General features: G+C 44.0%; 54 protein-coding genes and 1 tRNA gene (1 of these 55 running past the window's edge). 43 read left to right on the forward strand and 12 right to left on the reverse strand.

The window, feature by feature from the left end; all coding sequences use genetic code 11:
* Window positions 1-83 precede the first annotated feature (83 nt).
* The 29 genes from F9K33_07405 (at window position 84) to F9K33_07545 (ending at window position 28466) form a co-directional block, all read left to right on the forward strand.
* A complete protein-coding gene (locus tag F9K33_07405) occupies window positions 84-467 on the forward strand; it encodes a DUF559 domain-containing protein (protein ID KAB2879816.1) in 384 nt (127 codons plus the stop codon).
* Window positions 464-1945: a DUF2779 domain-containing protein gene (locus F9K33_07410; GenBank protein KAB2879817.1), complete on the forward strand. Its 1482-nt coding sequence runs from the start codon at window positions 464-466 to the stop codon at window positions 1943-1945. The genes F9K33_07405 and F9K33_07410 overlap by 4 nt, the downstream gene beginning before the upstream one ends.
* A 117-nt stretch (window positions 1946-2062) precedes the next feature.
* Window positions 2063-2458, forward strand: coding sequence for an endonuclease domain-containing protein (locus F9K33_07415; GenBank protein KAB2879818.1), 396 nt, complete (start codon window positions 2063-2065; stop codon window positions 2456-2458).
* Between the two features lie 74 nt (window positions 2459-2532).
* Window positions 2533-3510, forward strand: coding sequence for an NAD(P)-dependent alcohol dehydrogenase (locus F9K33_07420; GenBank protein KAB2879819.1), 978 nt, complete (start codon window positions 2533-2535; stop codon window positions 3508-3510).
* A gap of 776 nt (window positions 3511-4286) precedes the next feature.
* Window positions 4287-5720, forward strand: a complete 1434-nt coding sequence (locus F9K33_07425; protein ID KAB2879820.1) for a hypothetical protein — start codon at window positions 4287-4289, stop codon at window positions 5718-5720.
* A gap of 281 nt (window positions 5721-6001) precedes the next feature.
* A complete protein-coding gene (locus F9K33_07430) occupies window positions 6002-6499 on the forward strand; it encodes a rhodanese-like domain-containing protein (GenBank protein KAB2879821.1) in 498 nt (165 codons plus the stop codon).
* 98 nt (window positions 6500-6597) lie between these two features.
* Complete coding sequence (locus tag F9K33_07435) at window positions 6598-7098, forward strand: rhodanese-like domain-containing protein (GenBank protein ID KAB2879822.1); 501 nt, start codon at window positions 6598-6600, stop codon at window positions 7096-7098.
* Entirely contained in the window at window positions 7059-7571 is a 513-nt protein-coding gene (locus tag F9K33_07440) for a DoxX family membrane protein (protein KAB2879823.1), read from the forward strand. The genes F9K33_07435 and F9K33_07440 overlap by 40 nt, the downstream gene beginning before the upstream one ends.
* Before the next feature lie 61 nt (window positions 7572-7632).
* On the forward strand, window positions 7633-8523 hold the full coding sequence (gene ispE, locus F9K33_07445) for a 4-(cytidine 5'-diphospho)-2-C-methyl-D-erythritol kinase (protein ID KAB2879824.1): 891 nt from the start codon (window positions 7633-7635) through the stop codon (window positions 8521-8523).
* 210 nt (window positions 8524-8733) lie between these two features.
* Window positions 8734-8804, forward strand: a tRNA-Gln gene (locus F9K33_07450).
* A 45-nt stretch (window positions 8805-8849) separates the two neighbouring features.
* Window positions 8850-9785 carry a ribose-phosphate pyrophosphokinase gene (locus F9K33_07455; GenBank protein ID KAB2879825.1) on the forward strand — a complete coding sequence of 312 codons (936 nt, stop codon included), beginning with the start codon at window positions 8850-8852 and terminating at the stop codon, window positions 9783-9785.
* A gap of 52 nt (window positions 9786-9837) precedes the next feature.
* Entirely contained in the window at window positions 9838-10542 is a 705-nt protein-coding gene (locus F9K33_07460; protein ID KAB2879826.1) for a 50S ribosomal protein L25, read from the forward strand.
* Between the two features lie 136 nt (window positions 10543-10678).
* On the forward strand, window positions 10679-11260 hold the full coding sequence (locus tag F9K33_07465) for an aminoacyl-tRNA hydrolase (protein KAB2879827.1): 582 nt from the start codon (window positions 10679-10681) through the stop codon (window positions 11258-11260).
* A gap of 117 nt (window positions 11261-11377) precedes the next feature.
* Window positions 11378-13792, forward strand: coding sequence for a sodium-translocating pyrophosphatase (locus F9K33_07470; protein ID KAB2879882.1), 2415 nt, complete (start codon window positions 11378-11380; stop codon window positions 13790-13792).
* Window positions 13793-13992: 200 nt separating this feature from the next.
* Window positions 13993-14388 (forward strand): 30S ribosomal protein S6, encoded by a 396-nt coding sequence (gene rpsF / locus F9K33_07475; protein ID KAB2879828.1) that lies wholly within the window; start codon window positions 13993-13995, stop codon window positions 14386-14388.
* 163 nt (window positions 14389-14551) lie between these two features.
* On the forward strand, window positions 14552-14836 hold the full coding sequence (gene rpsR, locus F9K33_07480; protein KAB2879829.1) for a 30S ribosomal protein S18: 285 nt from the start codon (window positions 14552-14554) through the stop codon (window positions 14834-14836).
* Between the two features lie 47 nt (window positions 14837-14883).
* Entirely contained in the window at window positions 14884-15327 is a 444-nt protein-coding gene (locus tag F9K33_07485; protein ID KAB2879830.1) for a 50S ribosomal protein L9, read from the forward strand.
* 70 nt (window positions 15328-15397) lie between these two features.
* On the forward strand, window positions 15398-16072 hold the full coding sequence (locus F9K33_07490) for a TlpA family protein disulfide reductase (protein KAB2879831.1): 675 nt from the start codon (window positions 15398-15400) through the stop codon (window positions 16070-16072).
* 385 nt (window positions 16073-16457) lie between these two features.
* Window positions 16458-16712 (forward strand): hypothetical protein, encoded by a 255-nt coding sequence (locus F9K33_07495; protein ID KAB2879832.1) that lies wholly within the window; start codon window positions 16458-16460, stop codon window positions 16710-16712.
* A 2-nt stretch (window positions 16713-16714) separates the two neighbouring features.
* On the forward strand, window positions 16715-17686 hold the full coding sequence (locus F9K33_07500; GenBank protein ID KAB2879833.1) for a PEGA domain-containing protein: 972 nt from the start codon (window positions 16715-16717) through the stop codon (window positions 17684-17686).
* A 47-nt stretch (window positions 17687-17733) separates the two neighbouring features.
* Window positions 17734-21996 (forward strand): T9SS type A sorting domain-containing protein, encoded by a 4263-nt coding sequence (locus F9K33_07505; protein ID KAB2879834.1) that lies wholly within the window; start codon window positions 17734-17736, stop codon window positions 21994-21996.
* A 267-nt stretch (window positions 21997-22263) separates the two neighbouring features.
* Window positions 22264-22506, forward strand: coding sequence for a hypothetical protein (locus F9K33_07510; GenBank protein KAB2879835.1), 243 nt, complete (start codon window positions 22264-22266; stop codon window positions 22504-22506).
* Window positions 22507-22515: 9 nt separating this feature from the next.
* A complete protein-coding gene (locus F9K33_07515) occupies window positions 22516-23130 on the forward strand; it encodes a hypothetical protein (protein ID KAB2879836.1) in 615 nt (204 codons plus the stop codon).
* Window positions 23131-23226: 96 nt separating this feature from the next.
* A complete protein-coding gene (locus F9K33_07520) occupies window positions 23227-25263 on the forward strand; it encodes a T9SS type A sorting domain-containing protein (protein KAB2879837.1) in 2037 nt (678 codons plus the stop codon).
* A gap of 179 nt (window positions 25264-25442) precedes the next feature.
* Window positions 25443-26222 carry an enoyl-CoA hydratase gene (locus F9K33_07525; GenBank protein KAB2879838.1) on the forward strand — a complete coding sequence of 260 codons (780 nt, stop codon included), beginning with the start codon at window positions 25443-25445 and terminating at the stop codon, window positions 26220-26222.
* Between the two features lie 194 nt (window positions 26223-26416).
* Window positions 26417-27136, forward strand: coding sequence for a tRNA (guanosine(46)-N7)-methyltransferase TrmB (gene trmB / locus F9K33_07530; GenBank protein KAB2879839.1), 720 nt, complete (start codon window positions 26417-26419; stop codon window positions 27134-27136).
* Window positions 27137-27156: 20 nt separating this feature from the next.
* Complete coding sequence (locus F9K33_07535; GenBank protein ID KAB2879840.1) at window positions 27157-27810, forward strand: adenylate kinase; 654 nt, start codon at window positions 27157-27159, stop codon at window positions 27808-27810.
* 39 nt (window positions 27811-27849) lie between these two features.
* Window positions 27850-28275 carry a hypothetical protein gene (locus F9K33_07540; GenBank protein KAB2879841.1) on the forward strand — a complete coding sequence of 142 codons (426 nt, stop codon included), beginning with the start codon at window positions 27850-27852 and terminating at the stop codon, window positions 28273-28275.
* Complete coding sequence (locus F9K33_07545) at window positions 28275-28466, forward strand: CDGSH iron-sulfur domain-containing protein (GenBank protein KAB2879842.1); 192 nt, start codon at window positions 28275-28277, stop codon at window positions 28464-28466. The genes F9K33_07540 and F9K33_07545 overlap by 1 nt, the downstream gene beginning before the upstream one ends.
* A gap of 53 nt (window positions 28467-28519) precedes the next feature.
* On the opposite strand, the gene F9K33_07550 is transcribed toward F9K33_07545, so the two are convergent.
* Window positions 28520-30127, reverse strand: coding sequence for a peptide chain release factor 3 (locus F9K33_07550; protein ID KAB2879843.1), 1608 nt, complete (start codon window positions 30125-30127; stop codon window positions 28520-28522).
* A 157-nt stretch (window positions 30128-30284) separates the two neighbouring features.
* On the opposite strand from F9K33_07550, the gene F9K33_07555 reads away from it, so the two are divergent.
* Window positions 30285-31523 carry an alkaline phosphatase family protein gene (locus tag F9K33_07555; protein ID KAB2879844.1) on the forward strand — a complete coding sequence of 413 codons (1239 nt, stop codon included), beginning with the start codon at window positions 30285-30287 and terminating at the stop codon, window positions 31521-31523.
* Between the two features lie 4 nt (window positions 31524-31527).
* Complete coding sequence (locus tag F9K33_07560) at window positions 31528-32358, forward strand: polysaccharide deacetylase family protein (protein KAB2879845.1); 831 nt, start codon at window positions 31528-31530, stop codon at window positions 32356-32358.
* On the opposite strand, the gene F9K33_07565 is transcribed toward F9K33_07560, so the two are convergent.
* The 3 genes from F9K33_07565 to efp are packed head-to-tail and all read right to left on the reverse strand — an operon-like array spanning window position 32355 to window position 35088.
* Window positions 32355-33929 carry a HAMP domain-containing histidine kinase gene (locus tag F9K33_07565; protein ID KAB2879846.1) on the reverse strand — a complete coding sequence of 525 codons (1575 nt, stop codon included), beginning with the start codon at window positions 33927-33929 and terminating at the stop codon, window positions 32355-32357. The two genes, F9K33_07560 and F9K33_07565, sit on opposite strands and share 4 nt — an antisense overlap.
* 32 nt (window positions 33930-33961) lie before the next feature.
* Window positions 33962-34489, reverse strand: coding sequence for an acetyl-CoA carboxylase biotin carboxyl carrier protein (gene accB / locus F9K33_07570; protein KAB2879847.1), 528 nt, complete (start codon window positions 34487-34489; stop codon window positions 33962-33964).
* Window positions 34490-34524: 35 nt separating this feature from the next.
* Window positions 34525-35088: an elongation factor P gene (efp, locus tag F9K33_07575; protein KAB2879848.1), complete on the reverse strand. Its 564-nt coding sequence runs from the start codon at window positions 35086-35088 to the stop codon at window positions 34525-34527.
* A gap of 185 nt (window positions 35089-35273) precedes the next feature.
* On the opposite strand from efp, the gene F9K33_07580 reads away from it, so the two are divergent.
* Window positions 35274-35606: a glycoside hydrolase gene (locus tag F9K33_07580; GenBank protein ID KAB2879849.1), complete on the forward strand. Its 333-nt coding sequence runs from the start codon at window positions 35274-35276 to the stop codon at window positions 35604-35606.
* Window position 35607: 1 nt separating this feature from the next.
* Here the strand turns inward: F9K33_07580 and F9K33_07585 are convergent, their stop codons facing one another.
* The 3 genes from F9K33_07585 to F9K33_07595 all read right to left on the reverse strand — a co-directional run bounded on the left by F9K33_07585 (window position 35608) and on the right by F9K33_07595 (window position 37868).
* Entirely contained in the window at window positions 35608-35895 is a 288-nt protein-coding gene (locus tag F9K33_07585; protein ID KAB2879850.1) for a hypothetical protein, read from the reverse strand.
* 75 nt (window positions 35896-35970) lie between these two features.
* Entirely contained in the window at window positions 35971-37077 is a 1107-nt protein-coding gene (locus F9K33_07590; GenBank protein ID KAB2879851.1) for a hypothetical protein, read from the reverse strand.
* 35 nt (window positions 37078-37112) lie between these two features.
* A complete protein-coding gene (locus F9K33_07595; GenBank protein ID KAB2879852.1) occupies window positions 37113-37868 on the reverse strand; it encodes a sigma-70 family RNA polymerase sigma factor in 756 nt (251 codons plus the stop codon).
* 251 nt (window positions 37869-38119) lie between these two features.
* On the opposite strand from F9K33_07595, the gene F9K33_07600 reads away from it, so the two are divergent.
* From F9K33_07600 to F9K33_07610, 3 genes are all read left to right on the forward strand, one after another.
* A complete protein-coding gene (locus F9K33_07600; protein KAB2879883.1) occupies window positions 38120-39088 on the forward strand; it encodes an NAD(P)H-quinone oxidoreductase in 969 nt (322 codons plus the stop codon).
* Window positions 39089-39236: 148 nt separating this feature from the next.
* Window positions 39237-40064 carry an HAD-IIB family hydrolase gene (locus F9K33_07605; protein KAB2879853.1) on the forward strand — a complete coding sequence of 276 codons (828 nt, stop codon included), beginning with the start codon at window positions 39237-39239 and terminating at the stop codon, window positions 40062-40064.
* Between the two features lie 40 nt (window positions 40065-40104).
* Entirely contained in the window at window positions 40105-41412 is a 1308-nt protein-coding gene (locus F9K33_07610) for a glycerate kinase (GenBank protein ID KAB2879854.1), read from the forward strand.
* A 66-nt stretch (window positions 41413-41478) separates the two neighbouring features.
* Here the strand turns inward: F9K33_07610 and F9K33_07615 are convergent, their stop codons facing one another.
* Both F9K33_07615 and F9K33_07620 read right to left on the reverse strand, forming a co-directional pair.
* Window positions 41479-42168 carry a hypothetical protein gene (locus tag F9K33_07615; protein KAB2879855.1) on the reverse strand — a complete coding sequence of 230 codons (690 nt, stop codon included), beginning with the start codon at window positions 42166-42168 and terminating at the stop codon, window positions 41479-41481.
* A gap of 18 nt (window positions 42169-42186) precedes the next feature.
* Window positions 42187-43446: a glycosyl transferase family 2 gene (locus F9K33_07620; GenBank protein KAB2879856.1), complete on the reverse strand. Its 1260-nt coding sequence runs from the start codon at window positions 43444-43446 to the stop codon at window positions 42187-42189.
* A gap of 188 nt (window positions 43447-43634) precedes the next feature.
* Here F9K33_07620 and F9K33_07625 point away from each other — a divergent pair, with 188 nt between their 5' ends.
* From F9K33_07625 to F9K33_07660, 8 genes are all read left to right on the forward strand, one after another.
* The gene (locus F9K33_07625; protein ID KAB2879857.1) at window positions 43635-44843 is read left to right on the forward strand and encodes a glycosyl transferase; all 1209 of its coding nucleotides are present in this window, start codon (window positions 43635-43637) and stop codon (window positions 44841-44843) included.
* Between the two features lie 193 nt (window positions 44844-45036).
* Window positions 45037-46653 (forward strand): sodium/solute symporter, encoded by a 1617-nt coding sequence (locus F9K33_07630; protein KAB2879858.1) that lies wholly within the window; start codon window positions 45037-45039, stop codon window positions 46651-46653.
* A gap of 201 nt (window positions 46654-46854) precedes the next feature.
* Window positions 46855-49119: a SpoIIE family protein phosphatase gene (locus tag F9K33_07635; GenBank protein KAB2879859.1), complete on the forward strand. Its 2265-nt coding sequence runs from the start codon at window positions 46855-46857 to the stop codon at window positions 49117-49119.
* A 115-nt stretch (window positions 49120-49234) separates the two neighbouring features.
* Window positions 49235-49600, forward strand: a complete 366-nt coding sequence (locus tag F9K33_07640; GenBank protein KAB2879860.1) for an STAS domain-containing protein — start codon at window positions 49235-49237, stop codon at window positions 49598-49600.
* Window positions 49601-49664: 64 nt separating this feature from the next.
* Window positions 49665-50075, forward strand: coding sequence for an ATP-binding protein (locus F9K33_07645; protein ID KAB2879884.1), 411 nt, complete (start codon window positions 49665-49667; stop codon window positions 50073-50075).
* A gap of 89 nt (window positions 50076-50164) precedes the next feature.
* On the forward strand, window positions 50165-51769 hold the full coding sequence (locus F9K33_07650) for a hypothetical protein (GenBank protein KAB2879861.1): 1605 nt from the start codon (window positions 50165-50167) through the stop codon (window positions 51767-51769).
* Window positions 51770-51856: 87 nt separating this feature from the next.
* Entirely contained in the window at window positions 51857-53170 is a 1314-nt protein-coding gene (gene aroA / locus F9K33_07655) for a 3-phosphoshikimate 1-carboxyvinyltransferase (GenBank protein KAB2879862.1), read from the forward strand.
* A gap of 37 nt (window positions 53171-53207) precedes the next feature.
* On the forward strand, window positions 53208-54242 hold the full coding sequence (locus F9K33_07660; GenBank protein ID KAB2879863.1) for a Gfo/Idh/MocA family oxidoreductase: 1035 nt from the start codon (window positions 53208-53210) through the stop codon (window positions 54240-54242).
* Window positions 54243-54283: 41 nt separating this feature from the next.
* On the opposite strand, the gene F9K33_07665 is transcribed toward F9K33_07660, so the two are convergent.
* The 3 genes from F9K33_07665 to F9K33_07675 form a co-directional block, all read right to left on the reverse strand.
* On the reverse strand, window positions 54284-55570 hold the full coding sequence (locus F9K33_07665; GenBank protein ID KAB2879864.1) for an HlyC/CorC family transporter: 1287 nt from the start codon (window positions 55568-55570) through the stop codon (window positions 54284-54286).
* Between the two features lie 86 nt (window positions 55571-55656).
* A complete protein-coding gene (locus tag F9K33_07670; GenBank protein ID KAB2879865.1) occupies window positions 55657-57216 on the reverse strand; it encodes an aldehyde dehydrogenase family protein in 1560 nt (519 codons plus the stop codon).
* A gap of 446 nt (window positions 57217-57662) precedes the next feature.
* On the reverse strand, window positions 57663-57671 hold the 3' end of the coding sequence (locus F9K33_07675) for a hypothetical protein (protein KAB2879866.1). The gene runs 2127 nt beyond the window's last position; 9 of the gene's 2136 nt are visible here — the last part of the coding sequence; its start codon lies beyond the right edge, outside the window — the gene reads right to left on this strand; it ends in the stop codon at window positions 57663-57665.

Below are 57671 nucleotides of genomic sequence, written 5' to 3' on the forward strand. Positions count from 1 at the left end.
GTCTAGAAGGGGACGTACTGACTCAGATAGTACGTTCCCTCTCCTCATCGAGGAGAGGGACAGGGTGAGGTTGGAGATAAACCATGAACAAAATATTCAATCAAAATGCTCGAAAAGAAAAACGCCGCTCCTTGCGTCGGCGCTCGACCAAGGCAGAACGGACGCTCTGGCAAAACCTGAGAAACCGCGGTTTTGAAGGGTATAAATTCCGAAGGCAAGTCAGTGTCGGTTTTTTCGTGCTGGATTTCTACTGTCCCGAATTGAAACTCGCAATGGAAGTTGACGGATATACTCACGACTCCGATGAGGCCAAAAAATACGATGCGGAAAGGCAGGAGATCATAGAGAACTATGGAGTTCGATTTCTTCATATCCGCGATGAAGAAGTTCATGAAGACATCGAAAAAACACTGAAAAATATCAAAACTGAAATCCTGAAGCGAATTGATGACGACAAAAAACTATGATAACCACGCCCTTCCTCTCAAAATCAAAATACCTCAACGGACTTCAGTGCCCCAAACTGCTTTGGCATTATTACAATGCGAAAGAAGAGATCCCCAAAACCGATGCCGAGACGCAGGCAATATTCGATCAGGGGCATGAGGTAGGTGAGCTTGCGAAAAAACTTTACCCGGATGGGATAGAGGTAGCCAAAGGGCTTGTGGATTTTGAAAAAGTCATTGAGCAGACGCAGAAACTGATCTCTAAACGTAAGCCGCTATTTGAAGCCGCTTTCTTATATAAGAGCGCTTACGCCCGCGTGGACATTCTGAATCCGGTCGAAGACGATGGCTGGGAGATCATCGAAGTCAAAAGTTCTACCAGGGTCAAGGATATTAACCTGCGCGATCTTTCACTCCAGTGGTATACCTATCAGGGCGCCGGGCTTTCGATCAAACGATCTTATATTTTGCACATTAATAACCAGTATGTTCGCAAAGGTGAAATCGATCCCGAAAAACTTTTTACGCTCACCGATATCACGGAAGAAGTGAAAGACCTACTGCCCTTGGTAGAACGTCAATTAGCTGATATGACGGAAACCATTTCGGGCAAAACTTGTCCCGAAGTGGCCATCGGCACCCATTGCAGTACTCCTTACGACTGTCCGCTGCAGCAGAAGTGTTTTGTTTTTCTTCCGGAACATAATTTGTTGACGCTCTATTATATAAATAAAGAAAAAGCCTTTGCACTGATCCACCAGGGAGTGACTGATATTTTGGCGCTGAATGATCGTGTGGAGCTTTCCGATAAACAGAAACTTCAGGTTGAAAGCCTTAGGTCCAAAAAGCCATATTTAAATAAAAGCGGTATTCGCACATTTCTGGACACGCTGGAATATCCGTTATATTTTCTTGATTTTGAAACGATCGGGCCTGCCATGCCGCTTTTTGATAACACGATACCACATCAACCGATCCCATTCCAATTCTCTCTTCATATTCAGCGTTCAGCCGGAAAAGATACCGAGCATTACAGTTATCTCGCGGACGGGAAACATGACCCGCGTCCGGAACTGCTGAAACTGCTGAAAAAACATTTAGGCCATCAGGGGTCGATCATCACGTATAGTGCGTCTTTTGAAAAGGATAAACTGAATCGCGCGTGCGAAGCGTTTCCGGAATTTGCGAAATGGAATGATGGAATTCAGAAACGTATCGTCGACCTGCTTGATCCGTTCAAGGCGTTCCACTTCTATCATTATGATCAAAAAGGAAGCGCATCGATCAAGTCCGTCCTGCCCGTTCTGACCGGAACCGGCTATGAAGGTATGGCGATCTCGGAAGGAGGCATGGCCAGCCGGGAATTTCTGCGCGTAACTTTTGGCGAAAACATAACGGAGGAAGAACGAATGGCCGTTCGAAAAAATTTGGAAGACTATTGTTCGCTCGACACCATGGCGATGGTGGAGATCGTGGAGAAGTTGAGGGAGATGGTGTGATGGTAACCTCATCCCTGTCCCTTCTCCTTGAAAAGGAGAAGGGGACGTACTAACTCAGACAGTACGTTCCCTCTCCTCGTCGAGGAGAGGGACAGGGTGAGGTTGGAGACTAGAACCATGAACAAAATATTCAATCAAAAAATTCAAAAAGAAAAACGCAGGGCATTACGCAAGCGCTCGACACGCAGTGAACATATGCTTTGGCAAAACCTGAGGAATCGCGGGATCGACGGATTCAAATTCCGCCGGCAGTTCAGCGTTGGGCCGTTTGTCCTGGATTTTTATTGTCCGGAATTGAAGCTGGCGATTGAAGTAGATGGTTATTCACACGATTCCGAAGAAGCAAAGAAATACGATGCGGAGCGCCAAGAGATCATTGAAACATACGGCGTCGTGTTTGTTCGTATTCGTGATGAGGAAGTAAAAGAAAATATAGAGCTAGCGATCATTAAGATAAAAGATCAGGTCAAAAAATTAAATCCAACCTCACCCTTTTCTCTCCCTTTGAAATAGTACGTGCCCTGCTCCTCTCCCAGGAGAAGAGATAGGGATGAGGTTGGAGAAAAATTAAATCCGGAGTCAACCTTATGAAAGCAATCACCTACACTCAATACGGATCACCCGATGTGATTCGGTTCGAAGACGTAGAAAAACCCGTTGTCAAAAACGACGGAGTACTGGTAAAAATTTATGCGGCCTCGCTGAATGCGTACGACTGGCATTTTCTCACCGCGGACATATTTCTTGTTCGCCTCATGGGCGTGGGCCTCTTCAAACCCAAGAACCCGCGGCTTGGCGCGGACTTCTCGGGACGTGTGGAAGCGGTGGGGAAGAACGTGACGCAGTTCAAGCCCGGTGACGAAGTGTACGGGGACGCCGCTTCGTTTGGGAATGGCGCTTTTGCGGAATACATAGCCCTGCCTGAAAAAGCAATGGCGCTGAAACCGTCGAATTTATCTTTTGAAGAAGCCGCGGCTGTGCCGATGGCGGCGCTCACCGCTCTGCAGGGTTTGCGCGACGAAGGGAAGATCCAGGCGGGACAAAGAGTTTTGATCAACGGCGCATCCGGCGGAGTGGGAACGTATGCCGTGCAGATCGCGAAATGGTTCGGCGCGGAAGTGACTGCGGTGTGCAGTACGAGGAATATGGATCAGGCGCGCACGCTTGGGGCCGATCATGTTATCGACTATACGAAAGAAAATTTCACGCAAAGCGGCAAGTTGTACGACCTGATCTTTGCGGCGAATGGATATCATCCGCTTTCCGCGTATAAGCGCGCGCTGACGCCGAAAGGCATTTATATCATGGCGGGTGGAACTGGAACTCAGATCTTCTCGGCCATGCTCCTGGGGCCTTTGATGTCAAATAAAGGCGGGAAGAAAATGGGCGGTGTGTCGGCGAAAATAAACCAAAAGGATCTGTTCATTATGAAAGAACTGCTGGAGTCGGGGAAAGTGGTACCGGTGATCGACCGGCGCTATCCTTTAAGTCAGACGGCGGATGCGCTGCGGTATCTTGGAACAGGGCATGCGCGGGGAAAGGTGGTTATTACGGTGGAGAAGTGATGACCGCCCACCCCCGGCTTGTAAAGGCAAAAGATGCAATATTATTTCTGAGCTTTATTGTGTTTTGTATTAAGAAAGTACTTTATATTCTCAGTGAATAGTATTAACGGAGAATTTCTCTTATACGGACATGAAAAAAATTACTTTTCTAATGCTTATTGGGTTGTGTACTGCGAATCTTCTAGCGCAAGAAGAGTACATGGTAGTTTTTTCCGGTGGACTAGTCAGGCCAAACGATTCCAAATCCAAAAAATTCTGGAACCAGGGGAATTCTCTTGATTTGCGTACAAAATTCAAAAAAACGGATTTTGGTGCCATGTTTGCTGAAATAGGATATTTATGGAATCAACTCAAATCAAAAAACAGAATTAATGACCACTCTACGCATAGGAGCGATTTTCTTGTTGGGATTGGCACTGAGCTCAATTCGAAATTGTTAATTTTCAATTTGAATTCGTATTTTAGTGTTGGGGCATTATATGAAAAGAAACCAGCTTATTATAATTTTGATCGGGGAGTTGATCCATATTTAGAAAAAAAAAGCACCGATACGAAATACTATTTTAATTCAAGCATTGGCTTAAGCCGACCCGTTTCTAAGAATTTGGAAATCGGCATCAATTCTCGATTCCTTTTTTCGATACGCGGAGAGCCGCGAGGATTCTGGTTTCCCGTTACGTTGGATTCACGAATTCGCTTTTAGACTTTAATTTTTGTTCACGAAGAAATGTAAGATTGATTCATTGTGTTTTGTAGATTTCCCGGCATATGAAAACATGATTAAATACACAGGCTATTATAATATGATTAAACAATACCTGCTCTTATTATTCAGCGGCGTCTGTTTATATGCTCAAACAGATTCCGTCGTCACGATAGAAATTAATTCCAACTATAAGAATGCTGTTATTTTTGTTGATGACCTCGAGACTTCTTACGTGACACCATCCGGAATTCCCAACATAAGAATAGGAAATCACAAGATCACGTTACGCTGGAACGACCTTCTTAACAATTCCGAATACATTGCTGAAGAGTTCATCGATGTTATGGACAAAGAAACCAACCGTTTCCAAATAGATTTTAAACCGGTCTCCGTCACATTGGTATGCAATGCTGAACAAACCGAGCTCTATCTTAATGGGCGACTTAAAGGTGAGGGCGGCGATCTGGTTATTGATAGGATCATTCCCGGCACTTATAACCTGCGCCTCAAACAGAATTTTGGAATGATGGCTGAGAAACAAGTCTATTTTCCTCCCAATAGCAGCGATTGTCCTCCCGAGTGTTTCATATTTGGTAATCTCCACGTGGTCTCGGAAGAGATCGATAACGTGCCGATTCACATCAATGGAATCAAAACGGATCGGCTCCTGCCTGCAAAATTCAAGAATCTGATTATCGGCGAGTATGAAGTTTCGGCAGAGGTACACGGGAAGCTTATTTCGAAAAGGGTCGTAGTGAAGAAGGACGAAGAAAATTACATACACATAAATCCGAAACAAATGGCAGAAGAAATCAAACAACAGGAATTAGCTCATGAAGCGTTTTTGAAACAGGAGCGAGCTTTGCAGAAGGAGAAAGAAAGAGCTGAAAGAGAACTTAGAAAAAGTCAAGAAGCTTTAAAGCCAAAAGAAAAGCTTCCTTTTCTTGTCGGAATTACTGCGGGACTAAATGGTTCATACACCACGAAATTCTCAGGTGGTAAAAAGATCAATTACGGCAGACTTAACTATGGCGGATTTGTGTGCATTCCTGTCTTTGATCTATTATATGTCCAGAACGAAGTGAGGTATTTTCCAAAGAAATACGACGGGAAGATTACAGCAGGTTGGGAAAAAGAAACCTATACGTGTAACATTTCATATCTCTATGATTTTGTTCTATTGCGGAAGGATTTTCGAAATGGAATCTTTTTTATCGGCGGTGGCGGTATTGGTTTGGCCTTAAATAGTAAGAAAATTCTATATGAAACTGTTAATGACATTGCTCATTACACTAATGACAAAAGCGCCGACGCCGCTTGGGCAATAGGTTTCGGATTTGATCCATCGCATGATTTTTCAATTGAAGTAAGATTTGCCAGGAGCATTGCGAGATTCAAGCCCGCCCATACAGACATCGATGTGCGACCAAAGACTATTTCATTAAACGCGGGATATTACCTGGATATCAATTCAATTTATAAGAAGGTCAAAAAATTATTTTGATATCTGTGTGCCTATTTTATGTTGGGGGCGGCACGGCGTATCCCAAAAAAATCACTTGTCTTTACGCTCGGTCCTAATTAGATTTCATGCTTATCGGGTTGGCTCACAAATGGAAAAGAACACTTCAGTCTGAGCGAAGTCGAAGACTGATTTTACTAAACTTGGTCATGGTTCGACAAGCCTGTCCTGAGCCCTGCCGAAGGGCTCACCATGACGTATGTGAGTAAACCCGATAAGCACATTAGATTTTTATAAACAGTTCACATAGCCCAAAATTAGCTATGCTATTCAATAAACTACTTTTTCAGTGCGGCATTATTGCCGCATCGAGTCTGCTTAGCGGAATGACGTTCAATCATTTTCATGACAACGGATTGGATGTGATCCGAAAACCTGCTGTTAAATCGTCCTATCAACGGATGGAGACGCAGGATCCGAAAAAGAGCAAACAACTTTCCATCGACGAGGCCTACACATTATTCAAGACCAAAGCCGCCGTATTTATCGATGCGCGCCAGGAAGTTCTCTATAAAATGTCGCATATTAAAGATGCGGAATGGATTTACCATCAAAACGCCAAAGAAAATCCGCGCCTGAAGGATTATAAAAAAGATCAACTGCTGATCATCTACTGCGGCGGGCCGAAATGCGAACAGGCCGAGCATTTAGTGAGTGAATTGGAAGAATTAGGTTTCACCGGCGTATTTCTCTTTCCGGGCGGTATGGATGAATGGCGCGCGGCCGGCTACCCCATAGTAGAACGTAACAAAAAAGAATAGCGCGTATATTTAAGAATACGATTTAACGGTATAAGCTCAGATGCTTCGTCTGAGCTTTTTTCTTGTCTATTATTTTTGGAAATCTTACTTTAACTTCCATGATAAAAAGAATCTCTATTCAATCGTCAATTGTGTTATTTGGAAGCCTTTTAGCCGGTTTGGCGTTTAACGGCTTCAACCCGGGCGGCATTTCATTACTGCCGTTACGCCATTCCACGTCAGCTGCTGCATCGGGCAATACGCTGACCCCTGATGAAATTTTAAGCAAACCGGGCCGAACGCTGTCGCTGGCAGAGACGCATGTTTTGTTTGACCATAAGGCGGCGGTATTTATCGATGCCAGGCCCCCTTCATTTTATCAAGCGGAACATATACAGAACGCCATTTCAGTTTATTATAAAACAGCGGGACTGAATCCTGCGCTGGACAAGCTCAAAAAAAATGATCCTTACGTCGTGTACTGCAAAGGCCCCGCATGTAATCAGGCGCAGTTACTCGCCGAGACCATGCACAAGGCAGGATTCACAAAAATATTTTTGTTTCCCGGCGGCATGCAGGAATGGCGCCTCGTACAGTATCCAATGGATCGAACACCCTGAGAGGTAACCCCATGTTGGAAAAAATGAAATTACTAATGCAGGCCTATAACGGCGTCGTTTCCCTCATCGCGCGGGTTATACTGGGCTTAATTTTTGTTTATGCGAGCATTGAAAAAATAACTTACCCGGAGCCGTTCGCTCAGAATATTATCGCTTACGAGATACTTCCGCAGGCGCTGGTCAACATGGCCGCGATATGGCTTCCCTGGCTGGAAATGTTCTGCGGCCTTTTGCTGGTATTGGGAATCTGGGTTCGCGCCAATGCGGCGATTCTCAGTATATTATTGACGCTGTTTATTATCGCCATTGTCTCCGCTTTAATACGAGGCTTGGATATCAGTTGCGGCTGCTTTGAAGTTGGAGACAGCGAAGCGATGGTCGGATGGCGGCGAGTGATCGAAGATGCCGGCATGATGTTCTTATCCCTGTGGCTGATGAAATTTCCAAGGTCGCACTGGGCTCTCGAAAAGTAAACTAAAACTGGATAACCGGTGAAGGCTACGCTACAGTAGCCTTTTTCATTTTAAAGGATATATGAACTTAGAACACGATTACGCCGTAACGCGCTCGTATGCCAAGATTAATATCGGCCTGAAGATCGGAGAACAAAGGGCCGACGGATACCACGATATTGAAACGATTTTCAAAGTTATCAGCCTGGCCGATACGATCACCTTCGAAAAAAACACCCTTAATAAGACCCGCCTGTTTTCAAAACAAACGACCATTCCTCTCGATGATACCAATATCTGCGCGAAAGCCGTCAGATTATTGGAGGAGGAAACCGGAGAGAAATTGGGTGCGGATATTCATCTCGAAAAATCCATTCCCATCGGCGCCGGGCTCGGCGGCGGAAGCAGTAACGGCGCATGCGTTTTGATGCAGATCAACAAGTTGTATGAACTTCATCTCAGCGATGCTAAACTGATGGAACTGGGAGCCGCGTTGGGGTCCGATGTGCCCTTTTTTGTCGGATTTTTACTTGGGAAAGGCAATACGGCGATCGGCAAAGGACGAGGTGAAATGCTGGAGTTTTTTCAGTGGGATTTGACAGAAAAAGTTCTCCTGATCTATCCGAATATTGAAATTTCAACGGCCTGGGCGTACAAAAATTTCCGGGCGGTTTTGGACTCGCAAAATACTGAAAATTCAAGTTTAAACTTGACAAATAAGGCAAAATCTATTATGTTTAGCGCACCTTTGGAAAAAAAGGCGTTTTTAGGCAATAATTTCGAGCCATTAGTCTTCGCAAAGCATAGTAAAATAAGGCTTCTACAGGAAATGCTTGAAAAAGAAAACGCCGTTTTTGCTAGGATGTCCGGAAGCGGTTCGGCCGTGTTCGGATTGTTCGATAAAGCCCGAAATCTTGAAAAATTGGTTTCTGACATTTCCGGAGATTTTGTTACGGTTTGTGAATTTGTCTGATTTGTTCTTTTAAATTTTGCAACTGCAACTACTCAGTGGTCAACCCTGATTGCCGGTCGTGTCATTCTGCAAGAATCTTTTTGAATCACAGGCCGCACTTTCAAAGTAAAAAGATTCTTATTGGATGACAACTTCGTTTTCAGATATTAATATCTTTAATCCTCTATGAGTGGAAAGCATCAGGACTGCTGAGTAGTTGCAATGTTTTATTGGGGTGTAGCCAAGTGGTAAGGCAGAGGGTTTTGGTCCCTCCATCCGAGGTTCGAGTCCTTGCACCCCAACTGGTTTTTGTTTTACGAATTTATTCTGATTGAGAACTGCTTGCAATGGTTGATGTAAATGAAATAATGCTGGTATCCGGCCGCGCAAATCTTTCCTTTTCTGAAAAAGTTGCCAAGAGGTTAAACATAAATTTAGGAAAAGTGGAGGTCACCAATTTTAGTGACGGCGAGATATTTGCGAAATACGATGAGAACGTTCGCGGTAAAGACCTTTATATCGTTCAACCGACGATACCGCCGGCCGACAATCTGATGGAACTGTTGATCCTGATCGACGCGGCAAAACGTTCTTCGGCGTATCGCATCACCGCGGTCATTCCGTACTTCGGGTATGCGAGACAGGACCGCAAAGACCAGCCCCGCGTTCCGATCACGGCAAAACTGACGGCCAATTTACTGACTACTGCCGGCGTAGACCGGATTCTTACGATGGACCTGCATTCTGCACAAATACAGGGATTTTTTGATATTCCGCTCGACCATTTATATTCCTCGGCGGTGCTGACCGAATATTGGAGAAACGTTTTGAAACCCGGCTCCGTTATTGTTTCGCCCGATATGGGCGGCGTGAAATTAGCCCGTGCGTATGCCAAACGGCTGGACGCAGATTTTGCCATTATTGATAAACGCCGTCCAAAGGCCAATGACGTGGAGATCATGAATATTATCGGCGACGTGGACGGCAGGGACGTCCTGATGATCGACGATATGATCGATACGGCGGGAACGCTTACGCAGGCTGCAGCGGCATTGAAGACACAGGGCGCGCGGGAAATCTATGCGGCGTGCACGCATCCGATTCTCTCAGGCACCGCGATCCAAAAGATCATGGCGTCGCCGATAAAAAAAATCGTTGCCACCGATACGCTCCCGATGCGCAATTCGTGCGAGAAGATCGAAGTCGTTTCGGTCGCGCATATTTTTGCCGAAGCGATCGCGCGTATTCACAAAGCGGAATCGATCAGCGTATTGTTTAACTAAAATTATAATAACTAATTCACATGTCTCATAATTAATATCAGGGGATGATACCATGGCACAGATCGTTTTAAATGCGGAACGCAGAGACGCTGGCAAAAACAGCGCAACCGCCAGCCGCAGACAGGGGAAAGTACCCGGCGTATTTTACGGATTTGGACAAGAAAATATGACTATCCAATTTGACGCGTTGTCGTTGGTGAAGTTTCTTCAGTCTGAACACACGCTGGTGACGTTCACTTTGGATGGCAAAGAATACAAAGCACTAATTCGTGATTTTGACAAAGACCCGGTGACGGGTAAAGTCATTCACATCGACATCATGAGCGTTCGCATGGACCGCGCCATCGATGTGCGCGTACCGATCGAATTCGTCGGAACGCCGATTGGCGTGAAGACCAAAGGCGGTATTTTGCAGCATGATATGAACGAATTTCATATTAAATGTTTGCCCGGTGATATCCCGCTGCATCTCGAGGTCAATGTGGAAAATATCGATATCGGAAAAGGTATCCACGTACGCGATTTGAAATACGACAAAATTACGATTTTAAATCCTCAGAGCGAATCCGTTTGTACTGTAGTAGTTCCGAAGGCTCTTGAATCCGTACTTGCGGAAGCGACCGCCGAACCGACCGAACCCGAATTGATCGGCGCGAAGGGTAAAGAAGAGGGCGCTGAAGGAGAGGCCAAAGAGGGAGCTCCGAAAGCGGCTAAAGAACCCGCTCCGAAAGCAGCAGAGAAGGCCGAAAAGAAATAGTAATTCAAAGGCCGAATCAACCGTCCGGTTTGTTAATCCGTTGATTTCATTTTTGACAGGATGGGCAGGAGTTATCCTGCTAAGTTCTTGTCCGGTTCTGGGGCGGTGACGCCAAACGAGCGGCGGTTATCAGTTTATGAAATTAATTGTAGGTTTAGGTAATCCGGGATCACGTTACGAGCGCACGCGCCACAACGCCGGATTTATGGTCATTGACAAGTTGACAAACGCTCTCGGTATTTCCTTGAGGGCCGGCAAAGGCGAATATGCCATAGGTGACGGCAATCACGCCGGTGAACGCGTATGGTTGATGAAACCGACCACGTATATGAATAACAGCGGAATGGCTGTTCGCGAGGTCGTTCAGTTTCATAAATTGGCTTTGCAGGACATACTGATAATCTGCGACGATGCGGCTTTGCCGGTAGGAAAGATTCGATTGAGAAAAAGCGGAAGCGATGGCGGACAAAACGGACTGAAGTCGGTTATTTTTCATCTGAATAGCGACCAGTTTCCGAGACTGCGCGTCGGTATTGCCAATGACCTGATGCAGAAAATGGACCTGGCCGATTTTGTTCTCTCACGATTTGACGCGTCGGAAATCGACACATTGCATGAAATGACCGAACATGCCAAAAATGCGGCGCTGGAATTTATCCAAACCGGCGATATTGAACTTTGTATGAACAAGTATAATAGTAACAAGAACAATGACTAATATTAAAACGTTCAATGATAAATGTATAATCATCACACTAACAGAAAGGATTCAACCAAAATGAATCTATCACTCAAACCGGGTATCGGTGCGGTTAGTCGTTATTTGAAATTATTTATGTCCGGCCTGGCCATCGTGGCTACCAACGCCGCATGGGCAGTAGCTCAGGATGAACCCAAGCACTCGGGCGGCGAAGCCAGCCTCAAATTACCCGACCTTTCAACGGTGTCTTTCTTGGGAATGGACGGCCACTCGATATTGTTGTACGGCTTGGTGATCTGCTTTCTGGGGTTGATGTTCGGACTCATGATGTACATGAACCTGAAAAATCTGCCCGTTCATAAAGCGATGCTGGAAGTTTCAGATCTCATTTATGAGACTTGCAAAACCTACCTCGTTACGCAGGGTAAATTCATCCTGATCCTGTGGGCATTTATCGCGGTGATCATTTCGGCGTATTACGGCTGGTTATCGCCTGTTCCTGACAAGCCCATCGGCCTTACGCTTATGATCATTCTGCTGTTCTCGCTGGTGGGTATCGCAGGCAGCTACGGCGTAGCGTGGTTTGGAATCCGCGTCAACACGTTTGCCAATTCCCGCACCGCTTTTGCCAGCTTACGCGGTAAACCGCATGCGATCTATGCGATTCCTCTACGCGCCGGTATGAGTATCGGTATGCTTCTGATCAGCGTGGAACTTTTGATTATGTTGTGTATCCTGTTATTTATTCCGGGCGATTATGCCGGGCCGTGTTTTATCGGTTTTGCGATCGGTGAGTCCCTTGGCGCTGCGGCTCTGCGAATAGCCGGCGGGATTTTTACAAAGATCGCGGATATCGGCGCCGACCTCATGAAGATTGTATTTAAAATTAAAGAAGACGATGCGCGTAACCCCGGCGTGATTGCCGATTGTACCGGCGACAATGCCGGCGACTCGGTCGGACCCAGCGCGGACGGTTTTGAAACGTACGGTGTGACGGGCGTGGCATTGATCACGTTTATTCTGCTTGCTATTTCTGACCCGATGGTGCAGGTGCAGCTGCTGGTTTGGATCTTCATCATGCGCGTCATGATGGTCATCGCAAGCGCAGGCGCCTATTTTGTGAATGAAGCCGTCGCCAAAGCACGCTACGCGGATTCGGATGATATGAATTTTGAGGCGCCGCTGACGACCTTGGTTTGGCTCACGTCGATCACGTCCGTTCTTCTGACGTATTTAGCGTCGTATCTCATTATTCCTAATCTCGGCGGCGATCCCACGTTGTGGTGGAAACTTTCAACGATCATCTCGTGCGGAACTTTAGCCGGCGCGATCATTCCTGAATTGGTAAAAGTTTTTACGTCGACCGAATCCACGCATGTCAAAGAAGTGGTAGCATCGTCCAAAGAAGGCGGCGCGTCGCTCACGATTCTTTCCGGTTTTGTTGCCGGCAATTTCTCAGCCTATTGGCTGGGAATCAGCATCATGCTTCTGATGGCCATATCATATTATTTCAGCACTATGGGTTTAATGGCGATCATGCTCGCTCCGGGCGTGTTTGCGTTCGGCCTCGTTGCTTTCGGATTTTTGGGAATGGGTCCTGTGACTATTGCCGTGGATTCGTACGGCCCGGTGACGGACAATGCGCAGTCGGTGTATGAATTGTCCCTGATCGAGCAAGTACCTAACGTGGCTGCGGATATGAAGAAGGAACACAATATCAGCGTCAATTTTGAACGCGCAAAACATTTACTTGAAGCCAATGACGGCGCCGGAAATACATTTAAAGCGACGGCCAAACCGGTTCTAATCGGCACCGCAGTGGTCGGCGCTACCACGATGATCTTCTCGATCATCATGGCGCTCACGGGCGGGCTGAGCCACGATGTGCAAAAACTTTCGCTCCTGCACGCTCCGTTTTTTCTAGGCCTTGTTACCGGCGGCGCAATGATCTACTGGTTCACCGGCGCTTCCACACAGGCTGTTACTACGGGAGCTTATCGTGCGGTAGAGTTTATCAAAGCAAACATTAAGTTAGAAGGCGTGGTGAAAGCGTCGGTAGAGGACAGCAAGAAGGTTGTCGAGATCTGTACGAAATACGCTCAAAAAGGCATGTTTAATATATTCCTTGCCGTATTCTTCGGAACGCTGGCATTTGCTTTCACGGAACCGTTTTTCTTTATCGGATATCTGATATCTATTGCGATCTTTGGATTATATCAGGCTATTTTTATGGCGAATGCCGGCGGCGCATGGGACAATGCCAAGAAGATCGTAGAAGTGGATCTCAAACAAAAAGGCACGCCGCTGCATGACGCCACGGTGGTGGGCGATACGGTCGGCGATCCTTTCAAAGATACGTCTTCCGTTGCGATGAATCCCGTGATCAAATTTACGACGCTGTTCGGATTACTTGCAGTCGAATTGGCCGTAAAATTGGAAATGGATGCCGGCTCGGGATTAACGCATGGTCTGGCAGTTGCCTTTTTCTTAGTGTCGGTCTATTTTGTTCACCGTTCGTTTTACGGTATGCGTATCGGCGGCGCGAAGTAGCAAACATATAAGGCGGAGAAACCACTGCGATCGCAGAGGCTGATAAAGGATTGTTTTGTGAATACGCTGTGCGAATATTTAGAAGTTTTTTGATTTTTGTTATTTAATTTTTCTTTAAACCCTGCGTTAGAATTGAGGAATAATAATTGTCTTCTCAAACGCTAACGCCGAAATAAGTCCAAAGGGAGGAGTTAACGCTCATGTCCAAAAAAACCCGCAGAGGTTTGCCCGGTCAGCTACGCAGTTATGAAACAGTCGTAGTGGTAGATCCGCAAATCGGCGACGATGTCATTAAAAGCATTGTCGAGAAAACAAAAGAAGTAATTGCCGGCCATAACGGCACCGTAACGAAAGTCGAAGACTGGGGAAAACGCAAACTTGCGTATATTATCGACAAAAAGACCTACGGGCAGTACACGTGCATCGAATTCGAAGGACCCGGAGAAGTCGTCAAAGGATTGACTGATTATTATCACATCTCCGAAAATATTTTACGCCATATTACCCTGCTGATCGATTCCCGCCTTCGTGAAGAACGTAAGCGCGAGAAGGCTCCGGCCAAAGAACCGGGCTCACAAGACGAAATGTTTGTCTGATCGGAGCGACCGTATATGGGAAATATCAAAACGCCGTACACGCTTGACGGTAAAATAACGGGTCATGAAAAGCTAAAACCATTCAGCCAACCGGGAATACAACGACGGGCGTGAAACGTTAGTACGGCGAATAAAATTAACGATTTTTAAAAAGGAAAATGTTATGAATGCACGTGAGTTAAAAGAAAGACGCGACAAAAGAAAAGACCAGAGGAATCAAAAAAACGCGGCCCTCAAGCACAAGAATTGCCCTTTCTGCGAAGACAAGACCTTATTCGTGGATTACCGCGATACAAAACGGTTGTCAAAGTTCACATCCGAGCAAGGCCGTATTTTGACCCGCAGGACAAGCGGCGTATGCGCATTGCATCAGCGCCAGTTGGTCAATGCGATCAAACATGCGCGCCATCTCGCCATGCTGACATTTGTGTCGGACATGACGCGATAAACGCCGGGGCAAGCAACGAACATTATTAAAACCATCGGAGAAAACGTATGAAAGTAATATTAAGAAATAACGTCGAGAATCTGGGCAATGCCGGCGAGATCGTCGACGTCAAACCCGGATATGCGCGAAACTTCCTCGTTCCGCAGGGGCTTGCGTTGATCGCAACCAAAGCGAACCAATCGGTATACGATAACGAGAAAAAACAAATTGCTTTGCGAATTGCAAAGGAAAAAGTTCTATCGGAAGAAATGGCGCAAAAATTAGAAGCTGCGTCGGTGACTATTGCGGTTTCGGTTGGCGAAGAAGATAAACTTTTTGGTTCCGTAACGTCACAGGACATTGCCGACAGCCTTATTTCGCAAGGATTGGAAGTGGATAAACGAAAAATTATTTTAGATGAACCGATCAAAGCTCTCGGGCTCTACACAGTGGATATCAAACTCCATACCGACGTCGTCGGCAAGATCAAAGTGTGGGTTGTCAAGAAATAATCGTTTACTTGAAATTTCGATTAGATGATAAGAAGGCGGTTCTTTAACAAACCGCCTTTTTTTATTCTTTTTGTTTGATTTGCAGGTTCGGGTTTCATTATATTTGATAGTAAAGGTTTGCAAATCTCTCGATGAATTCCTGATCGCTGTTTTTGTATTCACCCAACCAAGGAAACGATCCGTGAAACGTTTATCATTTGTGCTTTTCATCCTTTCGGTATCATTTTATCCTGCAAATGCCCAAAAAGATACTTTGTTGGAGATTGGGTCGCCGGCTCCTAATTTTTTCCTAAAGGGATTGGACGGCAGCGAGTTTTTTTCCCGTGACTTCTACGGCGATACACGCAATATGCCCAAGGGCCGTAAGGAGCGTAATGACATGGTTTTCAGTTTTTTTGCAACGTGGTGCGTCCCATGCCGGAAAGAAATTCCTGAGTTGGAAGCCCTCTCAGAAAAATATACCGATGTTAAGTTTTATCTTATCAATGTGGCGGAGAACAAAGAAAAGATTAACGATTACCTGGCCAAGACGCCTATCCGTCTGCCGATTCTTCTCGACATCTATGGGAAGGTTTCTGAAAAATTTAACGTCAAGGACGGAGGAAATGCGCTGGCCGTTCTCCCGACGCTCGTCATGATCAATAAAGAAGGCATTATCCATTTCTACAAAAAAGGATACGTCGAAGGAGACGAAAAAAAGATGGAAGGCGAGATCCTGAAGATGCTGAATGCGACAAGCAGGTAAGAGTTGACTGAATGCAATCATGCCAGAATGGCAATATCATGGTTGCAGTTAACGGATTCCGTTTTGCAAAAAAAAAAGCGGATTTGCATCTTGAATACTTTTGGCCGGCTTGCCGATGAGCAAATCAATTTTTTTTAATTGATAACTTAGCCCTGAATGGTTATATTGAAACCGATTTTACCTATCTTTAGGACCGAACCAGCACGATTAAGGGACTAATTCTTTTTTCTTGGAAAATAAAAAGTGTTCTCGCAGTGAGTTTCTAAGAGATTAGTCAGTCCTTTTCTAATCAAAAAAGCCTTTCTTGCACTTTAGTTTGTGTTGTTTCGTCTTATTTTGTGAATATAATATCGATCCGACAACGATTAACTGCGCGGAGAAAAAGATGGAAAATCTGCCTCCCCGGTTTCCACTGATTCTGTATACTTCTTCCAAGTCGGCCCATCCGTCCAACTTATCCGAAATACATTCTATCCACCGTCGTCCTTCACCTGATGAAGTATATTCCTTAGGGGTCGTATTTCTTTCCAACCATGTTCCATTATCGAATGGCGTCGAAACACAGCCGCGTTCAGAATTTGTGTTCAAAGACAAAATAGAACCCGAAGTATCGTCCAGATATATGAATAAAGGAGTGTGATTATGAAACCATTACTGCTGTTACTTATGTTGGCGTTTGTTACGGCAAACGTTTTATCGCAGGGGAAGAAAACCACAGTTGCCGTGTTGGATTTCCAAAGCACAGGAGATCTTGATAAAAAAGAGGTAGCAACTCTAACCAATCGATTTCGCAATATTCTCGTCAAAACAAGAGCCTTCGAAGTCGTGGAACGTGAAAAAATGAATGAAGTTCTCAAAGCGCAGGACTTTAATATCTCCGACGCGTGCAATACTGCCGAATGCGCAGTGCAGGTGGGGCAATTGCTCGGCGTGCAGGCGATGATGGCCGGGGATCTCGGCAAGATTGGCGAAACATTTACGATTGATCTGCGGATGGTTGATGTAGCAACGGGTAAGATCCTGCAAACCCAGACAGAGGATTATGTAGGCAAGTTGGACGGACTTTTGGGCGTCATGCAATCGATGGCCAACGCCTTCGCAGGCACCGTCGAGACGCGTGTTGCCGTAAGAAAATTCAATCTGACCGTCACGACAGCCTTACCTGCGAACAGCAAGGGAGGCGATATTGGGATCTTCATAGACGGCCATCAAGCGGGACAGAATAAAGTAACGCAGTCGTTGGCGGAAGGAAAACATTCCTTGCTTGTCAAAACGGATTCGCCCGACTTTAATGAATTCAGACAAGATATCAATCTGACGGCGGATCAGAAGATCGAGGCCAAGCTCGAATTTTCTGAAAGTTACAAGATACGTATGGCGGGTGATGCAGCCAAAGCGGCAGCAACAAAAGAACTTGCTGCAAAAGAAAAAGCAGATCGGGAAAAGGCAAAGGCGCAGTCAGGGGATTCTAAAGGCGGCAGTAAGAAACTCTGGTACATCATTGGAGGTGCCGCAGTTCTAGGCGGAGGCGCCGCGGTACTTCTTGGTGGAGGCGGTGGAGGCGGTACAAAAAGCCTTAAGATCAATAACCCGGTATTACCGCCGAATCCATAATGAAACCACACTATAACGCTTAACTCTGCAATCGGAGGAACAGCATCATGAATAAAAAAATTATTTTACGAAGCATCCTGATCCCGTTCGCATTTTTATTTACAAACCTAAGCACCGTGGATGCGCAATGGAACAACGACCCAGCTCAGGGCCTTCCGGTCAGCACGGCCCTGTATGAACAAGGGTTCAAACAAATGACCAGTGACGGGGCCGATGGGGTTATCATCACTTGGCAGGATTCGTCATCAGCCAACGGTTTTGACATCCGCGCGCAGCGTTTTAACAACCTGGGCGTGGCGCAATGGGCTACCAACGGAATTATTGTTTGCAATGCTGCCGGGGATCAATTCAGACCGGACATCGTCAGCGACGGCTCCGGCGGCGCGATCATTACTTGGTATGATCAGAGAAACGGCACAACCAATTCAGATATTTATGCTCAGCAAGTTAGTAGTACCGGCTCACTCGCCTGGGCCGCAAACGGTGTGGCGATCTGCACCGCCGCAAATAACCAATTACTCCCGAATCTTGCCTCCGATAATAACGGCGGGGCCATCATTGCCTGGCAGGATTTTCGAAGCGCTACTACATACGACATTTACGCACAGCGAATAGGCAGCGCCGGAGCGGTGATGTGGAATGCGGACGGTGTCGTGGTATCAAATGCAGCCAGTAACCAAACAAATGTCGCTATAACTACAGACGGTTCTGCCGGTGCCATCATGGTGTGGAGTGATATACGAAACGGTAACAACGATATTTATGCGCAAAGATGTAACAGCTTAGGAAATGTCCAATGGACCGTAAACGGAGTGCCGGTTTGTTCAGAACCTGGAATTCAAATCAGTCATGTCATTAAGAGAGATGGATCAGGCGGCGCGTTTGTATGCTGGGCTGATGGCCGCGCCGATGTTAAGTATGACATTTATGCTCAGTATTTAAATTCGTCGGGTGTGAATCAATGGATAGTCGATGGAGCGGTTGTGGTTGCCGGTGCGAATCGGCAGCAAACGCCAAGATTGGAGACGGACGGGCAAGGAGGGATTATCGTAGCATGGCAGGACTCATCCGTGACCACCGGCTACGACATCCGTGCCCAGCGCTTGAGTGCCGCAGGGTCACCTCAATGGATCGCACAGGGTGTTGCTGTTTGCGCCGCGGCCAACGATCAAATCAATGTACGTATGGACGACGACGGGCGGGGCGGCATTATCGCGGTTTGGTCGGATAAACGGAACGGGACTGATTATAATATTTTTGCTCAGCGGATACTTGGAAACGGCACGCCGCATTGGGCGACCGATGGTGTAGTCATTTGTTCCGCGCCTAACGACCAGAATTTTTCCCGTCAGGTAAGCACCAGTCTGGCCGGCTCCATTATCAGTTGGAATGATAACCGAACGGATGCTTACGGTGATATTTACGCCGCCATGGTAGACAGCAACGGCGTTCTTGTAGGAGGTAATCGGTTGCAGGATTCACTTGCGCTAGTCGCTCTCTATGACAGCACGGGCGGACCGACATGGACGAATAAAACTAACTGGAAAACGAATAACCCCATCACTAATTGGGCCGGAGTGGGAGTGACTGGAGGAAGGGTTGTGTCGGTTGAATTAGACAACAACAATCTAGTTGGTTTCATTCCGTCAGCTATCGGAAATCTTACGGCGATGTATTATTTGCGCTTGGGTTTTAATCAAATTACCGGCCAGCTTCCAAATTCTTTTTCCAATCTCATTGGGCTTGAATATCTACTAATGGAAAATAATTTGCTCAATGGTGCGTTGTTTTCCTCGATCGGGTCGATGACAAATCTGAAACAGATCAGCCTTGAAAATAATGGTATCTCGGGAGCATTACCCCTCGAAATGGGTAATCTGACAAATGTATTTTATGTCAACATTAGCAATAATAATCTTACCGGTGCGATTCCGGCGTCATTTGGAAATTTGGGAAAACTTGAACAGTTATATTTGTTTGATAATTTATTAACCGGGGATTTACCCCCGCAAATCGTCAATGCTTCGAAAATCAAAGTATTATCTTTTGGCGCGAATAGGTTAACCGGACTTCCAAATCTCAACCCACTGGATTCATTACAATCGCTTTCCGTAGAGCTGAATCGTTTAACATTTGAAGACATCGAACCCAACTTAAGTGCCGCGAGTCAAACATTTAACTACTCCCCTCAAGACAGCATCGGCCTTTACAAAGATACGTCGATTGTACAAGGCAATAATTTAAATTTGTCGGTCACGGTTGGCGGGGCAAACAATCAGTACCAATGGTTCCGCAATGGAAACACGATCCCCGGCGCGACGTCCGATTCGTATTCTTATTCTGCAGCATCTGCGGCAGATACCGGCAATTATTATTGTCGAATTACGAACACACTTGCGACCGCTCTGACACTGTTCGGCCGGCGAACTAGGATTGCCGTGTTGGCCCTGCCCACCACGCCGGGAAGCCTTTCAGCCAATGCGGTATCCTCTTCGCAGATCAATCTGAGTTGGGGAGCGTCTTCTGATGTTACGAAGTACCGCATATTCCGATCCTTAACGTCGGGCACCGGTTTTGCCCAGATCGATTCCGTCAATGCGCCTGCCGGGAGCTATAATAACACAGGGCTCACAGCCTTTACAACTTATTTTTACCGCGTTGTTGCGGTGAATCAATACGGAGTATCACCCAATTCCAACGAAACCAGCGCTACGACAAATGCAACTGCGTTAGTGCTTGGTACTCCAAATTTATCCAATCCCTCACCGATTCCAAGCGCAGCCGTCACTGTGACCGTGACATGCAGTGGTACGAATCCGACGGTTAAGCTCTTTTATGGAAAGACATCGCAGGTAATCGGGGATTCTATTGCAATGACGTTTAACGGAACAAATTATAGCGGGACGATTCCAGGACCGTCCATCACACAAGAAGGTGTGTGGTATCGTATTCGAGCACAGAATATTGCAGGGGCTACATATTATCCAAGTGCGGCAGGGAAAGCTGGTATTCCGGTGACAATCAATGATCTGACTACTATATGGGATAACAGCCTCTACTATGGCGGCATTCCGGACAAGCAGTATTTTTCGATCGCGTTATCGATGGAGGGATCGTTGTCATTAGTTAGTTTGTGGGGCGCTCAGACGCTTGAAGACGGTGTGCCTACCAACTGGCGCGCCTGGCGATTTGATACCGGCTCACAGTCATTCCTTGATGTTTCAACGCTAACGGGGAATGAAGCATATTTTGTATTTCATCGTCGAGGTTCGCCTCAGGAAATATTTAATAGTGTCACCACGCCGAAAACCAATGACCCGCTCCTGTTCAATAATTTCGTTCTGAAGGGCGGTTGGAACTCGGTTCCATGGCCATACACTTTTCCAGCTAATTTGGTTGTCAAAGACGCTAACCAGGATTCCATCGGATCGGTGTGGAAATTATACGGTAATGCAGGATGGGAACAGGTCACGGAACTGAGATCATTCGGCGGCTATATGATATACAATAAGACAGGCGGCGATATCCTATTGGGCAACGTCGTCGGTTGGGCGCAGCTAACGCCGAAACGAAACGTTGATCGGAACGATGGTTGGCGGTTGCGATTTATCGCTGAATCAGGAGAATACCGCGATTCGTATAATTTTGCCGGCGTGGATCAGGATTATCAAACGCTGAGCGAACCCGAGCCTTTGAATATGGACAAGAGCGTCGCTTTACATTTCAAACAAAATGCAGCGGCTTTATCGAGCGATATCCGATCTATTAGTGAAGACGGACATGTTTGGGAAATGGTTATTCACAATACAACCGGCAATGATAAATCGAAATTGATCTGGGACATGCAGCAAGTTCCGCCGGATGTCAATGCGGTTCTCATCGATATCACAAACAATAAGATCATTGAACTGAGCGGCCACATCTTTGGTTACGATTATCGAAGCCAGAAACAGAACACATTCAAACTGGTTGCAGGTAAAGCGGAGTATGTAGCTAGCGAAGTGAAAAAAATCCGTGCAGAACTTCCGGATGAATTTCGTTTAACCCAGAATTACCCGAATCCATTCAATCCGGAAACACGAATCCGGTTTGATGTGGCCAGATCGGGAAATGTGAAATTAAAAGTATACAACATTCTCGGACAAGAGATAATCACGCTGGTTAATGGTTATTATGAAACAGGGAGGAATTACTCGGTTAACTGGAATGGGAAAGACCAATTAGGCCGCCCGGTTGCAAGCGGGCTGTATATTTACAGATTGGAGGCCGGCAAGATCGCGAAAACAAAGAAGATGTTGCTGGTTAAATAGTCCCCATTTCATATCGATTCTATTCCCTTCACAAAACTAAAAGTGAGGGGAATTTTTTATTTGATAAACAATTCACAATATATTATATTTAAATATGTCGGAGGAACGGAGACTGCAGGATTGACTTAATGGTCGTTTCTGCAATGGTCGAATATGGTGTTTTAGCCAAATTTGAAATCCTATACTTACAGCGGCTACCGTATTGTCCTGCGTTCTTCCATAAATAGATTATGTAATTAAAAACGCCTAACCCTTGAGCAGGGTTCCATGAAAAAGTCAGAAGCGGCGTTTGACTCTGCGGAGAATCCCCGTTTCGGAGAACAGGGTTTGTGGGCCCTTCACGAATACCATTACCTCCCGTATACCCATTTATTTTGTAATGTACAATCGACCGATCATGAATCCGCGATCAGTCCGAATACGCCGGCACGCGACGAGAGGTGGCCTGATTTGCAACATGTATTCAAAGACAAAATAAATGTCAAAAGATTTACAAGAATTCATACATAAAGGAGCGCGATGATGAAATCTATATTTCCAGTAATCTTGATACTGATCTTAACAGCGGATTCTTCTGCCCAGGAAAAGAAGATCACTGTCGCAGTACTGGATTTCCGCGCGCTGACCATTTTGAAACAAGAGGAAATCGTGGCGTTAACCAGCAAGTTCCGCGCCTCACTTGCCGAAACAAAAAAATTTACTATGCTCGAACGCGCTGATATGGAAGTGATTCTAAAAGAACAGGATTTTTCGTTGAGCGATGTGTGTAACACGGCCGAGTGCGCCGTCCAAGTAGGGCAATTACTTGCAGCTGAAAAAATAATCACCGGCGATCTGGGGAAAGTTGGTCAATCGTATACGGTAACTGTTCGCATCATAGATGTGTCGACGGGGAAGGTGGAGCAAACAGCAAGTGAGGAATATAAAGGCGTCAGTGAAGGATTGATCCATACATTTGATGTATTAGCCCAAAAACTCACGGGTATCTACCGCAAGAATAACACCGTTTGGTATATATTGGGAGGAGCCGCCATTGCCGGCAGCAGTGCGGTAACAGTGTCGTTGCTCTTTGGAGGGAAAAACGGAACGAGTAAGCATGTCGGCATTCCTCCCGAAACACCGCAGGTACCTTAAAAAAAACGTGAATGACATGAGTTCTCGTAATGAAACAAAATATGTTCACCGCGCCAGGCTTTATGGCGGCTGTGGCATAAAGAGGAGATCAGTAAAATGTTACGTACTCTATTGTTTCTTCTGACGGTAACCAGCACGTTGTATGGGCAGATGGCTACCGAACCCACAGCCCAACCAACAAACCTTATATTCTCAAATATCGGTTATACAAAAATGACATTAAGTTTTACGCCATCTGTTGGGGGAGCGGATGGTTACATTGTTCTAAAATTCAAAGCATCATCTCCGCCCGCTGGTATTCCAGAAGATGGCCAAGATTATGGCGAAGGTTCTTGGTGGGTGTGGCGACAAGGAGCATCAACCAGTCTAAATGATTCTAACTTAGATATTGGTGCGACTTACACATATGAGATTTTTGCCTACAACGGCTCAGGCAATACGATTAACTATTTAACAACCTCACCGCTGATCGGTACTCAAGCGACCATGGTCGACTCGGAAGCTCCAAGCATAGGTACTGTTAGTGTAAACCCTTACCCAGCGACGTATCCAGGTCATGTTGTTGTTACGGCAACGATCACAGATAACTACTCTGTCTGGACAACTTTACTGGATTACCGAAATGGCACGGAGACAAGTTTTGAAAATACTGTCGGCGTGTGGAACAGAACCGGCGACTTGTTTTCTTTTATTATTCCTGAGTCAGGGGTGACTAAGCAGGGGCTATTTTATCGCATCAGAACATCAGATATTTCAGGCAACATTGAATCGATGATGGGCTCGATCCCGGTTTTTTTTTCTGAGGGCACGGTATCCACATTGTCCCCCGAAGGAGGCGCTTATCCGATCGGTTTTCCGTCGGACCAATGGCGAATGTTTTCCATACCGCTCAAATTGGACAATGGCTCTGTGTCATCCGTTCTTGCCGATTTTGGCGAATCGGGGAACTCCTCGTGGAGACTTTTTGACGGAAGTAATGAAGTGCGTTCTACTGACCAGTTTAAGTTGGGTCAATCATTTTGGTTCAAGCAAATTATTTTTCCAGCCGGTAAACAGATCGCATTAGGCTCTGGAAGAACGGCTTCAGTGGCGGATGGAATTATAACACTCCGCCCAGGCTGGAATCAAATTGCTAATCCATTTACTTTTTCGATTGATTGGGCTTTGGACACTGACGCGGGAAATAATGTGAACATCAAAGGCCCGATCGCCTATGATGGTAGCAAGTATATTGGCATCGGCCAAACCAGTGGAGATAATACACCGTTCACAGAACTCAAACCGTGGGATGGATATTGGGTCTACAATGCTGCAACAACCAACCAAATCTTAACAATCGATCCGTCCGGCGCCATTGGGGCCGCTAAGTCTTTACAACAATCATTCGCCGATGCCGACTGGCGTGTGCAGATTACCGTTAGAAATGACAAGTATGAGGACCAGTTCAACTATGTTGGAGCGGCTGTCGATGCGTCGGATGACGACGACCGGTATGACTTACCGGAATTACCAACGATTGGCGATTTTGTCAGTGTTTCATTTGACCACAAAAAGTCCGGAAAGACAATGCAGAACACTATTGATTACTGTACTATTGGAAAAAAAGGCTACTCATGGGATATGCAGGTCGCCTCCAATCTATCAGGTGAAAACGTTCTGTCATGGATGCCGGATCGAGTTCCTCAGGGATTCATCATTCGCATGATGAATGTAAGTCGTCATGAGATGGTGGAAGGGAATGAGTATCGTTTCAGAAGCGAAAACATGCATTATCCAGTACGATTCAAAGTTTGGATCGGCACTGAAGAATATGTTACCAAAATGACGGCAAGTTTTGAAAATGAACTCCCAAACTCGTTTGAGCTTCATGCGAATTACCCGAATCCATTCAATCCGGAAACACGAATCCGGTTTGATGTGGCCAGATCGGGAAATGTGAAATTAAAAGTATACAACATTCTCGGACAAGAGATAATCACGCTGGTTAATGGTTATTATGAAACAGGGAGGAATTACTCTGTTAATTGGAACGGAAAAGACCAATTAGGTCGCCCGGTTGCAAGCGGGCTGTATATTTACAGATTGGAGGCAGGCAAGATCGCGAAAACAAAGAAGATGTTGCTGGTTAAATAGGCAGAGGTAAAACCCAAGGCGGCAAACATGTAAGAGACGTGTCACATTTTCCATGAAGATCTATTTTTGATTCCCTCGTTTACATTCAAGCGAGGGAATTTATTTTTTAGGTTTGATTTAAGTTGAGCAAATGATATATTTTGCATGAAAAGTCATTTATTATGGAAAGGAGATTGCACATGCCTTATCAATTCCTGCAGCTAGAAATTGCCGATAAAATTGCGGTCGTATCGCTTAATAATCCGCCCGGCAATAGTTTAAAAATGCCCCTGCTTCAGGAGCTCGATAAGATGTTGGATGAACTTCACACTAATGCAGCCGTTAAGGTAATTATTATTACCGGCGCCGGCAAAATGTTTGCCAGCGGCGCAGACATTGACGAAATATCAAAACTCACATCAAAGGATCTGGCAAAGGAAATGTCGGCCTTCGGACAAAAAGTATTCTTGAAATTGGAGAACGGACCTAAGCCCGTCATCGCCGCAATCAACGGGTTTTGCCTTGGCGGTGGATTGGAACTGGCGATGAGTTGTCATATTCGAATCGCGTCCGACCGAGCGCTGATGGGCTTGCCTGAGATCGCCCTTGGAATTATTCCGGGCTTCGGCGGCACGCAAAGGCTTCCACGTATCGTCGGGCTGAGTAAAGCAACTGAAATGATTCTAAGCGCGGATCAGGTTCGTGCGGAAGAAGCCCTGGCGATCGGTTTGGTGAATAAAGTGGTTTCCAAGGATACCTTACTCGACGATGCTAAGAAAGTTGCTATGAAAATGGTTTCCAAAAGCGGCATGGCCATGTCGCGCGCATTGAAATCCATTGCAAACGGAAGTCAGGTTGACATCGTTAAGGCCATGGATGTTGAGTCGACGTGTTTTGGTGAACTATACGGAACCCACGACATGAAAGAAGGCGTTTCGGCATTTCTTGAAAAGAGAAAAGCCGATTTTCAGGACAAATAATTTATTTATGTGCTTATCGGGTTTACTCACATACGTCATGGTGAGCCCTTCGGCAGGGCTCAGGACAGGCTTGTCGAACCATGACCAAGTTTAGTAAAATCAGTCTTCGACTTCGCTCAGACTGAAGTGTTCTCTTCCATTTGTGAGTCAACCAGATAAGCACGTTTATTTATCATACGAAGTAGTTTTTATAATTGAATACCTATATCATTGACTGGCACAAAGAGGAGGTTAAGCGCCTTATTCAGGAGGGTGTTCCTGTTGACTGGCAGGATGTATTTGAAAATAAGTATCCGCTGGATCTGGAGATAGGAATCGGTAACGGAAGTTTTTTGGTTCCTTTTGCGAAGGATCACCCTGACCGAAATATGGTAGGCATTGAGATTGAGGGTGTCTATCTGAAAAAGGCGAACAAAAAGCTGATCAAGCAGGCCATTTCTAATGCACGGTTACTTATCGGCGATGCTAAATTCCTCACGTGGAAATTGTTTGCCGACGAAAGTATTGAAGATGTATATATCAATTATCCCGATCCGTGGTTTAAAAAACGGCACAAAAAACGCCGTCTGATCAATCCGATCTCTTTGCGTTTGCTTGCGTTAAAAATGCGTTCCATTCTGACTATTGCAACCGATGATGAAGAATATCGGGATTGGGTGATCGCAAGTATTAAAGAGACGCAATGCTTTGAGCCGATGCTTCAGAAAATATTTGTGACTGAATTGGAAAATTATTATCCGACTAAATATGAAAAAAAATGGAAAGATCAGGGAAAACCGGTTTTTTATATGAAGTTCAGAAAAAATCAAAATCCTGAAATAGACTGGGCGGAATATATCGAAACACAAAACTTACAATTTACGCTCAATAAAGTCATGGGTCATCATCATAGGATGAAATCTGCGAAGAGCTAATTTGAATAGGAGACAGGATCATGCGATTATTACTACTGGGAGCGCCGGGAGTAGGAAAAGGGACTCAGGCCAGAAAACTGGTTGACACTTTTAATATTCCTCAGATATCAACCGGAGACATGCTGCGTGAAGCGATCAAGAACAACAGTCCGCTGGGCATAGAGGCAAAAACTTATATGGACGACGGCCGGCTCGTTCCGGACAGACTAATTATCGCGCTGGTTGAAGAAAGGCTTAAAACAGACGATGCTCAGAAAGGTTTTATATTAGACGGTTTCCCGCGAACATTACCTCAGGCCGAAGCGCTTGAGCATTCGTTGCACAAGATGCAAATTAAACTGGATGCGGTGATTGATTTTAATGTGCCTTACAAAAATCTCGTAGAGCGGCTCGCAAACCGTCTTGTGTGCAGAAGTTGCGGAACGGTGTATAACGTAGTTACTCACCCTCCAAAAAAAGAAAAAGTCTGCGACGTTTGCGGAGGAGAAATCTATCAACGTTCCGACGATACGCGCGAGGCAATAGAAAATCGGTTAAAAGTATATGAGCATGAAACGGCGCCTTTGCGGGATTTTTATAAATCGCTTGGTAAACTAACCTACCTTAACGGGGAACGCTCTGAAGAACAGGTTTATGATGATATTATGGCAATTATTCGTCCTCCAAAAAAGTAATTGATAATGCCGTTAATAGTTTGAAGTCGGGATGTTATTATGATCCAGCGTGATTTTATCATGCGCATGACTGAGATGCTCGCAAAGGCGCTTGCAAAAATCTTACTGTTAAAAGAAAATAAAGAATACGATAAGGCGCTGAATGAAATTGATATCACCGGCAAAGAGTTGCTCGGCGATTATTATCAAATCATCAAAAATTTATCCGATACCGATCTTGTCAAATGGTTGTCTTCAGGCGGATATAATGATTCCGAAAAATGCATTTTGTTGTCCAAATTGTTAATGGCCGAAGGAGAGGTTTTTGAGTTGATGGGTGAAAATAGACGCGGCTTCATTCGTTACCTGCAATCACTGAATTTGTTAAATGAAGCTGTAGCTCAGGACGATAAAATCAAAAGCGAGGAAAATTTAGAAATGATGAAATACCTCATGAATAAAACAGTCAATGGAAGGACAAAGTAATGTCAGAAAATAAAGTTGAAATAAAGTTTGCTAAGAATGGACCCATCTTGGTAAAAGGCGAATGTGAAATGGTTGATTCGGAAGGAAAAAAAATTGCGGCCAAAGAATCTTTTGCATTATGCCGCTGCGGGGGTTCCAAAAATAAACCATTCTGCGACGGTACTCATAAGACAAACGGATTTCAGGGGTGACGCGGATCGGCAGTTGATTATATTTTCGTTATTAGTACGAATCCTCGTTAATCTTAAGCGACAATCAGATCGTCTTTGTAGGAAAGTTTTGAAAGTGGAACTGTGGGATTCTTTTCCATAAAGTAATTGCAGGACCACTCATCACCGAACAAAATGGCCGTTTGATGGGAGGTATCTTCAGCTAATACCGCTCCTGTCGGCAAATAAAGTTTTGATAATGTTTTATCGCCGATTTCAGGTGAAACCCAACGAACCAGTTTCCAGTTGGTTGGTTCCAGTCTGCATTCCGCCCCGTATTCACTTTCCAAACGAAATTGTACTACTTCAAATTGCAGCGGGCCGACTGCGGCCAAAAGGGGAGTCTTTTCATAGGAGTTCTTGATATAAAAACTTTGGACCACGCCTTCCTGCAGCAATTGATCCAATCCCTCGCGGAATCGCTTAAATTTAGACGAATTCGGATTGTGCAGAAATACAAAACTTTCGGGAGGAAATCGAGGAATTTCCATATAAACGATGGCTGGATCTTCTGTTAACGTATCCCCGATACCGAAATCAGAATGTCCCACCAGTCCTACGATATCTCCGGGAAACGCGTCGTCGACTGTTTTACGCTGCTGACCGAATAACTTTGTGGAATTTGACAAGCGTACTTTCTTTTTAGTCCGCGAATGGGTGACCAGCATATCGCGGGTGAATCGGCCGGAACATATTCTCATAAATGCGATGCGGTCACGGTGCCGAGGATCCATATTTGCCTGAATCTTAAAAATGAAACCTGAGAAAATTTCATTTTCCGGATCGATTGTCATTGAACCGGCACTGCGCGGAGCAGGGGAACCTGCATGCGCAAGAAAACCGTCGAGCAGAAGCTGTACGCCAAAGTTGTTTGCCGCACTGCCAAAATAAACGGGCGTTTGATTACCGGTCAAAACCCCGCCGGGATCAAAAGAATGTCCCGCCGTATCCAGCATTTCCAATTCCTCAGCCACGGCATTATACGTGTTAACATTCATTTGGTTTTTCACCAGAGGATCTGAAAAATCAAATATGGAAACCGGCGCCTGATAAGCCCCGCCGATAGTTCGTTCGAACACATGAATTTCTTTCTTTTGCCGATCCAGCACGCCTCGAAAATCAATACCTGTTCCAAGCGGCCAATTCATAGGGTATGCGCCAATTCCCAAAACATTTTCCAAATCGTCTATCAACGCCAACGGGTCTAAAGTCGGGCGGTCTAATTTATTCATGAAGGTGAATATCGGTATGGCTCTGCGGCGGCATACCTCGAAGAGTTTCCGCGTTTGAGTTTCAATTCCCTTTGCTGCATCGATAACCATTACTACGGCATCCACGGCCGTTAAAACACGGTAAGTATCTTCAGAAAAATCCTGATGTCCCGGTGTGTCAAGAAGATTGATCTTATAACCCTGATAATCAAATTGCAGCACAGTGGAACTGATCGAAATGCCGCGTTGCTTTTCCAGCTCCATCCAGTCGGAACGGGAGGATCGTTGGTTTTTCCTTGCTGTGACTGATCCGGCTAATTGGACGGCGCCGCCATAGAGAAGAAATTTTTCAGTCAGCGTCGTTTTACCGGCGTCAGGATGTGAGATAATGGCAAAAGTTCGCCGTCGTTTTATTTCATCGCTTGTTTTCATTATTTACACTTAAAAAACGTTTCCTTGCATAATGGGCGCAATTATAAGCAAAAAGGCGGAATGAATCAAACTGTAAATTATACAAAATAAACCTTGTGCAATTTTTTAGAAAAAGTGTACATTGTAGCGTTTGAATTGTAACTGCAATCAATGAGGAATGGAAATGGCGAAAATTCGAGTACTTATTTTATTGTTTGTTTCTTGCGGATGCGCGTCAGCGCCATCATCCCAGAACACCTATTCGGACAGCAAGCCCACCGTCATTCTCATTTCATTTGACGGTTTTCGTTGGGATTATATGGAGAAAACCGATACGCCCAATTTACACCGCCTTGCTGCGAATGGTGTACGAGCAAAAAGAATGATCCCGTCTTTTCCATCAAAAACATTTCCAAATCATTATACGCTCGTAACGGGATTATACCCCGAAAATCACGGCATTGTTTCCAACCGTATGTGGGATCCGAAACTCAACAAAGCGTTCGTATATAAAGATAGCCTCAATAATCTTGAAAGTGTTTGGTGGGGAGGCGAGCCAATCTGGTCGACAGCCGTTAAGCAGGGGCAGCTTAGCGCAACTTTCTTTTGGCCGGGTTCGGAAGCGGAAATCGGTAACACGCGACCGACTTATTTTAGACCGTATGAAGGGAAAACACCGGATTCATCACGCGTTGACCAAGTCTTGCAATGGCTCGATCTTCCGGTGGAGCAGCGGCCGACATTGATCACTCTTTATTTCAGCCTTACCGATGAAATAGGACATAAATATGGCCCGGAATCAAAAGAGATTTTATCAGCAATCCGCGCGATGGATACGGTGGCGGGGCGGCTCATTGGAGGTTTAAAAGCGCGCAGCCTGTTTAACAAGGTGAATATTATCGTTACGGCCGATCATGGATTTGCAACGGTCAGTGCGGACAGTCTTATTTTTCTGGATGATTACATCGATATGAGTAGCGTTAACGCAATCATGGAATCCCCCGTGGTAGGTTTACGCAGCAAGGACGGAGATAATCAGAAACTATTTGATATCATGGCTAATGCACATACGCACATGCATGCATACAATAAGGATAATATGCCTCCCCGCTTTCATTATTCTAAAAATGACCGAATTTCTCCGGTGGTTCTAGTAGCCGACGAAGGATGGTCCATTACCACAAAAAGTTATCTTAATAAATACAAAGATTATCAATTTGGCGGAAACCATGGATTTGATAATGAATTGCTTTGCATGGGCGCAATATTCGTAGCGCACGGCCCAGCCTTTAAGAAAGGGTATTTGGCCGAGCCCTTCCAGAATATCCATGTATACGAACTCATGGCTCATATACTTGGCTTAAACCCTGCCCCAAACGACGGATCTTTTGACGCTGTAAAAAATATGTTAAAGTAGACAGATGAATTTGCATTCGGTAGTTAAGTATTATTTTGTTTTAATTTTGTTTCTTAGTGCCGGATGTATTCAACCAAAAGATACCAACACTTTTTTTTCTCACACAATGAGCGAATGCAAGGATCGTATTGTAGTTCAATACGATATTGCGACATTCAGTGAAGAAAACTTTCCCGCACCACGGCTTCTGCTAAGAAAAGTACCTCCGAGTAAAACGCAAAAACCCATTGAAATTCAAAATGGCGATCGATTGTCCGGAAAGGTAGCTCTGACTTTTGATGCATGTTCCACGCTTCAGCCAAGCCGGTTTGACAGCGCCGTTGCGGAAATTCTTATTGCTGCACGAACGCCCGCTACGATATTTTTTGGCGGCAAGTGGGTTCTCGATCGCCCGAAAGATGCCGTGTTTCTCGCCTCAATACCTTTTTTTGAGATTGGCAACCACTCCTACCTTCACGGTCATTTAACTAAAGTATCGGACGATCGTTTGTATCACGAAATTTTATGGACGCAGGAAATTATCTATACGGTTACTGGCCGAATCCCCTCGGTATTCCGGCCTCCGTATCTGGAAAACAATAGCAGAGTTACTGATGCTGCAGGGCGTTTGGGGTTAAAAACGATTTGCGGAGACTTGCCATCCGGAGATCCGCACGAACTCGCCGGCAAACTGCGGCTCATCGACGGTATTAGATACCAAGTTCAAAGCGGTTCTATCATAATCATGCATATTAATAAAGGCGGGAAACACACAGCCGAAGCGCTTCCGGATATCATTCTATTACTAAAAAACATGGGATATGAACTGGTTACGGTTAGTCAATTGTTTGATTAAATTTGTTTTTGTTTGGGCAGCGCAAAATAGAACGTCGTTCCAAATCCCGGCTTACTCTTGAACCAAATCTGGCCCCCATGCAATTCAATTATGTATTTGGCGGTATACAAACCCAACCCCGTTCCGGATGCCGTATCCGAATTGACTTGCCTTGCATACTTTTGAAAAATGTGAGGCTGAAGTTCATGAGGAATTCCTCCTCCGCTGTCTTTGATTCGAACCTGTGTCTTATCATTTTGATCTTCAATTTCGATCGAAATGGTCGAATCTGTTGGTGAAAATCTAATCGCATTGCTTAAAAGATTGTCCATAACGCGGCGAATTTTAATTGCATCACAGTTGATCTGAAAATCAGCATCTGTAAATTTCACAAAAAAATTGATATTTTTTCTAATCGCCGTTGGCCGCTGAAGTTGTATACGCTCTTTAATTAACTCTCTAAGGTCGGTTAATTGGAAAGTAAGAGTGGATTGGCCTGCAATCAATTTCGATTCTTCCAATTGGTTCTGCACCATATTTCTAAGCTCACCCGCGCTTCTTTGAATTATATCGACAAATTTTTTCTGTTGCGTTGTGAGCGTCGCGCCCGCCATATCCTTCGCAAGGACAGCGCACGACTGTTTAATATTATCAAGCGGGCTTTTGAAGTCATGTACCAGTTTATTAAAAAAATCGGATTTTAGTTTTTCAACTTCTTCGAGTTGCTGTATCATACGGTTAAAGGCGTTCCCGAGATTATTCAATTCCGCAAAATTCCTGATTTCCAGTTTTCGGTCAAACGTGCCTAACCCAACGCTCTGTGTAGCAATTGTGATTTGTTCGATACTTTTCATGATTTTACGAACATCAAATATTGCCGCGATAATCAAAACGATCAAAAATGAAAAAACGACATAGGTGAAAACTGAAATGAGTTCGCTAAATCTGCTGAGAGTCTCAGTTTTTGAAAGAGTATGGAGCACGGCTACTTTCTCAAAATTGCGTAATACATGCCTTGCGGAGTCTATCGAAGGAATGATTTCTTCGTCCATCGGCTTTATAGCTTTTTTTCTGTCTTTCTGAACCGTATTTCGTTTTTCAAATTCAATTTTCGTTGAGAGAACAGTTGTCAAATTTTGTATCGTTTCGATGAGCCGAGTCTCTTTTTCATAAGGGATCGGTTCGTAAGACGCAGGGTCAGTAACTCCTGTAGCTGCGGCGATTGCGGCAAAAAAACGTATTGTCGCATTCTCCAACATCTTCGGATTAAGTTCAAATTGACTGATATATACGAGAGCGGTCATACTGTCGCAATAGCGGCGTATAGCTAAAATCTCTTTCGCTGCTAACTCGGATTCTCGAATCAGTTCTTTACGTTCCGAAATGGTGCTAAGCAACAGCGCTTTGTTTTGCAAATGGTCAAAACTCGCCCCAAGCTTATCTACGTAGTGAGTCTTTGTGAAATCAGTTTTTGAGATGGAATCCAGAAGGGTGTCGCGCAGTGCCGTTTGATAGAAGATGTAAACTGCCGCCACGATGCAAAAAAGAAGCGCAGCAATGTATCCGCCGTATATCTTTGTGCGGAGGGTCATGAAAAGGGGCCTTGCGGGGAAGGGTCAGGAAACTATGCTTTATCTAATAGGAATAACGTTTGGTTATATTCGACCGGTTGTCCTATCTCAACAAGGATCTTAACTACCTTGCCTGTTACTTCACTTTCAATTTCGTTCATAATTTTCATGGCCTCAATAATGCAGAGAGTTTGTCCCGGTTTTACTGATGAACCGATTTCCACGTATGGATCCGCATCAGGAGCGGGGGAACGGTAGAAGGTTCCGACAATGGGCGACTTGATCTCAATAAAATTTCCCGATTCCACGAAGTCTTTGGGACGTTCCGCATGGGACTTTTCTATAGTTTCTTTGCTTTCGAACTGCACGGATTGAGGAATCTGAGGTGGTTGTGATTGTGTATATTGAACCGGTTGGTGTTGTGACTGCGGAACGAATGTCATTGCCGTCATGCCGTTATTCTTGCTGATCCGGATTTTGAGGCGGCCTTTTGTTTTACTCTGATCTTGTTCAATCTCTATTTCGCTGACATTGCTCTCATCAACCATTTTGATAAGGCTTTTAAGATCTTTTAGGTCCATTATCTCCGCTCTCCATCTGATGGGTTAAAACAAAATTATTTAGCCACCCGTTCAAGATAATCACCCGTTCGGGTATCAATCTTGACCATGTCGCCTTCATTTATGAAAAAGGGTACATTAACGGTCGCGCCGCTTTCAAGTTCCGCCGGTTTCGATCCGCCGGTCACAGTGTCGCCTCTTACACCGGGAGCTGTACTTACAACTTTTAACTCGACGGTGATGGGCATTTCAATGCTGACCGCATTACCTTCATAAAACAAAATTTTTGGTGTAATGCCTTCTTTCATGAAATTGGCAGCTTCACCAACGGTCTCGTTTGGAATTCCAACCTGTTCAAATGACTGATTATCCATAAAATGCATCATGCTTCCGTCATTGTAGAGGAACTGCATTTCTTTGCTTTCAGCACGAACCTCTTCCAATTTGTCATGAGAACGAAACGTCTTTTCAATAACTCTGCCTGTTTTGACGTTTTTTAGCTTAGCGACAACAAATGCGCGCCAATTACCGGGGTTGCGATGCTGGAATTCCGTAACAACATACAAATTCCCGTCCATAAGAATGGTCATCCCTGTTCTGAAATCTGAAACACCTGCCATTTAAGTTGTACAATTCTTCATGTGATAAAAAATGATTATTTAGTCCTGAAAAGGTTTGCCAAGGTAAAAACTCTGCCCAATAAAGTCAAGTTTTTTTAAAGTTACACTGACTTCGTAATCAGAATACCATTGTTTCTCGCTTTTTTTTTAATTATAATAAAATATTCAAAAGGAGGGTTTTCGAGATGTTCACATTTAATGCCAAAACAAAAAAAGCAGTGTTTCAATTAGAGTTACCAGAAGCACATTCGGTCAGCCTTTTAGGTGATTTTAATGAGTGGGATCATACGAAAAACGCCATGAAAAAAAGCAAAAATGGGATTTGGAAGGCAGAGATCAAACTTGCGCCCGGGGAATACCAGTTTTTGTATTTTGCAGATGAAAGCAAATGGCTAACGGATGATCAATGCCCCCGTACAACAAGCGAGGTAGGAACGGAAAATTCAATTGCGCTCATCGAAGAAACAAAGCCTGTTAGAACAGCAGCTAAGAAAGTTCGCGCTACGAAAAAGAAATAGTTTATTGATTAACGTACTGCCGGAAGGTCTTCCTGAAATTTTCTGGTGTGGGCAGTTGTGTGATAGGAGACCTCGTGCTGAGTTTGGATATGGATTTGGCTCCTTCGGCGTCAATTGCGTAACGGTTTCCCGATTTGAACGCCTTCTTTCTGTTGACTAGTCTTTCAAGTTCGTTCTTCAAAATATCCAGATTACGATCTGTTTCTGAGATACCGATTCGTTTAGCGATGATGTTTAAAGAAGCCGGTGCGTAATTTAGACCGTATTTTAGTATCATATATTCAATCAAGGTATTGCCCTCATTTCGTTGTTTGTTTATAAGTAAATAACGTGGATCAAATTACCTGAGTAAAAACGCGAGTACTTAAAAATAAAAAGTATGGTATACGGTTTGATCTCCTAATTTTGGGTCTATTTCAGCAAACCGAACGGTCTTAATTTGGAGCATGACCCTGTCCGCCAGGTCTTCACTAAAACTATTATATGTTACCTTAACATCTTTGACCATGCCTCTGGATGAAATCTGAAATTTCATTGAGATCCGGCCGTTCTTTTTCTGGCTGTTTTTCTTATAAATATTAAAGCAATTGTATATGCGATGGTCATTTTGTGCAATAATGCGTTGAACATCTCCGATTGGCCTGAGTTCGCCGCTATATCTGCTCACACTGAGGCGGCTTTCTTTTGTGTTAACGGCAACCGGAGCGTGCTGAATGATCCTTCGCTGTAAATCCACATACACAGTTTGAGAAGGCTTGGCTGCATTAGATATGTTTGTATTCATCGCGGCGGAACTCGGTTTCACTTTAGTCGCGGCGACCATTTTTTTCTCATTTACGGCATCGTTGGATTTCATTACGTTTTGAGTCAAGTTAGCGAAATCCTCATCAGAATATTTTCTTACTGTCTTTAAAGCTCTTAGCAATTCCGAGCTGTTATCACCGTTATGAACGCTCTCAACATGATTTTTCGTATCGAGTTTCATAGCATTTAGCTCCATCACTTCCACGGAAGCAAGGTACGGCGGGTGAACTGCAATGGAGTAGGTGAGAACCGTATTGGCGACAATCGGTTCAACGGTTGTCTTAATGAATCTTACAGGCTTTAGGATTGCCCAGTTTAGTGCAAATCCGGCATACTTTGCAGCATTTTCAAAATGCCTTTTGATCACATCTTTGATCTTTTCGTGAATGTTTTTTTCCAGTTCAATACTTAGGTTTAACCGCTCTTCGGCAAGTGCATAATTGAACTTCGCAGATAAGAGAACCTGAATATTTTCCCGCAATTCGAGTTTTTCTTCAAAAGTATTACATTGTTCTAAAAAATGATCCACCATAGGCTCGATCTTCAGTGGATCAAGTTTTTTCACGATTCCATTAGTGGACTGTTCATCCATTTCGCGAACAAACTCAGAAAAGAGTTTTTCGGGCTTATCGAATGCAGGTATTTTCTTTCCCTGATTGTTACTCATCGTGTGAGTCCTTTTTAACTTTGCCAGTGAGACATCTATTTGACCGAGACCCGAATATTCAAGTTCTTTATCTGAGACAAGGTGGTTGAATTCAAGTATTCCGGGTATCGTTTATTCAGAAATTTCTTAAAACTCTTTATCGTCCGATTTAGCCGGGCTCTTACGGCGTCCTGAGTATTGCCAACTAAATTAGCTATGTTTTTTGTATGCAAGTTCTGTAAATACAGCAAAAAAACTTCTCTGTCTTCTTTCGTCTTAAGGGATTGTACAAAAACTATCACGATTCGTTCAAATTCTTTTAGCTCAAATTCAATATCCGGTTCCCTGCAATCTGAACTAAGAGAATAGGATTCAGCTGTATCGTCAAAGCCAAGAGTTTTGCCGTTATACTTTTGGGTTTCACGGACATAACGGACGAAATGCTTGTTGGTGATATTATAAATCCAGGTTGAAACTTCGAACTTAGGGTTGTACTCTTTTAGATTTTCGATAACATCGCAAAACGTATTTTGAATTATGTCTTCGATAATATACTTTTCTTGCTCTTCACCGGCGTATCTATTTTTATTAAGTTTATATTTTACATATAAATAAAGTCTTTTTTTATAACGATTCCATAACTCCACTATTGATTTTTCGGCCAGTGTTTTATCGCTCAAAGCAAAACGAACCAGTTCCCTCTCCGATGTTGCGCTCAATACGGTCATATGGGAAACCGAAGATCTGGAATGCGAATCAGGATGCTTAATCAATGACCTATGTTCGCTATTCTTTGTTTTTGTAATAGCCATACAATGCAATGCAAAAAATTTGAGTTATTTATCGTATATGGAATGGGCAGAAACTCATGAAATCTACAAAATAATACATTGGGTCGCTGTGACGTATATCACATACTGAAGTGAATTTTTACATAAAAAATAACAGAAATGCGATTGATAACAAAATTTACAAATATTCAGGTTTGAGTCAACAAAAAAACCTTTAAAAAAGACGGCGGTTTCCTTAAATTCAAAAAAGGAATAAACAGTTGAGAGCAATAATAATTAAAGATGCCGGCAAAAGCAGCAGTTTGGAATGGACAGAAGTTCCGATGGTTAGACGCAAAGCCGGTGAAGTTATCGTAAAGGTACGTTCAACGGCTGTCAATCGGGCCGATCTGCTGCAACGTCGCGGTTTGTACCCGTCGCCGGATGGTGAATCAGAGATAATAGGACTTGAATGCGCTGGTGAAATTGTGGAAACCGGACCGGAAGTGACGAATTGCAAAGTTGGAGACCGGGTGTGCGCATTGCTTGCAGGAGGCGGGTATGCGGACTACATTAACATTCATCAGGATATGATTCTGCCGATTCCAACCAATCTGTCGTTTGATGAGGCTGCGGCTATTCCGGAGGCCTTTTATACTGCGTATTTGAATTTGTTCGATCTGGGCGAACTCAAGCCAGGTGAAACGTGTTTGATCTATTCCGGTGGAAGTGGTGTTGGAACTGCCGCGATTCAAATTGCAAAATTTGCCAAAGCCACTGTTCTTACAACAGCAGGAAGCCCTGAAAAAATGAGAAGGTGTATAGAACTTGGCGCAGATCATGTTTTTGATTATAAAGAAGATCAATTAATAAGCAAAATCAAACAGTTGACCAAAGTCACCGGTGTCGATCTCATTTTGGACACTGTCGGTGCGAAATATTCTGCAAATAACATCGATTTATTGGGGTATCGTGGGCGCTTGATCTTAATTGGGCTTTTGAGTGGTTCAGTAGCAGCAGTAGATTTGAGTCAAGTATTGAAGAAGAATATTCTGATACGGGGCAGTACTTTACGTAACCGGCCGATTCGGGAAAAAATTATATTAACTCAACAAATAAAATCCTTTGTTTTGCCTCTATTCGAAGATGGAGTTTTAAAACCGGTAATTGATTCCGTTTATCCGATTCAGCAGATCGAAGATGCGCATCAGCGTATGTTGGGAAATAAGAATTTCGGCAAGATCGTTATTTCCGTGGGTTAGTTAAAATAACCGGATTACGATTTCTTACCCTAGGCTTGCCGGTACGAAGCCTTAGGTAAATTGGTTTACTGAGAAATTTTATCTAATTCGGACAGATATTCCAAGATTTATTGTTATATTGCAGTTATTGTTAATTCAATTTTGTAAGATGTTTCGAAAAAACAAAACATTGCCGGTCGTTATTTTTACTGATTTAGACGGGACATTGCTTAATTATTATGACTATTCCTATCGTGATGCACTGCCCATCATAGCGCGTATTCGCGAGCAATCAATCCCGCTCATTATTTGTACCAGTAAAACCCGACACGAAGTTCTTGACTTTCGAAAAGAATTAAACATAGAGGATCCGTTTATCACTGAAAACGGCGGCGGTATTTTTTTTCAAAAAAACCATGAGCATGAGGTTTTCAACGAGAGTGATTACTATGAGGGTTATCGGCTGATACGGTTGGGTAAATATTATTCGGAAATCCGCGCGTTTTTTATAGAGCTAAAAAAAAGTTTTGCTATCACCGGTTTCGGCGATATGGGCGTAAGCGCCATTCAAAATTTGACCGGTTTGTCAATGGATCAGGCGACCAAAGCGAAACGTAGAGAGTTTACCGAACCGTTTATTTTTGAGTCCGAACAAGACGTTTTTCTTGTAGATCAAATGGCTAGGCAAAAAGGATTTAAAGTCGTTCAAGGAGGGCGATTTTATCACTTGATCGGTTCTGAACAGGATAAAAGTGTAGCAGTCGAGCGCGTCATTCAGATCTACGAAAATATGTTTCAGTCAAAGATTATATCAATCGGCGCGGGCGACAGCATGAATGACTACGGCATGCTGAAGGTCGTTCAATATCCGGTATTCATTCCGCATCCGGATGGAAAATTTGAATCGATGGATATTCCCAATCTAATCAAAGCGCCTTATGCCGGCAGCAAAGGTTGGAATGCGGCAATCGAAATGGTTTTAAACTCGATAAAATAAGACAGACTGTACATGAATACTAAAAACATAAAATAATCAGATGAATTATAAAAACACAGCCAGAGAGATATTTACCGCAGCTTTTCAATCAGTATTACCCGCACAACTCATTAATGAATCCGTTCGTTTTGATGGACAATCACTGCGCATTCAAGAGCATGAATATCTGATACCGGCGCAAAGCCGTATTTTTATATTTGGTAGCGGTAAAGCGTCCGTAGCCATGGCCAATGTGCTTTATCAAATTCTGAGCGATCGCATTACCGGCGGAATGATGTTAGCCAGTGATCCCGGGCGGGACATTGGACCCATCCGTGTTTTAGAAAGCTCACACCCTGTTCCGACACAAAAAACACTAGACGCGACCAATCAATTGATAGCCGCAATGTCCGATTTGAGTGACAAGGATTTTTTTATTTATTTATTATCCGGTGGAAGCTCGGCAATTGTTGAAAAGCCAATTTCCCCGATTACTTTAGACGATTTTCAACATACAACATCTTTACTACTGCGTTCAGGTGCGCCTATTGACGAAATGAACATTGTTCGCAAACATCTGTCCATGGTTAAAGGCGGCCGACTAGTGCAATTATCGAGCGGTACTGGGCTGGTACTCGTTTTATCGGACGTAATCGGAGATGACCTATCTACTATCGGTTCGGCGCTTTTGTATAAGGATGATTCAACGTATCAGGATACTGTTACAATTTTAAATAAATATGATCTGATGCAAAAGGTTCCGGCCAATGTACTGGCGGTGATCGATCAAGGACTTGCCCGACAAATTCCTGAAACACCTAAAACAACTCATTCCAACATTATTCATCATATCATAGGCAATAATTATACCGCTTTAATTCGTGCGCAGGAGAAGGCGAATCAATTAGGTTTACCTGCGCATATTATGACTTCCCGGTTAGACGGCGAGGCGCGCGAAGCCGCTAAAGCAATCACAGCAATAGGAAAAGAAATTCACATATCCGGGAATCCGTTTTCTCCTCCGGTCTGCCTTATATTTGGCGGGGAAACAACCGTGACAGTGCGTGGAAAAGGAAAAGGCGGCCGCAATCAAGAATTATGCTTATCCGCTTTGAATGAATTTCGTTCTATGGCATTTCTCACTATTTTAAGCGCTGGTACGGACGGTATCGACGGCCAATGCGATGCAGCGGGAACAGCAGCCGATTGCGAGACATTTTGGAAAGCGCAAGAACTTCAACTCAATATCGACGAGTATTTGGCCGCCAATGATTCGTACAATTTTTTCAAGAAAACAAATGATCTAATTATGACCGGACCTACGGGAACGAATGTGGGAGATATAACACTGATGATCATTCATGAGTAGATTAGCCAGAACCCGCGCTATCTTGTTAGTATTAATAAGGCGTTGAACCGCGTTCTTTATCGGCGATCATAAATAATCGATTTCGTCTTTTTCGCCGTTGAGTCTTTTTTCCATGAATCCTTTTGCGAGATCCTTACCCCCCAACCCGAATGATATAGCCAAAGCCAGCACCACTCCACCAAATGTAATTGCGAATGTTACCAAAACCGTATCTTTTCCAATTCCCAGTTGTTCGAGTGCAACAGACAACGCAAAGAAAAATATCGCATACTTGGCGAAGCGGCTAATAATACCGGCCGTTTTTATTCCGGCATTGACACATGTGATTAACACGGCTCGTCCTATAAAATTACCAAGTAAATAACCGAAAAGCATTATCAATAAGGCCGTAAAGATATACGGAAGGTACAGAACCAAACGTTCTACTAATAATTGCACTGGCTTAAGTTTCATCGCCTGGAGAGAAATCAAAGTGAACAAAACGAACAAAGTCCAGCCGAAAATCTTTCCGATAATGCCCGATAAGGTATCTTTAATGCCTCCTTTAAGAAGCGCTTCGGGGATATTCAATTTCTGGGACACCCGATCTAATTTGCTAAACCTCAGAATTCTAGACAATAGTTTCGATAACAGGACGCTGAGAATAATCCCTAATATAAAAATAATGAAAGCGGACGTCAGTGTCGGTAAATACAGCAGAAAATTATTAAAATAAACCTCTATAGGTTCTATGATTAAATCATTCAACCAATCCATCTCGCACCTCCGATTAGGTTATGACCAGTGGTCGATAATATTTAATTTTTCTTTTTCAAAAGCCAAACAAAGTTGTTCCAATCGCTGTTCAACTTCATCGGCATTGCTATCCCAGACTTCCATGATAAATGAAGCCGTCCTGCCCAGGTATAAGGGTGTTAACGACTTCAATAAGTGCTCACGATGAATCACTTTGTTCTTAAATGCTAAGGCGAAGTTGAACACTATTTTTACCCAGACTTCATCTGAAAAATGAAAATCATTCTTCGATGCATGTTGCAGGCGGCTTAGAGTTGCTAATATATCATCCGGTAGAAACATTTCCCAAATTGGTCTGAGGTCTTTGACGCCCATGTTATATTTTTCGATCAGTCGGTCAACATTCACAGCGATTGGCTCAAGCCCGACGGCATATTGAAATCCGAAAGTCGGCACCGGTTTTGATTCGGTAACATTATGCCAAACCGGTATGTACTGCGCCATCAATTCAAACGTTGAATCAACTACTTGGAATAACATATTGCTCAGATCGACGCCGGGATCCTTGGCATCATGTATTTTGGCTCCCAAAAAGGATTGACATACTTTGAAGGAATTGGCGATCGCCGTGGTAGTCATCCAGATATCGATTCCAAACCGAGCTACGTCGCTTTCCCATACATCCTGTTTTAGAAAAAATTTTGCTAAGGAGCCTGAAAAACCAAATTCGCCGCCGATGGGCTGGCGAATCCGCTGTCCGTACAAAGCGCGTGTTAACGGATATACGATGCCGTTGGTAATCGTGCCGTCAAATTTATGGCGAAGATACATCGGCGCAACATAATCAAAATTTGACTCCAGTACCGGTTTTAACAATAACTCTATCCATTCAGGAGTAATGCTTCGCAAATCAGAATCGACCACGCAGCATGCTTTGACATTTAATCGTTTTGCCGTCTCAAATATGGTTCGGAATGCACTTCCTTTTCCAGGAATTCCGTGATAAGGTGTTGCAATTTTAAGAAAGGTTTTTGAAGAATGAGTGATTAAAAGCGTATCTGAGCTTTCGATGGTTGTATTTCTAACAACATCCATCGTCTGATCATTTGATCCTCCGTCGGAATTTAGCAGTACCGCTTTATAGTTCGGGAAATACTTTGCCAACCCGGCCTGCGTGGCGCGTGCAACATGCCCAATCGTTCCCGCGTTGTTGTAACTCGGAATGCCGACTAATATATCTGCAGAACCGATTCTCTCAACCTGCTCAACCAATGCCTTTTCTAATGAAATTTCTTTCATAACTTATCTGTTTTAAACAAAAAAATCAGTTTGTCAATAGTATTTGTAGATGAAAATAATCATTTGAATGACCTCGATAAATTTACTCAAAATTAAAACGCATTGCAATGTATTGCAATAATTATCTTAATTATTTAACTTAACAGTGCAAATCGAATTCAAGTATTCAAGAAAATAAGTAATACAATATGGCTGATTTTTTTCAAAATGGCAGCGTAACCACTTTACAAAAACTGAAGGATCGACCGATCGAGGAGATAGAAGAAGAACTACGGCAGTTTGCTAAGAAGAAAAATGTGGTTTTATTGCTCCCGTCCTTGTATTCGGAATTTGAAGGTCCCGCGATGCCGCACATCGTCGAGGAATTGCGTCATGTCGATTATTTATTTCAGATCGTGTTATCGCTGGATAGTGCCGATGACCGGCAGTTTCAAAAAGTAAAATCGATTTTCGCGGATTTCCCGTCTAAAGTGAAAATCATCTGGCATGATGGACCGAAAATGTCCGAAATGTATCATAAGTTGAAAGGTAGCGGTTTTGATATCAGTACCCCGGGCAAAGGTCGTTCTGTTTGGGTCACATTGTTATATATCCTTGCGGATAATGATGTGGATGTTATTGCGCTCCACGATTGTGATATTGTGAATTACAAACGGGAGTTGCCGGCACGTTTGATCTATCCCCTGGTTCATCCGGCGCTTCATTATGAATTCAGTAAAGGGTATTATGCGCGTGTGACTCACAAGCTATACGGCCGCGTTACACGCTTATTTTATACCCCGATCATACGCGCGTTAAAAAAAATAATCGGGCTAAACTCTTTTCTTGAATACCTGGACAGTTTCCGTTATCCGCTTTCCGGAGAATTTGCTTTTGTTCGGACATTAGCTAAAGGAATCCGCATCTCCCCGACGTGGGGACTCGAAGTATCCATGTTGAGCGAGGTATATCAAAATGCATCCGTTAACAGGATCTGTCAGGTTGAAATTCAGGAAACCTATGAACACAAACACCAGGAACTGAAAAAAGACAAACCAAATGAAGGTTTAGTCCGCATGGCCAATGACATTTCCCTAACTCTTTTCCGGGTATTGAGTCAGGATGGGATAGTCATGTCACGCGCTTTCTACTCAACATTGCTCACCACGTACATTCAGGAATCACGGAAAGCCATAGATATTTTTAATGCGGTCTCCGTGATCAACGGGCTATCTTATGACCGTAACAGTGAGCTTGAAGCCGTTGACGCCTTTGTAAACGCCCTGAAATCTGCTGTGCAGGAGTTCACGCAGGATCCGATAGGCGTACGGATGCTCCCGGCGTTTGTACGAATTGTAGCTGCGCTTCCCGAATTTACCAATCAGTTGGTCGAACACGTCAATCATGATAATGCGTGATTGACACATCCATGCAGCTCATCGTTTATTATTTTTCAATTTAATAATCCACTTAATCGTATTGACTGAAAAATAATGATCAGCTAAGATTTTTATTCCATCGGATTTATTGGAATTCATCATAATCAGTTTTACATCTCAACAAATTTCGGACGATTGATTTTGCAGTTGCCTTTAATTTGATGGCAAAGTTATGGAACAAATAGACTGGATCATCGTTTTCGGCTACATCGTTTTGATTATTGGCATCAGTATAATAATTGGACGTCGCCAAAAAACGCAGGAGGACTATTATCTGGCAGGGCGCTCGATGGGTGCCTGGAAAATTGCTCTGTCCATCGTTGCCACGCAGGTCAGTGCGATAAGTTTGATAGGCGTTCCGGCATTTGTCGCCGCAAATCCGAGCGGCGGCTTAGTATGGCTTCAATACGAATTTGCCGTACCCCTCGCGATGATTCTGATCATGACCGTATTATTACCTGTCTATCATCGTTTGCGCGTAATCAGTATTTATGAGTATCTTGAAAAGCGGTTTGGCCGTCAAGTCCGGTTATTGTTAAGTATGGTTTTTCTGATCAGCCGCGGGCTGGGAAGCGGCGTGATGCTTCTCGCCACTTCAATTTTGACCGCCGCCTGCCTCGGCCTTGATATTATTACAACTATTCTGATCATGGGAGTGGTGTCTATCATCTATACATCCATCGGCGGAATCACGGCAGACATATACAGCGACATTATCCAGTTAATCGTTCTCTGGATCAGCACATTTATCCTGGTTGGGATTGTCATATCCTTGCTAAATTTTGACACATTGAGTTTGACGTCCATAGAACAACAGCGGTTAAATATTTTCGATTTTCAATCCACGGGTTTAGGTGATGGGCAGACCTTTGGGTTTTGGCCGATGCTTTTCGGCGGCATATTTTTATATTTCTCATATTACGGGTGTGATCAAAGTCAGGCGCAGCGATTATTAACGACTCCGACAGTTCAGGAAGCCCGAAAATCCTTATTTCTGAACGGTCTGTTACGATTTCCGTTGGTGTTGACCTACTGTGCCTTTGGAGTATTATTAATTCCTTATTTGGCTCAAAATTCCGTTATGGCGGAAAAAATAAAAGAGGTCGGGCCTGATTATTTGGTGCCTTATTTTCTGCTCGAGTACGTGCCTAAAGGTTTTCTGGGGCTTACAGTTTCCGGTATTTTTGCCGCTTCCATGTCCAGTTTAGACAGTTCGTTAAATTCGTTAAGTGCTTCGACTTGGCGGGATGTTATTTTAAACTACCATCGTTCTGCATTGAATTGGACTCCCCGGAATTCTGTGCTGATCTCCAGAGTTTTGACCGTTGTATGGGGAGTCATTTGCACCGGATTCGCCGTATTGCTTACCGTGAGTTCAGATACAGTCATCGAACTGATTAACAAAATCGGTTCTGTTTTTTACGGGCCGGTCGCCGCTATCTTCGTTTTAGGCATCCTAATTCGATCGGCCAATCAAACCGGCGCAATTATTGGGTTAGTAGCAGGAGTTAGTGTCAACATAGGATTGTGGGTTTTTGCCGGACAATCTGTTTCCTGGCTCTGGTGGAACCCCATTGGCTTTCTTATTTCATTCTTCACCGGTATGGTTCTCGGGAGGATAACAGGTTTGAATAAATACGTTGTAGTTCAGGGATCGACCGGAATTAATAAGAATGATATTTACTCTGAAAAAACGGTATTTTATTCAATTGGCTTAACCGTTGGATTTGTTTTCATACTGATAATCTGCCTGCTGACTGAATCCTTTCTGCAGAAATTCTTGATGTAGTTTAAAATTTTGTAATGAATGTATTCCAAATACTTCTCACTTCTCCGGTCCGATTTTGATATTTTTCACCCATACGATGTATTCATGCTTGAATGTGACTTTTTGTTTATCTACTTTTCTAAATTAATGAGAAACATAAATTTCGATTATTCGTAGATAATCTCCAGAAGCGATCACTGAAAGCTCTGAAATACTATTCGAATGGAAAATCCCTCCAAAATATTACGGCTGAATATCGTTTTTATTATTTTATTGTTCCTTACGGGACTTGGTATCAGTTCATTTCTTTTTTATGCTCGTATCCGTTTTACTCTTGGAGTTGTTCTCAATGAAGCCGTCATAATTGGTGTTTTAGTGCTCGTTCTATACACCGTATTTACCAATGGCCGGCTTGATGAAATGAGCATTACCCGCAAACTCAGATCAGGTCTCTTACTCATGTTGGCAATTTATACTGTGGGGTTCGTGATAGCGTTTATGCTGCAGCCTGAGTATAAACCCCCAAGATATGCCGGCGGTAATGTGATGGAACCCAACTCTTTATCGGCCGTGCTAGTGGCGCATGTGATCGGAATCGTAGCGGTCGTATGTCTTTCGATTATGCTGAGGTTGATTCAGACGCTTATTTTTCACCGTCGAAAAAAAAACACACAGAATCACTTTTTTGTGTTTGTTCTCCTTGCCGGACTCACCATTCTCTCAACTGCTTTAACCGGCAAACCGTTGCGGTATGATCCTTCCGCCAACCATGTTGTCACGTTCGTGCTGCTTATTCTGACGACCATTTTCATGTCACTGAACGTGGTACGGGTCGGCTGGGTCACGGTACTTAACCGGCGGCAAAAATTATTTACATTCCTTGGCGGCATTATCTTCACTGTAGTGGCGTCGGGCCTTTTAGGCGCGCCGATCGGCGGAGGCATTACGTTCTCGGACATAGTCGAATCTTACAGCCTGTCGGCCGGCTCGTTCCTGTTCATCGTAGCGATTTTCGTTTTTTTCTACAGTATTACAACGACCGTCAATACGTTGATGCATTTGCCGACAGCTGCAATTTATGACAAGAAAGTGCGCGAGATTAATTCCATCTACAGCCTCAGCCGAACGATCAATTCCCTTTTTGATTTTGACAAGATCGTTGTTACCGTTACCGATCTGGTTTGCGAAGCCACGAACGCGCAGGCATCGTGGCTGGAGATGACTAAGGCCAAAAATCCGTCATTCCGAGGCCAGTTTGATTTTGTTGCATTAAAAACAAAAGACAATTTTCATGTTCACTTTTTGGAACTGAGTTCAAAAAAATATCTTACCAAAGGCGGGGATTCACAATTATTTCCATCGAACGATCTTGATTACTTGCATTATTTAGTTCAGCCGGTCGAAATGATTTTACAAACAAAGAAACCGATTGTCATTAATCAGGTTAAAAAGGATAAAACGACTAAGGATCTGAAACGTACGCCAATGGAGTCTCTTGTAGGTGTTCCTCTTATTTCCAACGATGAAATTGTAGGCGTACTCTATGCTGCAAAAGCGCAGCAATTTGGATTTGACCAGGATGATATTGCGATCATATCCGCATTTGCAAACCAGACTACCGTTGCTCTGGAGAATACGAGGCTTGTCAAAGAATCCTTGGAAAAAGAACGGTTGGAGCAGGAATTGCGCATTGCGCACGAAGTGCAGATGAGGCTGATCCCACAACAAATTCCCACGATCAGAAACGAAACCGGCACGAAAGGACTCGATATAGGCGCAATGACGCTTCCCGCCAATGAAGTCGGCGGGGACTATTACGATTTCGTTAAGTTGGCGGATTGGCGTCTAGGCATTGTGGTTGCTGATGTTTCCGGAAAAGGTACTTCGGCTGCATTTTATATGGCGGAAATCAAAGGAATTATTCAGGCGTTAGCTGGAATTTATTCTGCACCAAAGGACCTGATGATTGCGGTCAATGAAGTTTTATATGGAAGCATGGATCGAAAATCTTTTATTACCGTTCTCTATGTTGACTTTGATATTTCAAAAAACGAATTACGTTTTGCGCGCGCAGGGCATTGTCCGCTGCTGCACGTTTGCGGTGAAGAAAATAATTTTGTTCGTCCGGACGGCATCGGACTTGGGCTGGACAACGGGTTGCTTTTTCGTAATTCGATGGAGGAACATGTGATAAAGGTTCAAAATGAGGACATTTTCGTTATGTACTCTGACGGATTAATTGAGGCGCGAAATCCAAATGGCGAGGAATTTGGGGAGGACAGACTATGCGCGTCAGTTCAATCAGTTCGCAGCCTCGATGCTCAAACGATCAAAGATAAGATCATTCAGGACGTCAGTTTTTTCGAAAACGGATCTAAGGCGCACGACGATTTGACTTGCGTTGTATTAAAATTGAAAGAACTTTCGGTTGATGCGGAAACGCACGTTTCATCGCCGCGCAAAGATGCCGTGCTTGTACAGGGTTGAAATGACGGCCATGGGTTTAACTTTCGGCTTGAATTAAATGAAAAATAGGATTACAATACTCATACTCTAAAATGTATTCTATTTTTCATCCATTAACTAATGTAGGAATGGTTCAATGAGCGGATTCGAAGTCTTTCGAAAAGACAACCAGGACGTTTCAGTACTCTTCTTAAAAGGGTATCTGGATGCCCATACGTATCCTAATTTTGAAGCAGAGCTTCAAAAATTGGTTGATGAAAAGCGATATAAAATTATCGTCGACTTCAATGACCTGAGCTACATTTCAAGTGCGGGGCTGGGCGTTTTCATGGGCTTCATCGAAACGGTCCGTGATAATTCCGGCGACATCAAGCTATGCTCCATGTCGAGCAAGGTGTTTAAGGTTTTTGATTTGTTGGGTTTTCCGACGATCTATCAGATTTTGAAAGATGCGGAAGAAGCTCATAACAAATTTAAGGACACCGGCAGTGTATCCGGATAATGACTCAAAGATGTAATATAGGGTGAATTGAAGAGGTTTTAGAGTGAAAAAGAAATCGGCAAATATTTTTACGTTAAATATTCCCAGTCGAACGGATAATCTGGAGATCATCAGGGAGTTTATCATTGGGATTGCAAAAAAATTCGGATTTGATGATGAAGGAATCAGTGAAATTGAGCTGGCCGTAGATGAAGCTTGCGCAAACGTGATCAAACATGCATACAATTACGATGAAAATAAAAAGATAGATATAACCGTAGAAACCAATTTGTCTAAACTCACCATTACGATAAGCGATCAGGGCCGAGGATTCGATCCCGGCAAATTGGAAAGCCCGGAACAACGCCTACAAAAACACGCGCGCGGCGGTTTGGGCATCGCGCTGATCAAAAAGGTTATGGATGAAGTAAGTTTCGATCTTCATCCCGGCAGTAACCACGTTAAAATGGTAAAATATATTTCTAATCCTAATTAATTCCTTCCTTGCATTTCTTTTAATTCCCGCTCTATATTAATCATGATCTTTGCACATAACGAAAAGTAATCGTACTCATGACGTTCGCTTTGTCAGATATTATAACATACCTGAGCCCCGTGGTGTTTTTGTATCCGGAAATTCATTATGTGTTTAAGTGGCTTCCATTCAGCCGTTATCGTATTGGCGAACCGGAAATAATCGCTGACGCCCCCTATCGCGTCGAACCGAATCGTGATTTACCCGTTCTACTTTTGGTTAAGGATGCGGATAAGCACCCGGTCAGGCTTATCAGAGCCGTAATTACATTATGCGGAGGATCGAATACAGCCGTTCATGAAATTGGGATAAATGAACTGGTGGATTCGCCCTGGTGGCGGAAGATTTTTAACGTAAACATTCCACCGGACTGGCGTGGTCAAGTTTTGTCGGTCGACGTTCAAATTGATTATCAAATTGGGGGAAATCATAAAACACTCCATAATGATAATTGCTTTGGATTGAGTCAAGATCCTTTGAAAGTCTTAGCTGCAAAAGATCCGACGCCGGCATTTGAAAACTGGTTTCAGGGTGATTTGCATTTCCACACGGATTATACCAGCGATCAGGTTGAATTCGGAGCGCCGATGGATGCGGCGGTAGAAATGGCCCATGCGCTTGGGCTGAGTTTTTTTGCTGCAACAGATCATTCTTATGATCTGGATGACTATGAAGATAATTATTTGCTGAATGATCCGGTGTTAAAAAAATGGAAGAGATCGCGGGAAGAAATCAAAACACTCAATACAGTAAATAAAGATCGGATGGTCATCATTCCAGGGGAAGAAGTGTCCTGTTCAAATGAGGAAGGGCGTAACGTGCACTGTTTGGTGCTTGATCATGACGATTTTCTTCCAGGTTCGGGCGACAGCGCTGAGCGTTGGTTTCGGACCGATGCCGAGATGACCATCGGTGATGTTGCAAAAAAAGTAAGTTCTTCCGGATTAATGATAGCCGCTCATCCGAAAGATCCGGTGCCGTTGTTAGAAAAGTTTCTTATTCGCCGGGGACAATGGGCAGATACGGACTGCCGAACGAAGGGGATCAGCGGGCTGCAAATATTAAACGGACTTGACAACGACGCATTTACAGAAGGATTAGCGCAATGGGTTCGGCAATTACGGGACGGCGGCCGGAGCTACCTTTTTGCCGGAAATGATGCGCATGGAAATTTTAATCGGTATCGACAGGTCAAAATACCCATGCTTTTGCTGAATGAAATTGAAAACCATCAGGCTTTTGGGTGGGCTAGGACCGTGGTATGGTTGGGTCAAGATACTTTAACGGCAAAAAATATCATAAAACATTTACAATGCGGCCACGCAGTGATCAGTAACGGCCCACTCACCGTGTTCACCGTTCAAAATGAACATGGAGGTATATTCCAGATCGGAGAAACAGCAAACGGAAACAATTTAAAACTCATGCTTCGATGTAAGACTAATGCCGCATTGGGGAATTTTGCAGAAATAAAAATTATCGCCGGACAAATTGGAAAAGCAGAAGTCGTAATCGGCAATTTCCAATCCCTGCGGCATTTTATAGAATATGAAATTAAAGTACGTTCAGCCGCATACAGTTATTTCCGATGCGAAGCGAGAACCTCTGAAAATTTATTTTGCTACACCAATCCGATATGGGTTGAAAAGAGGTGAAGAAACTTTTAGCTTCCAAAATCACATTGCTTTTATGTGTTATCTTTTTTAAGTTTTTACAAGTAATTTTCCATAAAAAACAATTTGATGCGACCATTTGATATTCATTGTTCAAACGGCATTCACGTTGATAAGGAACTTCCGGGCGACAAATCGATCTCGCATCGCGTTGCGATCATTGCAGCGATAGCAGAAGGCGAATCGATTATACAAAATATGGCAACCGGCGCTGATGTTATATCTACGCTGCAATGTTTATCTCAATTGGGTGTGGAAATTGAAACTTCAGCGCGTGAAATACGGGTTAAAGGTAAAGGACTAAACGGGCTTCGAAAAACAGATCGGCATTTGGACTGCGGTAATTCCGGAACCACAGCACGTTTATTGGCCGGCGTTCTTGCTGGACAACCATTTGAGTCAGTTCTTGCAGGCGATGAGTCGCTTTCTAGAAGACCTATGAGACGCATTGCGAACCCATTGGGACGGATGGGAGCCGGAATCCAAATATCTGAAGGCGGAACTCTCCCCATGGCAATTTCCGGAACTGTATTGAAGGGATTGAGCCATACACTTGAAGTTGCAAGCGCGCAGGTAAAATCCTGTATACTCCTTGCCGGCATGTATGCTCAAGGGGAGACCACTATACTCGAAACGATTCCAACCCGTGACCATACGGAGAGGTTATTGCCCTTTATCCGGAAGGAATTTTTGCCTGATGCACATAAGTTGACCGTACACGGCGGCTGTAGTATATCGCCGTTCCATATGGCCGTGCCGGGAGATTTTTCATCGGCGGCATTTCTAATTGCAGCGGGAATCCTGATTCCCGATTCGAAGATTCGGTTACGTCGCGTGGGATTAAATCCGACGCGCACCGGATTGCTGGATGTTTTGAGAAGGATGGGAGCGCAGGTCACGATAGAGAACCAAGTTGAGGAAGCAATTGAACCATTTGGAGACATAGTTGTTTCTTATAATGGTCAGACGCTGCAAGGATGTTTACTGGATAAAAAAATAATCGCAAGTATTATTGATGAAATTCCGATTCTTGCAGTGCTTGGAACCCAAACCGATTCGGGTTTGGAAATAAGAAATGCATCTGAACTTCGAAATAAAGAATGTGACCGCATCACGGCGCTTGCGTATAATTTACGTCAAATGGGAGCTGAAGTTGACGAATTTGAAGACGGTTTATTTGTTCATCCATCTACTTTGAAGCCTGCTTCAATAAAGACTTTCGGTGATCACAGGATTGCGATGGCCTTTACCATTGCTGCCATGGCGGCCGGTGGCGTATCGACCATAGACGATAGCGAATGTATCGCGATCTCTTTCCCCGGGTTTATGAAGTATCTCGATATTGAACCAACCGATCGCCATCGGGAACTTTTATCGTGTTAAAATTTTGAACAGAATCTTGTAACATAGCGGAGGAATTATGGCCAAGGAAAAAGCGAAAAACGGAAAAATCAGAATCGGTGTTATTGGTTGCGGCGCCATAACGCAGATCATTCACTTTCCTATTCTGTCCAAAATGGAAGACGTCGAGATTGTGGCAATTGCCGATACGGATAAAACCAAAGTTCAGGCGCTTGGAGAAAAATACCATATAGAAAACAACTTTACCGATCATACCAAGCTGCTGGAACTGGATGATATTGACGCGGTACATATTTGCACGCCGAATAGTATGCATGCGGAGATGACGATCGATGCATTAGCTGCCGGAAAGCACGTGATGGTTGAAAAGCCGATTGCACGTACGTACGAAGAAGCAAAAAGTATGGCAGATGAGGCTCGAAAACGTAAAATGAAATTAATGGTAGGGATGAATCACCGATTCAGGCCGGATGCGATGATCTTGAAGAACTTTGTAAAAGGCAAAGAACTGGGAAAGATTTTTTATACGAAAGCAGGCTGGCTGCGCCGGCGCGGCAGTTGGAATGAAACCGAATGGGCGAAGAAAAAACAAATGGCCGGCGGCGGAGTTTTTATGGATCTCGGAATCCCCATGCTGGACCTGTCGTTATGGCTTATGGACAATCCAAAAGTGAAAAGCGTATACAGCGCAATGTACAATCATTATCAAAAAGAAGGCATTGAGGATTCGGCAACTGTTTTGATTCGCTTTGAAAATGACGCGATTCTGAGTCTTGAAGTGAGTTGGACGCTCTTGATGGAAAATGATTTTATGTACACCAATTTATTCGGAACGTTAGGCGGGGCTTTGCTCAATCCGCTTCGGATTCACAAAGAAATGCACGGCAATTTAGTCAATGTGACGCCGACGAAGATGGAGCGGCCTGAAAATAATTATAAAAAATCTTATGAATATGAAATAAAACATTTTGTCGAATGCGTCAAGCACGACCGGCCAGTTTTATCCAGCGCGGATGAAGCGGCAGAAGTCATGCGGATTTCCGAGGCCATTTACCAGTCGGCCAGAGAGAAAAAAGAGATTGTAATGAAATAAAATTTAATAGACTGAAGCTCTCATAAGCGAAAGCTTCAGGATTAATTCTGTCGGACGATCTTTACTTGCTGAATTTGTTTTGGCGACTTTTTGGTTATTTTGAACAAGATATTGCCGTGCCGTATTTCCTCGGATAAACTTGGAATGTGGCCGGCTTTTTCATTTAAAAAACCTGCCAGTGTTTCATAATCCCTGTCGGCAGGAAGATCCGAATGAAATTGTTCGTTGAAGGCGTCTATGCGCATTTTTGCATCTACGGTGAAACTTCCATCCGCGTGAGCTTCGAACTCTTTCTTTTCATCGTCGTATTCATCTTGAATTTGCCCCACAATTTTCTCTAGAATATTTTCAAGAGTGATGAGCCCGCTCGTCCCGCCAAATTCATCAATCACTATACCAATGTGAATCTTTTGCTGCTGAAAATCGTGCATCAGCCGGCTAATACTCGTTGTTTCCGGTGCAAAATAGACAGACCGTAAAATCTTTGTAAGATCGTGTTCGCTTGACCTGTCGATTTTAAAAAGGTCTTTGACATATAAAATGCCGATCAACGTGTCAACAGTTTCACGGAAAACGGGAATACGCGTAAACCCGCTGTCTACTGCCATCTTGAAGTTCTCATCAAAACTGCGATCTATATCCAGAGCAAACATCTGCGTGCGGGGCACCATGATTTCCTTGACGGTAGTCTCAGTAAAATCAAAAATATTCTCAATAAGTTTAAACTCCGTTGCATCAATTACGCCGCTTTTGCGTCCATCAGCAATTAGTAAACGAATTTCCGCTTCGGAGTGGCTGAGTTCGTGCTCTCCAACAGGCCGGATCCCAATGACCCGCAACATTAAATTGGCGCTGCCATTTAAGAAAAAAATAAACGGTTTAAAGATAATATAGAAAACGCGTAACGGATATGAGACCCAAAGAGTTGTATTCTTCGGGTACTGAATTGCCGCAGACTTGGGTGCGAGTTCTCCCAGAGTGATGTGTAAAAATGTTATAATCGAAAACCCGATTATAAATGAGACGGCGTGAATGATCTGCGGATTCACAATCCCAAAAAAATCGATCAATGGCGCAATCATACGTGAGACAGCCGGTTCACCGAACCATCCAAGGCCGATGCTGGCGATGGTAATACCAAGCTGTGTTGCCGATAAATACGCGTCGAGATGGGAAATCACCTCTTTTGCAATTTTAGCTCTGGCGTTCTTTTCATGCAGCAGCGTTTCTATCTGCGTCGACCGGACTTTTACAATTGCAAATTCTGCGGCTACAAAAAAACCGTTAGCCAGAACGAGAAAAAAAATGGCAAATATCTCAAAAACCACATGACTCCTTGTATTAATAAAAAAGAAAAGGTAATCCCGCAGTTGAGCGGAATTACCTATTAAATATGTAGATGCGGCAGACGATACTATTTTCTACTCTTGATAAATTCATCCACGATTCTATCGATATCTGTTTCTTTTAATGCTGATGAGCCATAGGTGCGTTCCCCTGAGCCCGACGGAATAGGCGTTTCCGATTTTTGTTTTTTGGGACGTGAGTCGAAGGCCGGCTGTTCGTATTTTGAGTCCGTACCTGAAGGTACGATTGGTGAAGGGGTTGTTTGGTGCACCAATGTCGATCTGAACGGACGAATTTCAAACGCCAATCTCTTGACATTGATCAGGTGCGTAGGCATGATGTTGTCCGTAGTGATTGAACCTCCGAGAGTTCCGGGCCCCAGTGTCATAGAAGGCGCAAGCCCCGTCGTATATCCGACTGCTCCCAGTGTCGAGACCGTATTTACACAAATGCGAAAGGCCGGTTTTTCAAGGCCAAAACGCATGATCACATCATGATCGTTGGAGTGAATGGACATCGTGTGCCCAATACCGCCGAAGTTCAGGATTTTGACTGCGAGATCGCATCCGGCTTCCCAACCGTCCACATAAAATAAGGACAAGACCGGGGACAGTTTTTCTGCCGACAAGGGTTCCTGTTTACCTACTTCTTTGCATGGCGCAACAAGTATCGTTGTATTTGCAGGAACTGAAAACCCGGCTTTCTCGGCGATGACGGACGCCGGCATGCCGATAATTTCCGTATTGAGTCTTCCGCGGCCAAACATGAGTTTTTCAAGTTTAGTTTTTTCGTCATCCGAACAGAGGTGCGCGCGATTGTTTTTTAATTCCGCCAATGCCTGTTCTTTCAGGGAGATATCCACGATCATGGAATTTTCGGACGAGCAAAGAAGGCCGTAATCAAAACATTTACCGGCAACGATATCCGCAACGGCTTTCTTGACGTTCGCCGTTTTTTCAATAAATGCCGGCGCGTTGCCGGATCCAACACCGTAAGCCGGTTTTCCGGAGCTGTATGCTGCATGAACAATTCCATGGCCGCCCGTGGCAAGTATCACGGCAATTTCGGGACAATGCATCAGCGCCTGTGTTCCCTCGATCGTCGGCGTTTGTATACAGCCGATCAGTCCTTTAGGAGCGCCGTGCATTTCCGCGGCTTTTCTTAGTATTTCAGAGGCCTCGAACGTGCATTTCGCTGCACGCGGGTGAGGCGCGACAGCAACGCCGTTACCTGCTTTGAGCGAGATCAGTATTTTATACATCACAGTTGACGTCGGGTTGGTAGTCGGGATAATGGCGGCAACGACACCCATCGGCCAGCCGATTTCATAAATCTTTTTCTTTTCGTCATGACGGATAACGCCGACGGTTTTCATATCCTTGATATAGTCGTATACATCCCTGGTGCCAAACTGATTCTTGACAATCTTGTCTTCATAACGGCCCATCCGTGTTTCTTCATAAGCTAATTTTGCCAGACGCTCGGCGGCTTCAAAACCTGCATCCGCCATGGCTTTGACAATCGCGTCAACCTGATTTTGTGAGAACTTTGCAAATTCTTTTTGAGCGGCGGCGGCTAAACGCGCCACGTCGCGCGCTTCCTGCATTGAAATAAGATCTTTGTCCATAAAGTATGTCGTTCGAATTGTTTCGAAAGAAATCAATTAAAAAAATATAGAGATTATAGAAACGACTTTCAAGGAATATGTACCAAAAATGATGAACAGTCTCTAGTTAAACATGAGGACTCCCATTAGCAACCGTAAAAAACAAAAAAGTCCAATCCGCTTCCGGACTGAACTTTCATTGCTTTCAAAAGGAATCTATTATTTCAGAGCGGCATCAATTTGCGCGGCCGTGCAAAAGCCTTTGGCTACCAAAACTTCGCCGATTTTTTTACCGCTGGCCGCCTGATCCTTCAAAGCTTCATCAAGCTGCGCCTGTGTAATTACGCCCTGACTGACTAATTTGTCACCTAACATGTTATTGTCCCTTTCTTGGTTTAATTATGTGAATAACCGTTAATTCATAAGGTCGTGAAGACGCTGTAAAAAAATACGCAGCCCTTTATTGTTTAGTTATA

The sequence above is a fragment of the bacterium genome (genome assembly GCA_008933615.1).
Classification (GTDB): domain Bacteria; phylum CLD3; class CLD3; order SB21; family SB21; genus SB21.

Excerpts from the sequence above, each read along its gene's own strand:
- F9K33_07405 (KAB2879816.1), top strand. The coding sequence starts at position 84 with ATGAACAAAATATTCAATCAAAATGCTCGAAAAGAAAAACGCCGCTCC.
- F9K33_07410 (KAB2879817.1), top strand. The coding sequence starts at position 464 with ATGATAACCACGCCCTTCCTCTCAAAATCAAAATACCTCAACGGACTT.
- F9K33_07415 (KAB2879818.1), top strand. The coding sequence starts at position 2,063 with ATGAACAAAATATTCAATCAAAAAATTCAAAAAGAAAAACGCAGGGCA.
- F9K33_07420 (KAB2879819.1), top strand. The coding sequence starts at position 2,533 with ATGAAAGCAATCACCTACACTCAATACGGATCACCCGATGTGATTCGG.
- F9K33_07425 (KAB2879820.1), top strand. The coding sequence starts at position 4,287 with ATGATTAAATACACAGGCTATTATAATATGATTAAACAATACCTGCTC.
- F9K33_07430 (KAB2879821.1), top strand. The coding sequence starts at position 6,002 with ATGCTATTCAATAAACTACTTTTTCAGTGCGGCATTATTGCCGCATCG.
- F9K33_07435 (KAB2879822.1), top strand. The coding sequence starts at position 6,598 with ATGATAAAAAGAATCTCTATTCAATCGTCAATTGTGTTATTTGGAAGC.
- F9K33_07440 (KAB2879823.1), top strand. The coding sequence starts at position 7,059 with ATGGCGCCTCGTACAGTATCCAATGGATCGAACACCCTGAGAGGTAAC.
- ispE (KAB2879824.1), top strand. The coding sequence starts at position 7,633 with ATGAACTTAGAACACGATTACGCCGTAACGCGCTCGTATGCCAAGATT.
- F9K33_07455 (KAB2879825.1), top strand. The coding sequence starts at position 8,850 with ATGGTTGATGTAAATGAAATAATGCTGGTATCCGGCCGCGCAAATCTT.
- F9K33_07460 (KAB2879826.1), top strand. The coding sequence starts at position 9,838 with ATGGCACAGATCGTTTTAAATGCGGAACGCAGAGACGCTGGCAAAAAC.
- F9K33_07465 (KAB2879827.1), top strand. The coding sequence starts at position 10,679 with ATGAAATTAATTGTAGGTTTAGGTAATCCGGGATCACGTTACGAGCGC.
- F9K33_07470 (KAB2879882.1), top strand. The coding sequence starts at position 11,378 with ATGTCCGGCCTGGCCATCGTGGCTACCAACGCCGCATGGGCAGTAGCT.
- rpsF (KAB2879828.1), top strand. The coding sequence starts at position 13,993 with ATGTCCAAAAAAACCCGCAGAGGTTTGCCCGGTCAGCTACGCAGTTAT.
- rpsR (KAB2879829.1), top strand. The coding sequence starts at position 14,552 with ATGAATGCACGTGAGTTAAAAGAAAGACGCGACAAAAGAAAAGACCAG.
- F9K33_07485 (KAB2879830.1), top strand. The coding sequence starts at position 14,884 with ATGAAAGTAATATTAAGAAATAACGTCGAGAATCTGGGCAATGCCGGC.
- F9K33_07495 (KAB2879832.1), top strand. The coding sequence starts at position 16,458 with ATGGAAAATCTGCCTCCCCGGTTTCCACTGATTCTGTATACTTCTTCC.
- F9K33_07500 (KAB2879833.1), top strand. The coding sequence starts at position 16,715 with ATGAAACCATTACTGCTGTTACTTATGTTGGCGTTTGTTACGGCAAAC.
- F9K33_07505 (KAB2879834.1), top strand. The coding sequence starts at position 17,734 with ATGAATAAAAAAATTATTTTACGAAGCATCCTGATCCCGTTCGCATTT.
- F9K33_07510 (KAB2879835.1), top strand. The coding sequence starts at position 22,264 with ATGAAAAAGTCAGAAGCGGCGTTTGACTCTGCGGAGAATCCCCGTTTC.
- F9K33_07515 (KAB2879836.1), top strand. The coding sequence starts at position 22,516 with ATGATGAAATCTATATTTCCAGTAATCTTGATACTGATCTTAACAGCG.
- F9K33_07520 (KAB2879837.1), top strand. The coding sequence starts at position 23,227 with ATGTTACGTACTCTATTGTTTCTTCTGACGGTAACCAGCACGTTGTAT.
- F9K33_07525 (KAB2879838.1), top strand. The coding sequence starts at position 25,443 with ATGCCTTATCAATTCCTGCAGCTAGAAATTGCCGATAAAATTGCGGTC.
- F9K33_07535 (KAB2879840.1), top strand. The coding sequence starts at position 27,157 with ATGCGATTATTACTACTGGGAGCGCCGGGAGTAGGAAAAGGGACTCAG.
- F9K33_07540 (KAB2879841.1), top strand. The coding sequence starts at position 27,850 with ATGATCCAGCGTGATTTTATCATGCGCATGACTGAGATGCTCGCAAAG.
- F9K33_07545 (KAB2879842.1), top strand. The coding sequence starts at position 28,275 with ATGTCAGAAAATAAAGTTGAAATAAAGTTTGCTAAGAATGGACCCATC.
- F9K33_07550 (KAB2879843.1), bottom strand. The coding sequence starts at position 30,127 with ATGAAAACAAGCGATGAAATAAAACGACGGCGAACTTTTGCCATTATC.
- F9K33_07555 (KAB2879844.1), top strand. The coding sequence starts at position 30,285 with ATGGAAATGGCGAAAATTCGAGTACTTATTTTATTGTTTGTTTCTTGC.
- F9K33_07560 (KAB2879845.1), top strand. The coding sequence starts at position 31,528 with ATGAATTTGCATTCGGTAGTTAAGTATTATTTTGTTTTAATTTTGTTT.
- F9K33_07565 (KAB2879846.1), bottom strand. The coding sequence starts at position 33,929 with ATGACCCTCCGCACAAAGATATACGGCGGATACATTGCTGCGCTTCTT.
- accB (KAB2879847.1), bottom strand. The coding sequence starts at position 34,489 with ATGGACCTAAAAGATCTTAAAAGCCTTATCAAAATGGTTGATGAGAGC.
- efp (KAB2879848.1), bottom strand. The coding sequence starts at position 35,088 with ATGGCAGGTGTTTCAGATTTCAGAACAGGGATGACCATTCTTATGGAC.
- F9K33_07580 (KAB2879849.1), top strand. The coding sequence starts at position 35,274 with ATGTTCACATTTAATGCCAAAACAAAAAAAGCAGTGTTTCAATTAGAG.
- F9K33_07590 (KAB2879851.1), bottom strand. The coding sequence starts at position 37,077 with ATGAGTAACAATCAGGGAAAGAAAATACCTGCATTCGATAAGCCCGAA.
- F9K33_07595 (KAB2879852.1), bottom strand. The coding sequence starts at position 37,868 with ATGGCTATTACAAAAACAAAGAATAGCGAACATAGGTCATTGATTAAG.
- F9K33_07605 (KAB2879853.1), top strand. The coding sequence starts at position 39,237 with ATGTTTCGAAAAAACAAAACATTGCCGGTCGTTATTTTTACTGATTTA.
- F9K33_07610 (KAB2879854.1), top strand. The coding sequence starts at position 40,105 with ATGAATTATAAAAACACAGCCAGAGAGATATTTACCGCAGCTTTTCAA.
- F9K33_07615 (KAB2879855.1), bottom strand. The coding sequence starts at position 42,168 with ATGGATTGGTTGAATGATTTAATCATAGAACCTATAGAGGTTTATTTT.
- F9K33_07620 (KAB2879856.1), bottom strand. The coding sequence starts at position 43,446 with ATGAAAGAAATTTCATTAGAAAAGGCATTGGTTGAGCAGGTTGAGAGA.
- F9K33_07625 (KAB2879857.1), top strand. The coding sequence starts at position 43,635 with ATGGCTGATTTTTTTCAAAATGGCAGCGTAACCACTTTACAAAAACTG.
- F9K33_07630 (KAB2879858.1), top strand. The coding sequence starts at position 45,037 with ATGGAACAAATAGACTGGATCATCGTTTTCGGCTACATCGTTTTGATT.
- F9K33_07635 (KAB2879859.1), top strand. The coding sequence starts at position 46,855 with ATGGAAAATCCCTCCAAAATATTACGGCTGAATATCGTTTTTATTATT.
- F9K33_07640 (KAB2879860.1), top strand. The coding sequence starts at position 49,235 with ATGAGCGGATTCGAAGTCTTTCGAAAAGACAACCAGGACGTTTCAGTA.
- aroA (KAB2879862.1), top strand. The coding sequence starts at position 51,857 with ATGCGACCATTTGATATTCATTGTTCAAACGGCATTCACGTTGATAAG.
- F9K33_07660 (KAB2879863.1), top strand. The coding sequence starts at position 53,208 with ATGGCCAAGGAAAAAGCGAAAAACGGAAAAATCAGAATCGGTGTTATT.
- F9K33_07670 (KAB2879865.1), bottom strand. The coding sequence starts at position 57,216 with ATGGACAAAGATCTTATTTCAATGCAGGAAGCGCGCGACGTGGCGCGT.